General features: G+C 70.0%; 49 protein-coding genes, 1 pseudogene and 1 riboswitch (1 of these 51 cut by a window edge). Of the genes and pseudogenes, 9 read left to right on the top strand and 41 right to left on the bottom strand.

Annotated features, from left to right (window positions below):
• The 8 genes from ACFYMP_RS25750 to rpsB form a co-directional block, all read right to left on the bottom strand.
• Positions 1-624 carry the 5' end (the start) of an ABC transporter permease gene (locus ACFYMP_RS25750; protein ID WP_388861899.1) on the bottom strand. It extends 1,206 nt beyond the left edge of the window, so only the first 624 of its 1,830 coding nucleotides appear in the window; the start codon lies at positions 622-624; its stop codon lies off the left edge, out of view.
• A 233-nt stretch (positions 625-857) separates the two neighbouring features.
• Positions 858-1,946 (bottom strand): thiamine ABC transporter substrate binding subunit, encoded by a 1,089-nt coding sequence (locus ACFYMP_RS25745; protein WP_388862024.1) that lies wholly within the window; start codon positions 1,944-1,946, stop codon positions 858-860.
• 82 nt (positions 1,947-2,028) lie between these two features.
• Positions 2,029-2,156: riboswitch (TPP riboswitch) on the bottom strand.
• A 102-nt stretch (positions 2,157-2,258) separates the two neighbouring features.
• Complete coding sequence (gene rlmN / locus ACFYMP_RS25740; RefSeq protein ID WP_363149593.1) at positions 2,259-3,371, bottom strand: 23S rRNA (adenine(2503)-C(2))-methyltransferase RlmN; 1,113 nt, start codon at positions 3,369-3,371, stop codon at positions 2,259-2,261.
• A gap of 175 nt (positions 3,372-3,546) precedes the next feature.
• On the bottom strand, positions 3,547-4,689 hold the full coding sequence (locus tag ACFYMP_RS25735) for a phosphatidate cytidylyltransferase (RefSeq protein ID WP_388861897.1): 1,143 nt from the start codon (positions 4,687-4,689) through the stop codon (positions 3,547-3,549).
• On the bottom strand, positions 4,689-5,246 hold the full coding sequence (gene frr / locus ACFYMP_RS25730; RefSeq protein ID WP_363149591.1) for a ribosome recycling factor: 558 nt from the start codon (positions 5,244-5,246) through the stop codon (positions 4,689-4,691). Before frr ends, ACFYMP_RS25735 begins: the two co-directional genes overlap by 1 nt.
• 192 nt (positions 5,247-5,438) lie before the next feature.
• Positions 5,439-6,212 (bottom strand): UMP kinase, encoded by a 774-nt coding sequence (gene pyrH / locus ACFYMP_RS25725; RefSeq protein ID WP_388861895.1) that lies wholly within the window; start codon positions 6,210-6,212, stop codon positions 5,439-5,441.
• Positions 6,213-6,400: 188 nt separating this feature from the next.
• Positions 6,401-7,237, bottom strand: a complete 837-nt coding sequence (tsf, locus tag ACFYMP_RS25720) for a translation elongation factor Ts (protein ID WP_388861893.1) — start codon at positions 7,235-7,237, stop codon at positions 6,401-6,403.
• 161 nt (positions 7,238-7,398) lie between these two features.
• A complete protein-coding gene (gene rpsB / locus ACFYMP_RS25715) occupies positions 7,399-8,328 on the bottom strand; it encodes a 30S ribosomal protein S2 (RefSeq protein WP_388861891.1) in 930 nt (309 codons plus the stop codon).
• A gap of 264 nt (positions 8,329-8,592) precedes the next feature.
• On the opposite strand from rpsB, the pseudogene ACFYMP_RS25710 reads away from it, so the two are divergent.
• Positions 8,593-9,978: pseudogene (locus ACFYMP_RS25710) on the top strand (peptidoglycan DD-metalloendopeptidase family protein); the annotation flags it as partial.
• Positions 9,979-10,534: 556 nt separating this feature from the next.
• Here ACFYMP_RS25710 and ACFYMP_RS25705 read toward each other — a convergent pair.
• From ACFYMP_RS25705 to ACFYMP_RS25625, 17 genes are all read right to left on the bottom strand, one after another.
• Positions 10,535-11,092, bottom strand: a complete 558-nt coding sequence (locus ACFYMP_RS25705; RefSeq protein ID WP_388862022.1) for a TetR/AcrR family transcriptional regulator — start codon at positions 11,090-11,092, stop codon at positions 10,535-10,537.
• A gap of 199 nt (positions 11,093-11,291) precedes the next feature.
• Positions 11,292-12,131 (bottom strand): RNA polymerase sigma factor WhiG, encoded by an 840-nt coding sequence (whiG, locus tag ACFYMP_RS25700; protein ID WP_388861889.1) that lies wholly within the window; start codon positions 12,129-12,131, stop codon positions 11,292-11,294.
• Between the two features lie 255 nt (positions 12,132-12,386).
• Complete coding sequence (dprA, locus tag ACFYMP_RS25695) at positions 12,387-13,562, bottom strand: DNA-processing protein DprA (protein ID WP_388861887.1); 1,176 nt, start codon at positions 13,560-13,562, stop codon at positions 12,387-12,389.
• Positions 13,559-15,178, bottom strand: coding sequence for a YifB family Mg chelatase-like AAA ATPase (locus tag ACFYMP_RS25690; protein WP_388861885.1), 1,620 nt, complete (start codon positions 15,176-15,178; stop codon positions 13,559-13,561). Before ACFYMP_RS25690 ends, dprA begins: the two co-directional genes overlap by 4 nt.
• The gene (locus tag ACFYMP_RS25685) at positions 15,179-15,541 is read right to left on the bottom strand and encodes a YraN family protein (protein ID WP_388861883.1); all 363 of its coding nucleotides are present in this window, start codon (positions 15,539-15,541) and stop codon (positions 15,179-15,181) included.
• A 266-nt stretch (positions 15,542-15,807) separates the two neighbouring features.
• Positions 15,808-16,116, bottom strand: coding sequence for a DUF2469 domain-containing protein (locus ACFYMP_RS25680; RefSeq protein ID WP_004924843.1), 309 nt, complete (start codon positions 16,114-16,116; stop codon positions 15,808-15,810).
• A gap of 54 nt (positions 16,117-16,170) precedes the next feature.
• Entirely contained in the window at positions 16,171-16,671 is a 501-nt protein-coding gene (locus tag ACFYMP_RS25675) for an NUDIX hydrolase (protein WP_388862020.1), read from the bottom strand.
• A 112-nt stretch (positions 16,672-16,783) separates the two neighbouring features.
• Positions 16,784-17,530 (bottom strand): signal peptidase I, encoded by a 747-nt coding sequence (lepB, locus tag ACFYMP_RS25670; RefSeq protein ID WP_388861881.1) that lies wholly within the window; start codon positions 17,528-17,530, stop codon positions 16,784-16,786.
• A 99-nt stretch (positions 17,531-17,629) separates the two neighbouring features.
• Positions 17,630-18,568 (bottom strand): signal peptidase I, encoded by a 939-nt coding sequence (gene lepB / locus ACFYMP_RS25665; RefSeq protein ID WP_388861879.1) that lies wholly within the window; start codon positions 18,566-18,568, stop codon positions 17,630-17,632.
• 1 nt (position 18,569) lies between these two features.
• Entirely contained in the window at positions 18,570-19,457 is an 888-nt protein-coding gene (lepB, locus tag ACFYMP_RS25660) for a signal peptidase I (RefSeq protein WP_388861877.1), read from the bottom strand.
• Positions 19,458-19,521: 64 nt separating this feature from the next.
• A complete protein-coding gene (lepB, locus tag ACFYMP_RS25655; protein ID WP_388861875.1) occupies positions 19,522-20,217 on the bottom strand; it encodes a signal peptidase I in 696 nt (231 codons plus the stop codon).
• Positions 20,218-20,307: 90 nt separating this feature from the next.
• Complete coding sequence (gene rplS, locus ACFYMP_RS25650; protein ID WP_363149580.1) at positions 20,308-20,658, bottom strand: 50S ribosomal protein L19; 351 nt, start codon at positions 20,656-20,658, stop codon at positions 20,308-20,310.
• A gap of 130 nt (positions 20,659-20,788) precedes the next feature.
• Entirely contained in the window at positions 20,789-21,610 is an 822-nt protein-coding gene (gene trmD / locus ACFYMP_RS25645) for a tRNA (guanosine(37)-N1)-methyltransferase TrmD (RefSeq protein ID WP_388862018.1), read from the bottom strand.
• Between the two features lie 11 nt (positions 21,611-21,621).
• Positions 21,622-22,269: a ribosome maturation factor RimM gene (rimM, locus tag ACFYMP_RS25640; protein ID WP_388861873.1), complete on the bottom strand. Its 648-nt coding sequence runs from the start codon at positions 22,267-22,269 to the stop codon at positions 21,622-21,624.
• Positions 22,270-22,465: 196 nt separating this feature from the next.
• Complete coding sequence (locus ACFYMP_RS25635; RefSeq protein ID WP_077969807.1) at positions 22,466-22,705, bottom strand: RNA-binding protein; 240 nt, start codon at positions 22,703-22,705, stop codon at positions 22,466-22,468.
• A gap of 2 nt (positions 22,706-22,707) precedes the next feature.
• Positions 22,708-23,136 (bottom strand): 30S ribosomal protein S16, encoded by a 429-nt coding sequence (gene rpsP / locus ACFYMP_RS25630; protein ID WP_388861871.1) that lies wholly within the window; start codon positions 23,134-23,136, stop codon positions 22,708-22,710.
• Between the two features lie 487 nt (positions 23,137-23,623).
• Positions 23,624-24,220, bottom strand: a complete 597-nt coding sequence (locus ACFYMP_RS25625; protein ID WP_388861869.1) for a hypothetical protein — start codon at positions 24,218-24,220, stop codon at positions 23,624-23,626.
• 661 nt (positions 24,221-24,881) lie between these two features.
• Between ACFYMP_RS25625 and ACFYMP_RS25620 the strand changes: the two genes are divergently transcribed.
• Positions 24,882-25,871 (top strand): SAM-dependent methyltransferase, encoded by a 990-nt coding sequence (locus tag ACFYMP_RS25620; RefSeq protein ID WP_388861867.1) that lies wholly within the window; start codon positions 24,882-24,884, stop codon positions 25,869-25,871.
• Positions 25,872-26,157: 286 nt separating this feature from the next.
• Here ACFYMP_RS25620 and ftsH read toward each other — a convergent pair whose 3' ends face one another.
• The 6 genes from ftsH to ACFYMP_RS25590 form a co-directional block, all read right to left on the bottom strand.
• Positions 26,158-28,080: an ATP-dependent zinc metalloprotease FtsH gene (gene ftsH, locus ACFYMP_RS25615; RefSeq protein ID WP_388861865.1), complete on the bottom strand. Its 1,923-nt coding sequence runs from the start codon at positions 28,078-28,080 to the stop codon at positions 26,158-26,160.
• A gap of 636 nt (positions 28,081-28,716) precedes the next feature.
• A complete protein-coding gene (gene ffh, locus ACFYMP_RS25610; RefSeq protein ID WP_388861863.1) occupies positions 28,717-30,273 on the bottom strand; it encodes a signal recognition particle protein in 1,557 nt (518 codons plus the stop codon).
• 552 nt (positions 30,274-30,825) lie between these two features.
• Positions 30,826-33,501 (bottom strand): [protein-PII] uridylyltransferase, encoded by a 2,676-nt coding sequence (locus ACFYMP_RS25605; protein WP_388861861.1) that lies wholly within the window; start codon positions 33,499-33,501, stop codon positions 30,826-30,828.
• A gap of 331 nt (positions 33,502-33,832) precedes the next feature.
• Positions 33,833-34,171 carry a P-II family nitrogen regulator gene (locus ACFYMP_RS25600; RefSeq protein WP_388861859.1) on the bottom strand — a complete coding sequence of 113 codons (339 nt, stop codon included), beginning with the start codon at positions 34,169-34,171 and terminating at the stop codon, positions 33,833-33,835.
• Positions 34,168-35,523 (bottom strand): ammonium transporter, encoded by a 1,356-nt coding sequence (locus ACFYMP_RS25595; protein WP_388861857.1) that lies wholly within the window; start codon positions 35,521-35,523, stop codon positions 34,168-34,170. The genes ACFYMP_RS25600 and ACFYMP_RS25595 overlap by 4 nt, the downstream gene beginning before the upstream one ends.
• Before the next feature lie 429 nt (positions 35,524-35,952).
• Complete coding sequence (locus ACFYMP_RS25590) at positions 35,953-37,467, bottom strand: hypothetical protein (RefSeq protein WP_388862016.1); 1,515 nt, start codon at positions 37,465-37,467, stop codon at positions 35,953-35,955.
• Between the two features lie 434 nt (positions 37,468-37,901).
• Here ACFYMP_RS25590 and ACFYMP_RS25585 point away from each other — a divergent pair, with 434 nt between their 5' ends.
• Positions 37,902-38,567, top strand: a complete 666-nt coding sequence (locus ACFYMP_RS25585; protein ID WP_388861855.1) for a bifunctional DNA primase/polymerase — start codon at positions 37,902-37,904, stop codon at positions 38,565-38,567.
• 258 nt (positions 38,568-38,825) lie between these two features.
• On the opposite strand, the gene ftsY is transcribed toward ACFYMP_RS25585, so the two are convergent.
• Positions 38,826-40,049: a signal recognition particle-docking protein FtsY gene (gene ftsY, locus ACFYMP_RS25580; protein ID WP_388861853.1), complete on the bottom strand. Its 1,224-nt coding sequence runs from the start codon at positions 40,047-40,049 to the stop codon at positions 38,826-38,828.
• 139 nt (positions 40,050-40,188) lie between these two features.
• Between ftsY and ACFYMP_RS25575 the strand changes: the two genes are divergently transcribed.
• Entirely contained in the window at positions 40,189-41,688 is a 1,500-nt protein-coding gene (locus tag ACFYMP_RS25575; RefSeq protein ID WP_388862014.1) for a purine-cytosine permease family protein, read from the top strand.
• 546 nt (positions 41,689-42,234) lie between these two features.
• On the opposite strand, the gene smc is transcribed toward ACFYMP_RS25575, so the two are convergent.
• The 3 genes from smc to ACFYMP_RS25560 all read right to left on the bottom strand — a co-directional run bounded on the left by smc (position 42,235) and on the right by ACFYMP_RS25560 (position 47,212).
• Positions 42,235-45,888, bottom strand: a complete 3,654-nt coding sequence (gene smc, locus ACFYMP_RS25570) for a chromosome segregation protein SMC (RefSeq protein ID WP_388861851.1) — start codon at positions 45,886-45,888, stop codon at positions 42,235-42,237.
• Between the two features lie 447 nt (positions 45,889-46,335).
• On the bottom strand, positions 46,336-46,545 hold the full coding sequence (locus ACFYMP_RS25565) for a hypothetical protein (RefSeq protein ID WP_388861849.1): 210 nt from the start codon (positions 46,543-46,545) through the stop codon (positions 46,336-46,338).
• A gap of 385 nt (positions 46,546-46,930) precedes the next feature.
• The gene (locus ACFYMP_RS25560; RefSeq protein ID WP_388861847.1) at positions 46,931-47,212 is read right to left on the bottom strand and encodes an acylphosphatase; all 282 of its coding nucleotides are present in this window, start codon (positions 47,210-47,212) and stop codon (positions 46,931-46,933) included.
• A 129-nt stretch (positions 47,213-47,341) separates the two neighbouring features.
• Here ACFYMP_RS25560 and ACFYMP_RS25555 point away from each other — a divergent pair, with 129 nt between their 5' ends.
• The gene (locus ACFYMP_RS25555) at positions 47,342-48,586 is read left to right on the top strand and encodes a CAP domain-containing protein (RefSeq protein ID WP_388861845.1); all 1,245 of its coding nucleotides are present in this window, start codon (positions 47,342-47,344) and stop codon (positions 48,584-48,586) included.
• 42 nt (positions 48,587-48,628) lie between these two features.
• On the opposite strand, the gene ACFYMP_RS25550 is transcribed toward ACFYMP_RS25555, so the two are convergent.
• The 5 genes from ACFYMP_RS25550 to ACFYMP_RS25530 are packed head-to-tail and all read right to left on the bottom strand — an operon-like array spanning position 48,629 to position 52,059.
• A complete protein-coding gene (locus ACFYMP_RS25550) occupies positions 48,629-49,843 on the bottom strand; it encodes a tyrosine-type recombinase/integrase (RefSeq protein WP_388861843.1) in 1,215 nt (404 codons plus the stop codon).
• Entirely contained in the window at positions 49,843-50,040 is a 198-nt protein-coding gene (locus tag ACFYMP_RS25545) for a helix-turn-helix transcriptional regulator (protein WP_388861841.1), read from the bottom strand. Before ACFYMP_RS25545 ends, ACFYMP_RS25550 begins: the two co-directional genes overlap by 1 nt.
• Entirely contained in the window at positions 50,037-51,470 is a 1,434-nt protein-coding gene (gene repSA / locus ACFYMP_RS25540) for a replication initiator protein RepSA (RefSeq protein WP_388861839.1), read from the bottom strand. Before repSA ends, ACFYMP_RS25545 begins: the two co-directional genes overlap by 4 nt.
• Entirely contained in the window at positions 51,467-51,682 is a 216-nt protein-coding gene (locus ACFYMP_RS25535) for a hypothetical protein (RefSeq protein ID WP_388861837.1), read from the bottom strand. The genes repSA and ACFYMP_RS25535 overlap by 4 nt, the downstream gene beginning before the upstream one ends.
• Complete coding sequence (locus ACFYMP_RS25530) at positions 51,679-52,059, bottom strand: hypothetical protein (RefSeq protein WP_388861835.1); 381 nt, start codon at positions 52,057-52,059, stop codon at positions 51,679-51,681. The genes ACFYMP_RS25535 and ACFYMP_RS25530 overlap by 4 nt, the downstream gene beginning before the upstream one ends.
• A gap of 257 nt (positions 52,060-52,316) precedes the next feature.
• On the opposite strand from ACFYMP_RS25530, the gene ACFYMP_RS25525 reads away from it, so the two are divergent.
• The 4 genes from ACFYMP_RS25525 to ACFYMP_RS25510 all read left to right on the top strand — a co-directional run bounded on the left by ACFYMP_RS25525 (position 52,317) and on the right by ACFYMP_RS25510 (position 55,864).
• Entirely contained in the window at positions 52,317-53,183 is an 867-nt protein-coding gene (locus tag ACFYMP_RS25525) for a GntR family transcriptional regulator (protein WP_388861833.1), read from the top strand.
• Positions 53,173-53,871 (top strand): HAD family hydrolase, encoded by a 699-nt coding sequence (locus ACFYMP_RS25520; RefSeq protein WP_388861831.1) that lies wholly within the window; start codon positions 53,173-53,175, stop codon positions 53,869-53,871. Before ACFYMP_RS25525 ends, ACFYMP_RS25520 begins: the two co-directional genes overlap by 11 nt.
• A 528-nt stretch (positions 53,872-54,399) precedes the next feature.
• Complete coding sequence (locus ACFYMP_RS25515; protein ID WP_388861829.1) at positions 54,400-55,059, top strand: hypothetical protein; 660 nt, start codon at positions 54,400-54,402, stop codon at positions 55,057-55,059.
• A gap of 4 nt (positions 55,060-55,063) precedes the next feature.
• Positions 55,064-55,864: a hypothetical protein gene (locus ACFYMP_RS25510; protein ID WP_388861827.1), complete on the top strand. Its 801-nt coding sequence runs from the start codon at positions 55,064-55,066 to the stop codon at positions 55,862-55,864.
• Between the two features lie 519 nt (positions 55,865-56,383).
• On the opposite strand, the gene mutM is transcribed toward ACFYMP_RS25510, so the two are convergent.
• Positions 56,384-57,241, bottom strand: a complete 858-nt coding sequence (gene mutM, locus ACFYMP_RS25505) for a bifunctional DNA-formamidopyrimidine glycosylase/DNA-(apurinic or apyrimidinic site) lyase (protein ID WP_388861825.1) — start codon at positions 57,239-57,241, stop codon at positions 56,384-56,386.
• Positions 57,242-57,421: the final 180 nt, after the last annotated feature.

The following is a 57,421-nucleotide window of genomic DNA, read 5'->3' as shown; positions in this document are numbered from 1 at the left end:
GTACGCCGGCCCGCCCAGGATCTGGACGATTCCGAACGAGGTGAAGGTGAACAGGAAGACCATGAGAGCCGCCGCGGCCACGACCGGAGCGAGAGCCGGCAGGGTCACGGTGCGGAACGCCGCCCAGCGCGAAGCGCCGAGGGTACGTGCCGCCTCCTCCTGCCTCGGATCCAGTTGCGCCCAAAGCCCCCCTACGGTGCGCACGACCACGGCGTAGTTGAAGAAGACGTGCGCCAGGAGGATCGCCCAGACCGTGGTGTCCAGCCTGATCCCCCACAGTTCGTCGGTGAGACCGCCCCGCCCGAGGAGCGCGAGGAAGGCCGTGCCGACGACGACGGTGGGCAGCACGAAGGGGACGGTCACCACCGCTCTCAGCAACTCCTTGCCAGGGAACTCGAAGCGGGCGAAGACGTAGGCACCGGGCAGCGCCACCACCAGGGTCAGCGCCGTCGACGCCAAGGCCTGCCAGGTCGTGAACCACAGGACGTCCTGGACATCGCTCTGCCCCAGCACGCCGAAGATCTTCCCGACCTGCCATCCCGCAGGGGTCTTCAGACCACGGCCGACGATGGCTGCCACCGGATAGGCGAAGAACAGCGCGAAGAACGCGACGGGTACGGCCATCAGCCCGAGCCGCGCCGCGGCGTCGCGAAGACGGGCACGCCGCACCTCGACGCCGCCCGGACGCTGCCGCCGAGACGGGGCCCCCGACGGCGCCCGACCGTACGGCGACGGGGCCCCGGACGAGGCGGGTGACGGCGTGGGCGGAATGGCCTGCTGCCCGGACTCGGAGCCGGGCTCCGCACCGTCTGAGCGCGCCGCGTCCGCCTCCGTACGTCCGGAACCCGCCCAGCCCGTCACTTGACGACGAGTGAGGTCCACGACTTGATCCACGCCTCACGGTGTTCGGCGATCTTCTCGGGCGCGACGGTGTGAGCGTCCTGCGCCGTCCCGTCGTACTTGGAGAACAACTCCGGCAGTTCGGTGCCCGCCACCACGGGGTTCACGAACATCGTGAGCGGCATGTCCGCCTGGAACTTGTCACTGATCAGGAAGTCGATCAGGGCCTTGCCGCCCTTCTCGTTCGCCGCGCCGTCGAGGAGCCCCGCGAACTCGATCTGCCGGAAGCAGGTCCCCGACGCGACGCCGGTGGGGGCGTGCTTCGGCCGGGGGTCTGCGTACAGCACCTCTACGGGCGGGCTGGAGGCGTAGGAGACGACCAGAGGACGATCGCCACCGGCCTTCCTGCCTCCGGCGGAACCGGAGAACTCCTCGTTGTACGCCTGCTCCCAGCTGTCGACGACCTTGACACCGTTCGACTTCAGCTTGCGCCAGTACCCCTGCCATCCGTCGTCGCCGTACTGCGACGCCGTACCGAGCAGGAAACCGAGGCCCGGCGAGGACGTCGCGGCGTTCTCGGTGACCAGGAGGTTCTTGTACTGCGGCTTCGCGAGGTCGGCGAAGCCACGGGGCGGGGCGAGCTTCTTTTGCGCGAAGTACTTCTTGTCGTAGTTCACGCAGATGTCTCCGGTGTCTACCGGCGTCACGCGGTGTTTCGCCCCGTCCAGCTGGACATCGGCCCCCACCCGGGCCAGTCCCTTGGCCTCGTAGGGCTGGAAGAGCCCGTTGTCGAGGGCGCGGGAGAGCAGCGTGTTGTCGACGCCGAAGAAGACGTCGCCCTGCGGGTTGCCCTTGGTGAGCACCGCCTGGTTCACGGCCTGGCCGGCGTCGCCGCTCTTGAGGACCTTCACCTTGTAGCCGGTCTTCTGCTGGAAGGCCTTGAGGACGCTCTTGGACGCGGCGAAGGAGTCGTGCGTGACCAGCGTGACGGTCTTGTCCTTCGCCTTGCCGTCGCCGCTTGACCCGTCCGAGCCGCAGCCGGCGAGGGCAAGGGCGCCGAGCCCCGTGGCCGCGATGCCCGCGGCGATCCTCTTCGTGATCGTGATGCGCACTGGATTCCTCCTGGATGGCCAGGAGAAGACGCGGCCATGCCCGCCTTCCGTCCGGAAGGCGGGCATGGCGCAACAGCATGAGTGATGACCGAACTTCCTACCCGGAATGACCCGGGCGAGGTTCAGAGGGTCTGCGACCTGGACGCCCCGTGACGGGACGTGGTGCCGCACTCTCAGCGCTGTGGCGCTCCCCTGTCGGAATGTGTGAAGTTGTCTCCGTGTCGTACTCACGGTGCCGCTCGGGCGGCCGAGTACGGAACGAATGTACGCGGACACCCTACCTCTGAGGGAGTGCGGAGCCTCAGGTCACCGCTCGGCGGCCGCGAGCTGACCGCACGCCCCGTCGATCTCCTGCCCCCTCGTGTCGCGCACCGTCACGGGCACGCCGTGGGCGGCGATGGCCTCCACGAAGGCTCGCTCGTCCTCGGGGCGCGAGGCCGTCCACTTGGAACCCGGTGTGGGGTTGAGCGGGATCAGGTTGACGTGGACGCGCTTGTTCTTGAGGAGACGGCCCAGGAGGTCCCCGCGCCACGCCTGATCGTTGATGTCGCGGATGAGCGCGTACTCGATGGACACTCGCCGACCGGACTTCTCCGCGTACTCCCACGCGGCGTCCAGCACCTCCCGCACCTTCCAGCGCGTGTTGACGGGGACGAGAGTGTCGCGCAGCTCGTCGTCGGGGGCGTGCAGCGACACGGCGAGCCGGCACTTGAAGCCCTCGTCGGCGAACCGGTGCATGGCCGGGACGAGGCCCACAGTGGACACGGTGATGCCCCGCTGCGACAGCCCGAGGCCGTCGGGCTCCGGGTCGGTGAGACGGCGGATGGCGCCGACCACACGGTTGTAGTTGGCTAGCGGCTCGCCCATCCCCATGAAGACGATGTTCGACAGGCGGGCGACGCCCCCGGGGATCTCTCCGTCACGCAGGGCGCGCATGCCGTCGACGATCTGGTGGACGATCTCGGCGGTCGAGAGGTTGCGGTCGAGACCGGCCTGCCCCGTCGCGCAGAACGGGCAGTTCATGCCGCAGCCGGCCTGCGAGGAGATGCACATGGTGACGCGGTCGGGGTACCGCATCAGCACTGACTCCACCAGAGTCCCGTCGAAGAGCTTCCACAGCGTCTTGCGCGTGGTGTCGTCGTCGCAGGAAATGTGCCGGACGACCGACATCAGTTCCGGCAGCAGCGCTTCCTGGAGCTTTCCCCGCGCGGCGGCCGGGATGTCCGTCCACTGCTGCGGGTCGTGGGCGTAGCGGGCGAAGTAGTGCTGGGAGAGCTGCTTCGCGCGGAACGGCTTCTCGCCGATGTCGGCGACCGCCTCCTTGCGCTGCGCGGGGGTGAGGTCGGCCAGGTGACGGGGCGGCTTCTTGGCTCCGCGCGGCGCGACGAAGGTGAGCTCTCCCGGGACGGGCGGGGCCATGGGCGGAAACTCCTCAGTGCGGCGCACTGCACGCCGTGAAGGGTGCCGGACGCCTCGGGGACGGGGGACGAGGCAGCAGGCCGCCCCCCCGTACGGGGGGGCGGCCCCGGGCCGCGAACACGAAAAAGGGCCCACCACAGGAATGGCGGACCCTTTCAGCGTAACGCGCGCCCCGTCACCCCGAGCCGACGAAGAGGACCAGCAGCAGCCACACCACGGGAGCGGTGGGGAGCAACGAGTCGAGCCGGTCCATGATGCCGCCGTGGCCCGGCAGCAGCGTGCCCATGTCCTTGATCCCGAGATCCCGCTTGATCATGGACTCGCCCAGGTCACCGAGGGTGGCGCTGGCGGCAACGGCGAGACCGAGCAGGAGTCCCTGCCACCACGCCCCGTCGTCGATCATGAACTGCATGCCCAGGGCACCCGCGACCATGGCGAAGGTCACGGCGCCGACCAGCCCCTCCCGCGTCTTGCCGGGGCTGATACGGGGCGCGAGCTTATGGCTGCCGAAGCGCCATCCGACCGCGTAGGCGCCGGTGTCGCTGACCACGGTCAGAATGAGGAACAGCAGCACCCGCCAGGCGCCGTCGTCCGCCCGGAGCATCAAGGCCACGAAGGTCGCCAGGAACGGCACGTAGAACGCGGCGAACACACCGGCCGTGACATCCCTGAGGTAGCCCTCCGGGGGCTGCGTCATACGCCAGACGAGGACGGCGAGCGCCGTCAGCGCCACCGCCACCCACGCGCCCTCGGGGCCCCGTGCGTAGCCGGCGATGACCATGGCCGCCCCGCCCAGAGCCAGCGGGATCAGCGGAGCCTTGATGCCCTTGCGCTCCGACAGCCGCGAGGTGAGCTCCCAGACACCGACCACGACGGCCACCGCTATGACACCGACGAACACGGCCTTGACGATGAACAACGAGGCGACGACAACCACGCCGAGACCGAGACCGACCCCTATGGCCGCGCCCAGGTCACGACCCGCGCTCTTCTTCTGCGGCGTGGGCTGCCCCGCGGGAGCGGACGCCGGGTCCGGTCCACGGTGCGACGGGGGTCCGGGCTCACTCTCCATGGGCTCCTGCGGCAGTTCGTCGCGGAACAGGGGACCCCTCAGCCGAGCGGTCCCCCGGTCGTCATCCTGATCTCCGCCGCTCGCGGGTAGGTCAGGCACGATGGGCATGGGCCGAGTCTCTTGGACGTCCTGCCCTTCGTACACGGGACCCGCCGAGGCGACCCCCTGGACAGGCCCCTGTCCGGGGGTGGGCCACGGCTCGCCGTATCCGGTGCGGGACGGCGCGCCCCAGGAAGAGTCGTTCATCAGACCTCGAGCAGCTCGGATTCCTTGTGCTTGAGCAGCTCGTCCACCTGCGCGACGTACTTCGCGGTGGTGTCGTCGAGCTCCTTCTCCGCGCGACGGACCTCGTCCTCGCCCGTCTCCTTGTCCTTGACCAGCTTGTCGAGCGCGTCCTTCGCCTTGCGGCGTACGGCGCGGATCGAGACCTTCGCGTCCTCGCCCTTGGTGCGGGCGACCTTGATGTACTCCTTGCGGCGTTCCTCGGTGAGCTCCGGGAAGACCACTCGGATGATATTGCCGTCGTTGCTCGGGTTGACGCCGAGGTCGGAGTCCCGGATGGCCTGCTCGACGTTGCGCAGAGCGCTCTTGTCGAACGGGGTCACGATCGCCATGCGCGGCTCCGGTACCGAGAACGACGCGAGCTGATTGATCGGCGTCATGGCCCCGTAGTAGTCGGCCACGATCTTGTTGAACATCGCCGGGTGTGCGCGGCCGGTACGGATGGCGGCCAAGTCTTCCTTGGCGACCACAACGGCCTTCTCCATCTTCTCCTCGGCTTCGAGGAGGGTCTCTTCGATCACCACTTGCTCCTGCGTGTCTTGAGTTGGCCTGACGGGGTCTTCCCGCTCCGTGATGGCGGCGGGAGTGCGCACAGGTCCGGCTGCGTCGCGTCTCTTCTGTACTGAACGGTGTCCGAGCGGCAGGGCTTTGTCCATCCCTGCCGACGACGACGGCGCTCCGTGGTGCCCGTGGGCTCACGGAGCGCTCCGGGCTCAGGCCCGGGTGCCCTGATCGCTTACGAGCGTGCCGATCTTCTCACCCTTGACGGCTCGCGCGATATTGCCCGCGGCGAGCAGTTCGAAGACGAGGATGGGCAGCCGGTTGTCGCGGCACAGGGTGATGGCGGTCATGTCGGCGACCTTGAGGTCCCGGGTGATGACCTCGCCGTAGCCCAGGGCGTCGTACTTCACGGCGTCGGGGTTGGTCTTGGGGTCCGCGTCGTAGACCCCGTCCACACCGTTCTTGCCCATGAGGAGGGCTTCCGCGTGGATCTCCAGAGCACGCTGCGCGGCGGTGGTGTCGGTGGAGAAGTACGGCATTCCCATACCGGCGCCGAAGATGACCACGCGGCCCTTCTCCAAGTGGCGGATGGCGCGCAGCGGAATGTAGGGCTCGGCCACCTGTCCCATGGTGATGGCCGTCTGCACACGGGAGTCGATGCCCTCCTTCTCCAGGAAGTCCTGGAGGGCGAGGCAGTTCATGACGGTGCCGAGCATGCCCATGTAGTCGGACCGGGCCCGGTCCATCCCGCGCTGCTGCAGTTCCGCGCCCCGGAAGAAGTTGCCGCCGCCGATGACAACCGCGATCTGCGCGCCTCCGCGCACCACGGCGGCGATCTCACGCGCGATGGCGTGCACCACGTCGGGGTCGACACCCAGTCCCCCACCACCGGCGAAGGCTTCGCCGGAGAGCTTCAGCAGAAAGCGGCCGGCGCCCTTGCCGTGCTCGCTCAGGTCGGTGGAATTATCGGCCTCGGCCATGGTCATGGGTTTCTCCTCGTGATGCGCATACCAAGAAGGCCACTGCCGCCGGGGATGGTTCGCAACCCGTGCACGGCAATGGCCTCCTCGTCAGATCAGCTGTCGGCGGCGGTACGGGGCACCGTACGTCGCCGACCGCCCACAGCCCTTCCCGGGCACTGCCGGGAAGGGCTTGAGTCGATCGTGGTCCGGACTCAGATGCCGACCTTGATGCGCGCGAAACGCTTCAGGCTGACACCGGCCTCGTCTAGGACCTTCTTGACGGACTTCTTGTTGTCCTTCGCGAACGGCTGGTCGAGGAGGGTGACCTCCTTGAAGAAGCCGTTCACCCGACCCTCGATGATCTTCGGCAGGGCGGCCTCGGGCTTGCCCTCGTTGCGCGAGGTCTCCTCGGCGACGCGACGCTCCGTCTCCACGACCTCGGCCGGAACGTCCTCGCGGGTGAGGTACTTCGGCGCGAACGCGGCGATGTGCTGCGCGACGTCCTTGGCGACCTCGGCGTTCTCCTTGTCCAGCTCGACGAGTACGCCGATCTGGGGCGGGAGGTCGGGCATCGTGCGGTGCATGTACGCCGCGACGTAGCCACCGGAGAACTGGGCGAAGCGGTCCAGGACGATCTTCTCGCCGAGGTTGGCGTTCGCCTCGTCCACGTACGCCTGGACGGTCTTACCGGGCTCGATCTCGGAGGCGAGCAGCGCCTCCAGGTCGGCGGGCGACGTCTTGGCGACGTGCTCGGCGAGCGTGTTGGCGACGGCCTGGAACTTCTCGCCCTTGGCGACGAAGTCGGTCTCGCACTTGAGCTCGACCAGAACGCCGGAGGTGTGGTCGTCGGCGATGAGGGAGACGACGGCGCCGTTCTCGGCGGAGCGGCCCTCGCGCTTGGCGACGCCCTTCTGGCCCTTGACGCGGAGCAGCTCGACGGCCTTGTCCACGCTGCCGTCGGCCTCGTCCAGCGCCTTCTTGCAGTCCATCATGCCGGCGCCGGTGAGCTCACGGAGCTTCTTGACGTCGGCGGCGGTGTAGTTCGCCATGATTCAGTGAATCTTTCTCGAAGTCTGGAAGATCGCGGATCAGCGGTGTTCTCGCCTGCGCCGCAGGTTCTCTGCGGGTGGGCAGCTGCGAAGATCCACGAGAATCTACGGGTGGACGGCGGGGGCCGTGGCCCCCGCCGTCACTACCGAAGCGGTGCGGGTCAGGCCTGCTCGGCTTCCGCGGCAGGAGCCTCGGCAGCGGCAGGAGCCTCAGCCTCAGCGGCGGCCGGAGCCTCGGCGGACTCGGCGTCGGCGACCTTCTCGGTCTCGGCGGAGGTCTGCACCTCGGTCTCGGCGGCGGCCTCGTCCTTCTTGTCGCCTCCGAGCAGGTCACGCTCCCACTCGGCCAGCGGCTCGCCGGCGGCCTTCTCGCCCGGCTTCGAGTCACCGGTCGCGGCGCCGGAACGGGCGATGAGGCCCTCGGCGACACCGTCGGCGATCACGCGGGTGAGCAGGGTGACGGAGCGGATCGCGTCGTCGTTGCCCGGGATCTTGTAGTCGACCTCGTCGGGGTCGCAGTTGGTGTCGAGGATCGCGACGACCGGGATGTTGAGCTTCCGCGCCTCGCCGACGGCGATGTGCTCCTTCTTAGTGTCCACGATCCAGACGGCGCTGGGCACCTTCTGCATCTCGCGGATACCGCCGAGGGTCTTCTCCAGCTTGGCCTTCTCGCGGGAGAGGACCAGGAGCTCCTTCTTGGTGAGGCCGGAGGCGGCCACGTCCTCGAAGTCGATCTGCTCGAGCTCCTTCAGGCGCTGCAGGCGCTTGTAGACGGTCGAGAAGTTGGTGAGCATGCCGCCGAGCCAACGCTGGTTGACGTACGGCATGCCGACGCGGGTGGCCTGCTCCGCGATGGCCTCCTGCGCCTGCTTCTTCGTACCCACGAACATGACCGTGCCGCCGTGGGCGACGGTCTCCTTGACGAACTCGTAGGCGCGGTCGATGTACGACAGCGACTGGAGCAGGTCGATGATGTAGATGCCGTTGCGCTCCGTGAAGATGAAACGCTTCATCTTCGGGTTCCAACGACGGGTCTGGTGACCGAAGTGGACGCCGCTCTCCAGCAGCTCCCGCATCGTGACGACGGCCATGGCCGTATCTCCTTGTTTTCCCGGTTGCGGACGCCGGACGGCGCCCGCTCCTGACGCCCCTGACGCGCCGTTCCACTAAGGACCGAGAAGCGCGGACACCTACGAACGTGCCGGTGTCGGGGCGTGCGAAGTCGATCCGGTGACCCGGATCGCCACCAGAAGTGTACGGGACAGCGAAGCGACCGGGTGACGGTGTTATCCACAACAGGACAGTTATCCACAGATCCGGACCAAGATCCCCGAAGCCCCCTCGACTACGTCACCATGGCGACCGGGAACATCACTCTCCGTGAGGATTCATCCCGAGAACGTGACCGATGTCGACTCTCGCGGTGGAGCACCGCCCGAGAACGGGGGAAGAGAAGTATGTCCGGTACAGACGAACGCGGAAGGCTCAACGGCCGCTGGGGATGGAGCGCACTCGCGGTGACAGCCGCTTCGGCGGTTCTTGTGACGACGCTACTGCCATGGGCTGTGGGCAGGGCCGCGGACTTCCTGGGGCGCACCTCACTCCGTGCCTCCCCTGGATGGGCGGAACCTGTTCCAGAGGCGTCCACAGCAGACCGCGACGTGTCCGGGCCTGACAGGCCGTCCCGGACCTCACGCACTCCTGCGCGCCCCGGTCCCCCCTCGGGAGCCAACCGGCGGGCGACAGCACAGCGCTTCCCTGTCCACGAGCCGTCTCCGGCAGAGCCTGCCGAAGCTCGCCGCGCGGCCTCGGGCCCGCGGGAGGCGCTCGTCCACCACGAGCGAGAAGGCCTGCCTGTCCAGCGCACTCCACTCACTCCGTCGCCCGCGCGGGCGACAGGCCGTGAGGGCGATGCCCCGCTACGCGAGGCGTCGACACGCACGCGACCGATGCCGCACACGTCACGCGACAGGCCGCGTTCCCGCGGGAGCGCAAGGCCGCAGGGAGCGAGGGGAGCCGCGTTCCGCTCCGCGACGCCGACAACACTCCAGGCCCAGGCACGCCGGAGTCACCCTCACCAAACGTCTGGGGGCCGCTGCGGCCAGGACCGTACTTCTCGACCGTCGCCCCAGCCGGGCGACGCCGCACGGCGCGGCGACCCGCGCCACCCTTCCCGCACCACAGGCAAGGGAGAAGGCCGCGGGGCAGGCTGGGCCGCCCGGCCACCGAGCGTCGAGCAGGCCGCCGCCCGCCCGGAGCGCCGGCCCGATGCCGAACGGGGCACCCGGCTGTCAGCACCACCCCGCACGTCCGGATCGGACGAGTCCCCGACTCCCGACGGTGCGTCTCCTGGTACCGCGTCGACACCGGCGCCGACCGGTTCGGCCCCCGGCAGGCCCTCTACGCCTGACGACGCGTCCCTCGACCCGGCAGCCCGGAGCTGGCCTGTGGGCAGCCACCCGCTGGTGCTGCGCGGCTGGGACCCTCCGCGTTCGCCGTACGGCCCCGGCCACCGCGGCGTGGATCTCGGTGCTCCGCCGGGCACACCGGTACGAGCGGCAGCGGCCGGCACGGTGGTCTACGTCGGTCAGGTCGCCGGCCGGGGCGTCGTCACCGTCGAACTGCTGCGATCGGGAACTCCGCCGCTGCGTACGACCTACGAGCCGGTGGCTCCTTCGGTCGCGAAGGGAACGGTGCTGGCGGCCGGGGAGCAAGTGGGCGTGATTGAGACCGGAGGCTTTCACTGCCCGGGTGGGTGTCTGCACTGGGGCCTGCTCAGGGGCGACGTCTACCTGAACCCGCTGTCGCTACTGCCCCCGGACATGTTGTCCGCCGGTCCGTCACGCCTGCTGCCCCTCACCGACGAGGCCGGCACGGCGCACGCCTGGGCGGCGTCCGGCCCCGACCACACGGGCGGGACGCCCGTCAATCCGGTGACGACGACCGGATCCGACTCTGACGGCCGACCGCGACCGCCCGCCGCACCTCAGACGCTGACGGACATGGGGCCGGAGAGCGCGGGGACCGCTCTGGCCGCGAGTGTTTCCTGGACGGCGCGTCTGTGGAACAGAACGAATCGCTGGCTGAGGCGCAGCACCGACGCGGTACCGCGACTGCTCAGGCGACTCGGCCGACCGCACCGCTCACGCCGTACTCGTGTCACCGCATCCGGGAAAGGGGTGTTCCGGCCGTCACGGACGCGGGGCGGCTTCACGATCTGCACACCTCCGCCGGCCGAGCACACGGTCCATGGAAGACGATGTGCGCAGAGCGGGGGCGACGCGGCCGACAAGCGCTTCAGCCGTGCACGCCTCGCAGCGCCATGGCTACCGCGGCGTCAGCGATCTGTGCCGGCTCCTCGGCCACGCCGAGTTCGATACGGCGCACAGCGGCGTCGACGACGCCCTGGAGCAGCATCGCCGCGAGGCGCGGCTGTCCGTGGCCCAGGTCGCTGAGCGCTTCCACCACCATGGCGACGAGCCCGCCGTGGGCGGCCCGGATCTTCTCCCGTGCGCCGGCGTCCAGTTCGCTCGCGGAGATGGCCGCCACGGCGCGGTGCCGCCGATCCCCCACGAGGTCGAGCTGCCTGCGCACGTACGCCTCGACCTTGTCCGTCGGTGTCTCGGCCCTGGCCATGGCGACCTCGACCTCGGCCGCCCAGACCGGGAAGTCGACCGCACAGAGTTCTTCCACGACCGCGGCGCGCGAACGGAAGTACTCGTAGACGGAGGACCTGGCCAGTCCGGTGCGTTCCGCGAGGGCGGGGAAGGTCAGGGCCTCCGTCCCGCCCTCGGACAGCAGGGATCGGGCGGCGTCCAAGAGGGCGCCACGTTGCATCGACCGGTGCTCGGCCACGGAGGCCGCTCGAATCCTGGGCACCCGACCACTTTACGGACGTGATTCCCACCCGCCCACCCGGTCCCGCGACGAAGCACGCGGTGCGGCCAAATCCCGGCAAAGCGCGTCGGCCGCCCCCGCCTGGTCCAGGCCCCGGCATCTGCCGCCACTCCGCGCCCCGATACGCGGCCGAGCAACCGCTCAGGACGACGGCGCGTCACACACCGAAGCCGGAGAGCTTCGCCCGTAACTGCAGAACCGATTTGGTGTGGATCTGGCTGACGCGACTCTCGGTGACACCGAGGACGTGGCCGATCTCCGCGAGGGTGAGCCCCTCGTAGTAGTAGAGCATCACGACGGTCTTCTCACGGTCCGGCAGGGTGTTGATGGCTCCGGCGAGGAGCCGCCGAAGCTCCCGCCCCTCCGCCACCTCGACCGGGTTGTCGGCAGCCGTGTCCTCCAGGGTGTCCATGAGGCTGAGGCGGTCGCCGCCCTCTCCGCCCACGCTCAGCAGTTCCTCCAGCGCCACGACGTTGGCAAGGGACAACTGACTGAAGACCGCGTGCAGTTCCTCGACCGCGATGCCCATCTCGTCCGCCACCTCGATCTCGGTGGGGGTGCGCCGTAGCTGGGCTTCCAACGTGGCGTAGGCGCGCTCGACGTTACGGGCCTTCTGACGCACGGAGCGGGGAATCCAGTCAAGGGCACGCAACTCGTCGATCATCGCGCCGCGGATGCGCGTGATGGCGTACGTCTCGAACTTGATGGAGCGTTCGATGTCGAATTTCTCGATCGCGTCGATCAGTCCGAAGACACCGGAGGAGACGAAGTCGGCCTGCTCCACGTTGGGAGGCAGGCCGACGCTCACTCGTCCCGCGACGTACTTGACCAGGGGCGAGTAGTGCAGGATCAACTGCTCGCGCAGGCGCCCGTCCCCCGTCGTCTTGTACATCCGCCACAGCTCGTCGACCGACTTGGGTGCGTGACGCCGCACGCTGTCGCCGTGAGCGGCGGGGGGAGCCGCCGCCCCGTCGGAGCCGGAGATCTGCTGGGGCATTCGTCGCCTTGTGCCGTTCTGCTGTGAACTGAGCCGGTCGTGCGCGGGCTGACGCCGCGGGCCTGAATTTCGTTGTGAGCGTAGCGTGACTGAACTGTCGCAGTGTGCGAATGCTAGGGGATCACACGTACGCAGATACGTTCCGCTCGCCCACCGGCACGGTGGCGACCAACACGCTGAGCGATGATCCCCGACACGCTTTCGCCGGGACCGGCAAGGCCGTTGATGCCCCACCGGCCCCTCGCATCACTGCCCTCACAAGGCGTCGGACGTCGAAAAACCGGGTTGTACGGCCTGGCGTGTCAACTGCCAGCCGTCGCCATGTCGTTCGACAAATCCGAGGGCCTGCAGTTCGTACAACCGCGCGACCGCGTCATCCGTGACGGTTGCCGCGCCCAGGGCGACGTCGGACGCGGTGACGGTTCCCCGTGCGGGCAGTACCGCGAGCACCCGTGCCGCTTCCGGTGCCAGCAGATCCCTGGGAACGACCGGCCCCCTGCGCTCCTCGCCCAGTTCACCGACCGCGCCCACCAACTCGATCACGTCGGCCGCGTCGGTGACCAGATGTGCCTCGGCGCGCAGCAGTTCGTGCACACCCGCCGACAGTCCGCTGGTGACCGGCCCGGGTACGCCCATCGTGTGCCGCCCCAAGCGCTGGGCGGCACGAGCGGTCACCAGCGAACCGCTGCGGTGCGCCGCCTCGACCACCACGGTTCCCCTCGTGAGGGCGGCGATCACCCGGTTGCGCACCACGAACCGGCTGGGTGTCGGATGCTCCCCGGGAGGCAACTCACTGACGATCAGGCCCTGTTGAACGATGCGTTTCATCAGCTGGGCATGGCCTGCCGGGTAGCAGCGATCGATGCCGCACGCGAGTACCGCGGCCGTGGCTCCACCGGCGCCGAGAGCACCTCGGTGCGCGGCACCGTCCACGCCGTACGCCCCGCCGGACACCACCACCCAGCCGCGTTCGGCCAGATCGGCGGCCAGCGTGCCCGCTACATGGGCCCCGTACTGCGTACAGGCTCTCGCGCCGACCATGGCCACGGATCGCAGTGCCCACATCCTGAGATCGACCGTTCCTCTCACCCACAGACCGAGAGGGCGGGCCGCGCCGAGATCGTCCAGCTGAGCGGGCCACTCGGTGTCGCCGGGGCAGACGAAGCGGGCGCCCACCCGGGCCGCCGCCTCCAGGTCCTGTTCGGGCCGGGCGCGGGCCGCCCGGGCGCGCAGGCCCTGCCACCGGGAGGCGGTGAAGCCCCGGGGCGGGTCCGTCCGGCCGGCCAGTCCTATGACGAGGCCCTTCGCCCCGCCGTCCCGCAGCAGGGCGGTGACCTTGGGGTCTCCCGGTTCGAAGACCCGGGTCAGCGCGGCGCGGGCCAAGCGCTCCTCCGCCACGGGCGAAGAGCCTGGGGCGCGGGCCCCGCTCATCGTCGGCCTCCTTCGGCCAGGGGAACGCCGCGAGACACTCCCGTGCGCAGTTGCAGGGCGGAGGCCATGTCCGTGGTGTCGGGCCGGTCGTGTCCGGCCAGATCCGCGACCGTCCAGGCCACACGGAGTACGCGGTCCAGTCCACGGGCGCTGAGCAGACCGCGCTCGAGATCGCGTTCCACCACGTCGAGCGCCCCGTGAACGGCGGGCCAGCGGGTGCGGAGCTCGTGCCCGGGCACCTCGCCGTTGCTGTGCCAGGGCGTCCCCTCGTAGCGTTTCAGCGCCCTCTCCCGCGCCTCCCGCACCCGGTCGGCGACCACCTTGGTCGATTCGCCGGGTGAGCCGGTTGCCCGCAGTTCGGCACGGCTCACAGGCTCCACCCGGACCTTGAGGTCGACCCTGTCCAGCAAGGGCCCCGACAGACGGGCCTGGTAGCGCCGCACCATCGCGGACGGGCAGTCGCACGCGTCAGCGACGAGACCGTACCGCCCGCAGGGACAGGGGTTGGCGGCGAGGAGCATCAGGAACTTGGCGGGCAGCCGCACCACTCCGGCAGCTCGGGCGATCACGACGTGCCCCGACTCCAGGGGCTGGCGCAGGGCGTCCAGCACCCGGGGGCCGAACTCCGGTGCCTCGTCCATGAACAGCACGCCGCGGTGTGCGAGCGATACCGCGCCGGGTCGCGGCAGCCCGTTCCCCCCGCCCACCAGGGACTGCATGGTCGCCGAGTGGTGCGGGGCGCAGTAGGGCGGGGACTCCAGCAAGGGCCGGCCCGGCGGCAGAATGCCCGCCACCGAGTGGACGGCGGTCACTTCCAGGGCCTGGGCACGGGTCAGCGGCGGCAGGATGCCCGGCAGGCGCTCCGCGAGCATCGTCTTCCCAGCGCCTGGCGGACCGTGCAGGAAGGCGTGGTGGCCGCCGGCCGCCGCCACTTCGAGTGCTGTCCTGGCCGCGTACTGGCCGACGACGTCGCCCAGGTCGGGCCGGTGAACGTCTTCGGCTCCGGGGACGACGCCGGTACCGAACCCGGCCCCGGGCACACACAGCCCGGCGAGCAGCGCATCCGCACGGCCGTCGACCTCGGGCGGCTCGTCCGGGACGGGTTCGCCCGTGAGGACGGCGATGAGCTGGCGCAGACTGCGCACGCCGAGTACCGACATGCCGGGCACCAAGGCGGCTTCGGCCGCCGCGCTCTCGGGTACGACCACGTGGTCGTACCCCGCGTCCGCCGCCGCGAGCACGCCCGGCAGGATGCCTCGTACAGGGCGGGCCCTGCCGTCGAGCCCGAGCTCGCCGATCATGACGAGGTCGGCCAGCACCTTCGGGTCGATCCGCTCGGCCGCGCCGAGGACCGCGCAGGCCACGGCCATGTCGAAGCCGCTGCCGCTCTTGGGCACGGAGGCGGGGCTGAGGCCGACCGTGAGCTTCTTCTGCGGCCATTCGGCGCCGGAGTTCACGACCGCCGCGCGGACCCGGTCGCGGCTTTCGATCAGGCTCTTGTCGGGCAGGCCCACCAAGGTGAACGCGGCTACCCCGGGTTCGAGATCCGCCTGGACCTCGACCACGACTCCGTCGACCCCCAGCAGGGTGACCGAGCAGGTGCGGGCGAAGCCCATTCAGATCACCCCCCGGGCGTGCGCGACGAGCGCCGGGCCGCCGCGCGGCACCGTCACACCGATCAGGTCGATGCGGACGCCGCCTGGAGGCGGTCCGCCGTTGCGGCTGAGCCACAGCTCGGCCAGCGCGCGCAACCGCTCGGCCTTGCGGGGCCGGACTGCGGCCATGGGGTGCTCGTAGCTGTCGTCCCTGCGCGTCTTGACCTCGCAGATGACCAGGGTGTCGCCGTCGAGGGCGACGATGTCGATCTCGCCGGCCCTTCCGCATCGCCAGTTACGGGCGACGACACGCAGCCCGGCCTTGATCAGCGTGCGTGTGGCGAGTTCCTCGCCGTACTTTCCGAGAGCTCCTCGGGTGTTCATGGACACCACCTCCGTCACCGAATGTGACGGAAGCACCCCGAAGAAGTGGATCATGGAGTGGAACTGTGGATTACTCGCCAGTAGGCAGGACGCGCCTCACTCGTCCGGGTGAGTTCTCGGCCTCCTCACCGACGGGGCGCGTGTGAACTCTGCGGGTGAGCCGCCGGGCGCGACCCCGGCACAGCCCCGGCGCCCCCTGCGGCTCGGCCCGGCATCCGTGAGGGCGGTCAGCGGCCCGCTCGCGCCGTGCGCCCTTCTCAGGTCCTTCAGCCGCCGGGCAGTTCGAGGTCGCTCTTGTTGAGCTCCTCGATGTTCACGTCCTTGAACGTGAGTACTCTGACCTGCTTGACGAACCTGGCCGGGCGGTACATGTCCCAGACCCACGCATCTGCCATCGTGACCTCGAAGAAGACCTCGCCCTGCACCGAGTGGACCTGCATCTCGTAGTCGTTCGTCAGGTAGAAACGCCGCTCGGTCTCGATCACGAATTTGAACAGGCCGACGACGTCGCGGTACTCCCGGTAGAGCTTCAGCTCCATCTCGGTCTCGTACTTCTCGAGGTCCTCGGCGCTCATGGCGGTTCCCCTTCAGCCGTGCGTCCCCCCATTGTGCGCCTGCCCGGGGAACCTCTAGACGATTTCCGTGTCGAGGATCTCCGGCTGCCCGGGAGGCCCCTCGTCGAGCAGCCTGCGCAGCAGCCCGGCGAGCCTGGTCGGATACACCGTCTCATGGGCCCTGCCGAGTTCTTCGCAGGTCCACCACCGCGCTCCCGCCACACTGCGCCGTTCCAGTTCCGTCAGCGCCGTGGCGGCGGTCCCGGTCTGCGCGGTACGGGCCAGGAAGTACCACTCGTCCTGCACCCAGCGGCGGCCGGCGAACGGGAACGAGCAGGTACGCCGCCACAGGAGAGGCCCCAGAACCACCTGTGTGATTCCCGTCTCCTCGGCCAGCTCCCGCAGTGCGGCCTCCCGCCGGGTCTCCCGGCCCTCCAGACCTCCTCCGGGCGTGAACCACCAGTCGTCCTCGCGATCGTCCGGTTCGTGCCCGTGCAGCAACAGAATCCGGTCCTCCGGGTCGAGGAGCACCACCCGGGCGACCCTGCGGGGAGGGGAGAGGCCCTCGTCGGTGATGACGGCCGGGGCGTGTACGTCCGGTGCCGAGTCCGTCGCCGCGCGCGACGTCGGACAGTCTGCGCCGCCCGCCGGTGCGCCGTCCTGCGCGGTGTACGGATCGCGGTCATCGTCAGGCACGGGCGGTGGCCCCCTCCGGTCGCCCGGCACGACGCACTGCGCGCCGCCGTGCGAGAGGTCCGTACGCCGCGCCGCCGAAGATCAGCACGACGCCGGCCACGATGGAGGCCACGATGGGCCGCAGCGGCCCGGGAGAGGAGATTCCGCCGGGCAGGGAAGCGAATCCGGACGCCTTCCGCAGCATGCCCTCCATAGGCCAGGCCACGGCGTCGACCCGCGCCTGCACCGCCGAACGGGGCACAGAACCGCGTGCGACGTCCTGGAGGTGCGCGGTGGAGTCCAGGGAACCGGCGCGTTCGTCGCCCAGCAGGAAAAGGCGTCCGGCGGGCACTGTCGTCCTGGGTACGGCGGTGCCCTGCCCCGCGGCATCGGTCGGGAGGTAGGGCTCGTCGATCTGCTTGCCGTTCACGGTCAGGTGCCTGTCCGTGCAGCAGGCCACGGTGTCGCCGCCGACGGCCACGACGCGCTTCACCAGGGGGTCGCTCCCCCATGCCTTGTCCGTGAACACCACGACGTCGCCCCGTCGCACCTCGTCCCCCGATATGCGCTGGCCCAGGACTCGGTCCCCGGGGTCGATGGTGGGCGTCATGGAGGGCGTCGGCACCGTGTACGGGCGGTACTCCCACGCGCCCCAGGCGAAGCCTCCGAGGAAGAGGACGCAGCCGAGGGCCACGGCCGCACCGGACAGGAGGTGTCCGATGCGGCCGCGGCCCTCGGCCGTACGGTGTGGTGCGCTCATGTCAGTGGTCCCCAGGTCGGACGGAGCGACCACGTGGCCCGGGACGTCGCGGGTACGAGGCGAGGTCACGGCCGGGGATCGCCGATCTGGGAGCGCACCCTACCCGTCGGTACGCGCGGCAGTAACCCTTCGCCTGCGCCACAGTACGAGCGGTACGGCGCCGGCCAGGCCGAGCGCGGCAGGCCCCGACATGCTCGCGGCGGCGTCGACGCCGGACTGGTGGAAGGTGTCGGGCACCGGCAGCGTGGACCAGCGCTGCGGCGGCCAGGCCACGACGAAGGCACGGCCGATGACGTTGTCCACGGGGACGAAGCCGCCGTTGCGGTCGTTCGGGTGGTAGCGGGAGTCGGCGGACGCCTGCCGGTGGTCACCCATGACCCAAAGTTTGCCTTCCGGCACCTTCACCTTGAACTGGCCGCCCGTCTCGTCGACGGAGCAGGGGGTGTTCCCGGGGAAGACGTACGGCTCGTCGAGCGGCTTGCCGTTGACACGGAGAGGCCCGTCACCCTTGCACTCGACCGTGTCCCCCCCGACGCCGATGACCCTCTTGATGAGGTCCTTCTCGTCCGCGGAGGGCATGAGGCCGATGAAGCTCAGCCCCTTCTGCACCACGTTGGCCTTGGGTGTCGGCTCGGCGGCCAGCCACCCGCTCGGGTCCTTGAAGACGACGACCTCGCCACGATCGGGCTCCGAGCCGAACCACGGGGTGAGCTTGTCCACCAGGACCCGGTCGCTCACCTTGAGGGTGTTCTCCATCGAACCCGAGGGGATCGAGAACGCCTGGACCAGGAAGGTCTTGATGACCAGCGCGAGAGCCAGAGCGATGACGACCAGCAGCGGGAGTTCCTTCCAGAACGGCCGCGGTTTCCTGGGCTTGGTGCTTCGTCCGTGCCCCGTGGGGGCCGAGGTGTCGCTGTCGGGATCCGCAGCGTCGAGCCCCGTCTCCGCGCCGCTGCGATCGCCTCCGCGCCTCACGCCGTCCTCCGGCTCCTCAGGTCCCTCGTGTCCGGACCGAGCGCCCACCGCCACGTCCCCCACATCAACTCCTCACTTCGTGTCGCCGCCTGCATCGTGCGTGGTGCAGGCCCACCACTCCCATAACGAGCGGGAGTTCCGCAGGGATCGGGAGTACAGCTGTCGCCTTCGGCTTCTGAGGAGCCACCTTATGCGAGCCGTCGGGCGCCGACGCCGCCCCGACGGGCGCGTCGGCGACGTGCGCGTACGCCGCGCGCTGCCCCAGCGTCGCCCAGTGCCCGAGCGGCCAGGCGATGACGACGGCCCGTCCCACCACGGAGTCCTCGGACACGGTGCCACGGAATCGCGGGTCCTGGTGAAAGCGGGAGTCGCCGGAATCGGCGCGGTGGTCCCCCATGACGAACAGCCGCCCCGCGGGCACCCGTACCTCGAAGGGGACGGCCGAGGGCTTGTTCCCGGGGTGAACGTAGGGCTCGTCCACCGGGGTGCCGTTGACGGCGACGCGGCCCCGGGAGTCGCAGCACGCGACGTGGTCGCCGCCGACGGCGACGACCCGTTTGATCAGATCGTGCTCGTTGTCGGACGGGAGCAGCCCGATGGCCGTCAACCCCTTCTTGACGGCGTGCAGGGCCGCCGCGTCGGGCTTGTGGGGCGGCCCGTCCGCGCCGAGCCAGCCCCCGGGGTCCTTGAAGACGACGACGTCGCCACGGTGCGGCCGGGACCCGAACCAGGGAGTGAGTTTGTCCACCACCACCCTGTCCCCGACCCGGATCGTCTGCTCCATCGAGCCTGACGGGATGACGAACGCCTGCACCAGGAAGGTCTTCACCACGAGGGCGATGAGCACCGCCACGCCCAGGAGCAGGGGTATCTCCCGCAGCGCGGTACGTCGTCTGCGGCGCCGGACCCGCTGCGCCAGCCGACGCAGTTCCGCCCTGCCGGGCCGCGGCACGGGGGACGAGGGCTCGGGCCCCGGCGGGGACTCCCGCGGGACGCTGGTTCCGTGCTTGCCCCGCCTACCCATGCCCGTGGCCGGGGGCCGGGACGTCTTCGTACGTACGGTCGCGCCCGAGCCCTCCCCACCGGCTCAGTGGCCAGACGACGGTCTCCGCGCGGCCGATCACCGAGGAGAGGGGCACCATCCCGCCTCCCGGCGAACCCAGGTGGTCGCGGGAGTCGCGGGAGTCGCTGCGGTGATCGCCCAGCAGGAAGAGACGGCCGCTCGGGACCACGAGGTCGAACGGAACCTCGGAGGCCACGTCCCCCGGGTGAAGAAACGGTTCACTGACGGGACGCCCGTTGATCCTGAGCCTGCCGTCCTTGCCGCAGCACACCACCCGATCGCCCCCGATCCCCACGACGCGCTTGATGTAGTCGCCGTCGCCGAAGTAGCCGGCACCGTCGAACACCACGACGTCGCCACGGCGCGGCGTGCCACCGAAACGGTACGCCACCTTGTTGACGACTACACGGTCTCCGACATGAAGAGCCGGCTCCATCGACGTACTGGGGATCTCGAAGGGCTGGGCGACGGAACGGTTGACCGCCAGCAGAGCGAGGACGACGAGAAGCACTGTCAGCGTGTAGCCGCCACCGGGCAGCCAGGACAGACGAGAGCGCGGCCGTTCCTCCGCCTCCCCGGCCCCGGGATCAGTACCCGGGCCGGGTGCGGAGGAGCGGTCGCGCTCCGTGTGTTGTGCTTCGGTGTCCATCGAGGCCAGATGGTATCCGCCCCGTCTGTGGACCCCTCCGGACGATGGCCCGGAAGTGGCCCCGTGGCATATGCCACGGGGCCGACGCGATCACCTGTCGCGCTTCTCCTTGATCTTCGCGGCCTTGCCGCGCAGGTCGCGCAGGTAGTAGAGCTTGGCGCGACGCACGTCACCGCGGGTCACCAGCTCGATCTTCTCGACGATCGGGGTGTGCACGGGGAAGGTGCGCTCCACGCCGACGGAGAAGGAGACCTTGCGGACCGTGAAGGTCTCACGGACGCCGGAGCCCTGCCGGCGGATGACAACGCCCTTGAACTGCTGCACACGGGAGCGGTTGCCCTCGATCACGCGCACGTGGACGTTGACGGTGTCGCCCGGGCGGAACGCCGGGAGGTCGCTGCGCAGCGACGCGGCGTCGACGGAGTCGAGCAGGTTGGACATGTGTGTCTGCTTCCTCGCTGATGCCACAGGTCATCAGCGGAACATGGTGATGAGTGAAGGGGTGCTGTTCTCGTCGGGCGGACGTCGTTCCCCCTGTGGCAGGGGCGCACGCCGGACGGACGGCAGCGGCCTATTCTTCCACGTCGGAGGCGCTGGGCCCAAATCGCCCGTCGGGGCCGGGCTGCCAGCCGAGGATGGAGAGCATCTCCCGGTCCTTCTTGTCGAACGCCGCGGGATCACAGCGCGCGATGAGGTCCGGACGGTGCGCGACGGTGCGGCGCAGCGCCTCGTCACGCCGCCACCGGGCGATCTTGACGTGATGGCCGCTGAGCAGGACGTCGGGGATCTCCCGCCCGCGCCAGGCGGGCGGTTTGGTGTAGACGGGGCCCTCCAGCAGGTCGGCCATGGCTCCCGGTGCGAAGGAGTCGTCGCGGTGCGACTCGGCGTTGCCGAGCACGCCGGGGAGCAGCCGGGCGACCGCCTCGGTGATGACGAGTACGGCGGCCTCACCGCCGGCGAGGACGTAGTCGCCGATGGAGACCTCGTGGACCGGGAGGCGCGTCGCGTACTCCTCGGTGACCCGGCGATCGATGCCTTCGTAGCGTGCGGGTGTGAAGATCAGCCAGGGGCGCTCGCTGAGCTCCACGGCGAGCTGCTGGGTGAAGGGCCGCCCGCTCGGCGTCGGGACCACCAGGACGGGCTCGCGGGCCCCGGCCTCGTAACCGTCGGCGAGCACGGTGTCGAGGGCCTCGCCCCAGGGCTCGGTCTTCATGACCATGCCGGGCCCACCGCCGTAGGGGGTGTCGTCGACGGTGTTGTGGCGGTCGTACGTCCAGGCACGCAGGTCGTGGACGTGTACGTCGAGTTGTCCCCGGGCCCTGGCTTTGCCGACAAGGGAGACGTTCAGCGGTTCGAGGTATTCGGGGAAGATCGTGACCGCGTCGACCCGCAGGCCGCGCCCCGTCATCGCCCGTCCTCCGGTGCTCCGTGCGGGTCCCGCGCGGCGGCACCGTCCGCCCCGGGGGACGTCGCGGCGTCCTCGCCCGACGGGGCGGCCGAAGTGGCCGGAGCGGCGTCACGGGCGGAGGCGATCTCCGCCTCGTCGGGGTCGATCAGGCCGGGCGGCGGGGTGATGACGGCCCGCTGCTCCTCCAGGTCGATCTCGCTCACGATCTCCTCCACGAACGGAATCATGATCTCCGTGCCGTCGGGGCGTTCGACGATGAACAGGTCCTGGGAGGGCAGGTGCGAGATCTCGGTGATCCGGCCGATCTCCGTACCGTCCTCGGTGACCACATCCAGGTCCATGAGCTGATGGTCGTAGTACTCGTCGGGGTCCTCGGGAAGTTCCTCCGGATCGACCTCGGCGATGAGGAGGGTGTTGCGCAACGCCTCGGCTCCGGTCCGGTCCTTGACACCCTCGAAGCGCAGCAGGAGCCGGCCACTGTGCACCCGGCCCGTCGCGATGGTCAGGGGACCGGCTGAGGCCGGATCGGTGGCCAGGACGGCGCCGGGGCCGAGCCTCAGCTCCGGCTCGTCGGTCCGCACCTCGACGGTGACCTCGCCCTTGATGCCGTGGGCGCGGCCGATCCGCGCGACTACCAGCTGCACTGTGCCTGTTCTCCAGTCCTGCGTCTCGTACGTTCCGGGGACCCGGGTCACGCCGTGTCGGGCGTCGGCCCGGTGACGGGGCCCGGCCCGGGGCCCCGTGGCTCGTGGGACCCGGGCCGGGCACGGCCGCGGGGACGACTGCGGGCCGGGGCGGGCCCGAGAGCCCGCCCCGGCCCGAGCCGGTGCTGTGATTCGTTCAGCGAACCTGATCCACGTCGACGAGGTCGACGCGGATACCGCGGCCACCGATGGCGCCCACGACGGTACGCAGAGCGCGCGCGGTGCGGCCGTTACGACCGATCACCTTGCCGAGGTCGTCGGGGTGGACCCGGACCTCCAGCACACGCCCGCGGCGCAGGGTGCGCTCGGCAACCTGCACATCGTCGGGGTTGTCGACGATGCCCTTCACGAGGTGTTCGAGAGCCTCGTCGAGCATGCTCAGGCCTCGGTCGACTCGGACGAGTCGGCCTCGTCCTTCTTGTCGGCCTTCTTCGCCTTCGGGGTGATGGCCTCACCCTGCGACTCGTCGCCGGCCTTCTTGGAGGCGGCCTCGAAGAGACCACTGTGGTCGGCCTTCGGCTCCGGCTGGAGCAGCGGCGCCGGAGCGGGCTCGCCCTTGTACTTCTGCCAGTCGCCGGTCTTCTTCAGGATCGCGAGCACGGGCTCGGTCGGCTGCGCGCCGACACCCAGCCAGTAGGCGACGCGGTCGGCGTCGACCTCGATGCGCGACGGGTTCTGCACCGGGTGGTACAGGCCGATCTCCTCGATGGCCCGGCCGTCACGGCGGGTACGGGAGTCGGCGACGACGATGCGGTAGTGAGGCGCGCGGATCTTGCCCAGACGCTTCAGCTTGATCTTGACTGCCACGGAAGTGGTGTCTCCTGGTCTTGACGTGGTGGGGCACCAAGTGATGCCGCGTGGGGTTGCGGAATCCAAGGGGCCCGCGGGACGCGTCAGCCGGAGGAGAGAGGGGTCCTGTGCGGCTGTCGAGTACAGCTGTCCATTCTGCCACAGGTGGCGACGCTCCCGAACCCGTGGGTCGACGTCCGTTTGCGCGCACGGGCGCGCCCCGTCGGCTCGGGCACGCGACGCTACGTCGCGGGCGAAGGATCGCGCTCGCCCCTCGCTCCCCTGCCTGGCTCCCCCAGGGGCCGACGCAGGTGGGGGCGGGCCGGGAGACGGGGCGTGCCACACCCCCGACGGCGTGGGACGCCCGGGGAAGGAGCACCGGGCGCCCCACGCCGTCGGGGGGGGGGCGCGCACCGTCAAGGATCTCTGTGGCCTCGCCCCTGCCGGACCACGCCGCGCACGAGCAGACGGACGGAGGGCGAACGGACGGGTGGTCGCGAGATGTTCAGGTCATCGCCGGCACCGCTGCCTCCGGAATCCGGAACGGCTTGCCGCAGCCGCCGCACATGATCGGCGCCTGTGCGAGGACGGACGGGACGACCCGGACGTTGCGACCGCAGTCGCACACCGCCTTGACCCGGACTCCTCCGCCGGAGGAGCCGTGCCGGGCGGCGGGCCCGCGGAAGCTGCGTACCGAATCGGTGGACGTCGCCGCGGAGTGCGCTTTGAGGGCGCGCTGCAGGCGCTCGGTCGTGGACCGATAGCGTCTCTTCGCCTCCGGGTTGAGCGTGACCAGTGAGAAGCCACTGCTCGGGTGTGGCTCCTCGGGATGGTCCAGACCCAGTTCCTCGGCGATCGTCAGGAATCTGCGGTTGTGGTAGCGGCCGGCTCGCGAGGTGTCGCGGACACCTCGGGCGGCGGCAATGCCGTGGACTGCCTCATGGAGCAGTCGTTCGAAGGAGAGCGCGTGTCCGCAGGCGGACGACGACTCCCCGATCAGGGACTCGGGCGCGGCAAGATCGGGCAGCTCGGGGTGGTACCGCTGAATATCGGCCCACGCCTGCGCCAGCTCTGCGGCGAGAACAGGTGGTGTCGTGCTCACGTCGTGACAACGAGCCGGGATGTCGCCGTGTTCCTATTCCGGGGCATCCCAAATATTTTGCTCGTACCCGTCAGTTGCCCTTGATGCGTCCGGACGAGGGCGGGTGCGTCGATCTGCGGAGAAGGCTCACAGCTCCCACCAAGCCGGTACGTAGCGTCGCTACGTACCGCGCTGGTCACCGCCCCGTCCGCTGCCCCGTCCATGGCGCGGTACCCCGCGTCGCGGAGCCTGGGGCGCAGGGCGTGCAGGGCAGACCCCGCTGAAGGGGTGTGGGACGTCGCGCTGATTGTTGGGACGTTACTCCCGCCTGTGGCGGTTCCCGACATCACCCCCGTCGTTACTTCCGGATGTCGCGTGCGAGGCCCCGCCCCGTCCGGGTGCCCCGCTGGAGCACCTCAGCCGCAAGGCGCGATACGGACGTCCACACGTGGCTCGAATCGAACGGCTCCGCCCGAGCGCGCGGTACGGCCGCGGAAGCACGGGGGCGCACAGAGGTGGCACACCGGCACCGGACGACAAGCTCCCTGCCGCCCCTGGACGGCGCGGCGCGGGCGGAGTTATCTGGCATCCGGGGGAGAACGAGCACCAGCGCACGGGGCGGACATCCACGGGGGCGGACACCAGGGCACCATCCATCTCTCGGCCGATTGGGGCGTCGTCAATGACATCTACGCTCGTGCGGAAACACCGCCCTCGACGGGGCGACGTGCCTCCCCCGGAGGCACGGATGCGCGCGGCACGTGACTGGGCGGAGATCCAGGAACGGATGCTGGTACCGCTTTACGAGGCGGTGTACGACCGTGTGGAGGTGGGCCCTGGGGCCCGGCTTCTCGGGCTCGGCTGCGGATCGGGGCTGGCCCTCCTGCTGGCGGCGCGGCGCGGAGCCGAGGTCACCGGAGTGGACGGGGGCCCGCCGGAACACCTCACGCTGGCCCGGGAACGCCTTCTCGGTGAGCGAGCCCCCCGGGCGGTAGCGCCCGGCACCGTCGGCGCCGCGTCCTCCGGTCATCGGGCCTCTCCCCCGGTGGCGCGTTCGACGCCGGGGGTGCCGGAATGCGCCCCGTTCCTCGCCGGGGAGTCTCCGCGTCTGTTCGAAGGGGGCCTGGAGGACGTCGTGGAGGCCTCCACGCCCCCGTACACCGTGGTGACCGCGTTTCAGCCCGCAGGCGCCACCGCGGGTGACTACGAGGAGCTGACCGGCCTGCTGGACTCCGCCGTGCCGCTGACAGCGCGCGACGGCAGCGTCGTACTGGCCGGCTGGGGGCCACCGGAGCGCTGCGCCGCCTCAGCCGTGTTGCGCGTCGCCACCCGTCTGACGGAGGCCGACGCCTCGCTGTCCTTCGGGCCGGGGGAACTGGGCGCGGGCCACGGGTGGCGCCCGGAACGCCGCGACGACCTGGAGGCCGTGGCGGTTCGCGTCGGTCTGCGGCTCGAGGGATCGGGGCGGGTGGCCTGCCCGTTCGGCTACGCGGACGGCGACAGCGCCGTGCGCGGACTGCTCTCCACGGGGCTTTTCGACGCCGCCGTCGAGGCGACGGACCCCGGACAGGTCCGCAAGGAACTCAGGGAGGCGCTGCACCCGTACACGCGCCCCGACGGAACCGTGTGGATGCCCAACGTGTTCCGCTATGTGATCGCCACGAGGCCCTGAGCCGGGCGCCGGTGCGCGGACACTCTGCCTCGCGCACTCCGTTTCCCCTGCGCCGTCTGCCGTCGGGACGCGGCGGACGGAGGGGGTGTCACTACGACGTATCACCTTGCCGGCTCACCTGATCGGCGTAGTGAATTCTCCGCCGGGTGACGCTCGGGCGTACTCACCCTTCGTGCTCACCGGCAGTGATTCCCGTCGCGGCATGACCTCGTGACGACTCGCGGCAGCGGCCACGTCCGAGGAACGGTGCCGTTCGTCGCCGTCGTGCTGTTCGATCCGCCCCGTCTCAGTCCGTCTTCGCCAGCCTGGGGATGCCGGCCGCCCGGTAGGCGTCCGCCTCGTCCAGCGTCTCGTTCTCCAGCAAGGCGTCCGCCAGGGCGTCCAGCTGAGGGCGGTGCTCCCGCAATTGCCGTACCGCGCTCTCGTAGCACTCGTCGACGATGCGGCGCATCTCCTCGTCGATCGCGTCGAGAGTCGTCGGAGCGGCGGAGAGGCCGTAGGGCTGCTGGGCATCGCCCGGAAGGGCCGACAGGCGGCCGACCCGTTCGCTCATGCCCCAGCGGCCGACCATGCCACGGGCGAGGTTGGTGACCTGCTCCAGGTCGTTCTCCGCCCCCGTGGTGATCACCCCGAACACCACGTGCTCGGCGGCCATGCCGCCCAGCGCTCCGATGATGCGGCCCCGGAGGTAGTCCTCCGTGTAGGCGTACTTGTCGGCGTCCGGCGTGGAGAGGGTGACTCCGAGAGCGCGGCCGCGCGGCACGATGGTGATCTTCCGGACCGGGTCCGCGCCCGGCTGGAGCATACCGAGCAGGGCGTGACCGCTCTCGTGGTAAGCGGTTCTTCTGCGCTCCTCGCCGGGCATCACCAGGGCACGCTCGGCACCCAGCTGGACCTTTTCGAGCGCTCCCGACAGGTCGGAGGCCGTCACCTGCTTCTGCCGGCGCTTGACGGCCAGCAGAGCCGCCTCGTTGGCGAGGTTGGCGAGGTCGGCGCCCGTCATGCCGGGCGTCGTTCTCGCGACCTGGGCCAGGTCGACGTCGGACGCCAGCGGAATACCACGGGTGTGAATCCGCAGGATGGCCTCGCGCCCGTCCCGGTCCGGAGGACTGACGGTGACCGTCCGGTCGAACCGTCCTGGCCGGGTCAGGGCCGGGTCGAGGACATCGGCCCGGTTGGTCGCGGCGATGACCACCACGCCCTCGGCGCCGGAGAAGCCGTCCATCTCCGTGAGGATCTGGTTGAGCGTCTGCTCACGCTCGTCGTGGCCGCCCATACCCGAGCCGCCGCCCCGTGCGCGCCCGATGGTGTCGATCTCGTCGATGAAGATGATGGACGGGGCGACCTTCCTCGCCTCGGCGAACAGTTCGCGCACCCGGCTCGCGCCCACGCCCACGATCATCTCGATGAACTCGGACGCCGAAGCGGAGAAGAAGGGCACATCAGCCTCACCGGCGACGGCCCGAGCCAGGAGCGTCTTGCCTGTGCCGGGCGGCCCCGTCAGCAGGACACCCCGCGGCATCTTGGCGCCCATCTCGCGGTAGGAGTCCGGGTGCTTCAAGAAGTCGACGACGTCGTTGAGCTCCCCTTCCACCTCGTCGATCCCCGCGACGTCCGCGAAGGTGGTGCGCTTGCGCCCCTCCATCTCGATGGGTTTGGGCGGTGTCTTCCGGCCGAGCATCCCGCCCGCTCCGCCGAGACCGGAACTCACACGGCGTGCGATGAACAACCACAGGACGATGATCAGGATCATCGGCGCGAGTGAGATCAGCAGGTTGGTGAGCAGGCTGCGTTCCTGGACGACCGGCTGAGCGGTGACCGTGACCTTGTGCTTCTCCAGGTCAGCCCACAGCTTGTCGTCGGCGAAGGCCGGGCGCTGGGTGGTGAACTTCTTGTAGTCGCCGTCCCCGTCGCTGTCCTTCGGACGTGGCCGCCCCTTCTTCAGCTCTCCCTGGATCGCGTCGCCCTTGGAGTAGATCTTCGAGACGTTGTCGTCCGCGACCTGCTTGCTGAACTCCGTGTACGAGACGGTCGTGTCGTCGTCCCGGTTGACCAGGGAGAGCACGAGGTTCGTCAGGAGGTACACGATCAGTGCCGCGATGATGATGCGTAGCCAGGGCGGCTTTCTCTTGGGAGGCGGGGGCGGCGGCGCCCCTTCCGAACGCCACGGCTGGTCCGTCCGGTCGCGCGGGGGGACGGGATTACTCACGCGTGCTCCTTCGCCACCGGCACGAACCTTCCATCACTGTCCTGAATCGGACATTAATGGAGGTAACGCCGAGCAGCTTCCTGGCCGCCGCCGGACAGGGGGCGGGCACCACGCTTGGCGCCCCGTGGCATATGCGACGGGGCGTGGCCTGCTTGGGAGGCTGATGCGAGAGCTGTGGCGCCGAACCGTAGACGCCGCGGACGCGGTTCAGACGCCCTTCATGTCTTCCATCCAGCGCATCGCTGCCCCATGGCATATGCGACGGGGCGTACACCTCCTGCACAGGGGCCATTGCGCGGAGAACGGAGCGCGCCTAGCACCCCTCAGACCCTCACGGACAGCGGCCGGCGTCACGCCGGCCGCGCCCCGTGGCATATGCGACGACAACAACAGACCCTCAGCCAATGGCCGACAGCCGACTGCCCCAGTCCACCACTGTCGTATACAGCGCAGGGAGGGCATTGGTAAGGGGCACTCTCGATGGGGAGAGCGCCCCTTACAACAGAGGTGCGACGGCCGATTGGCGGTTGTTCGCGGAGGAGAGAGAACACACACCGTGGCCAGCCCCTAGCCACGGTGGCCCCTGATCTCCCCGGCTCAGGACCGGGCCGCCCCGGCCAACCGGGAACCGGGCGGTCAGCCCATGAACTTCTTGAACTCCTCGGGAAGCTCGAAGTCCTTCCCCGGCTGTCCACCGGGAAGTCCGAAGGCGTCGTCCTGACCGCCCGCTCCGCCCTGGGCGCGGCGGGCGGCGGCAGCCTGCTCCTCGGCCTTGCGCTTCATGGGGTTCCCGCTCTTGCGCTTGCCCTTGGCCTGCTTCTGCTGCTTCTTCTGCCGACCCGGGCCCCCACCCATGCCCGGCATGCCCGGCATCCCGGGCATACCGCCGCCCTGGGCCATGCGGGACATCATCTTGCGGGCGTCGAAGAAGCGCTCCACCAGATTCTTCACGGCGCTGACCTCGACGCCGGACCCCTTGGCGATGCGGGCGCGGCGTGAGCCGTTGATGATCGTGGGGTCCTGGCGCTCCGCCGGAGTCATCGACTTGATGATCGCGGCAGTGCGGTCGACATCGCGTTCGTCGAGGTTGTTGATCTGGTCCTTGATCTGCCCCATGCCCGGCAGCATGCCGAGCAGCTTGGAGATCGAGCCCATCTTCCTGACCTGCTCCATCTGAGCCAGGAAGTCGTCCAGCGTGAACTCCTTCGGCCCCTTCTGGAGCTTGCGGGCCATCTCTTCGGCCTCTTGCTGGCTGAAGGTCCGCTCGGCCTGCTCGATCAGCGTGAGCATGTCGCCCATGTCGAGAATGCGGGACGCCATACGGTCCGGGTGGAACGCGTCGAAGTCGTCCAGCTTCTCGCCGTTGGAGGCGAACATGATCTGCTTGCCGGTCACGTGCGCGATCGACAGGGCCGCACCGCCACGCGCGTCGCCGTCGAGCTTCGAGAGGACGACGCCGTCGAAGCCGACACCGTCGCGGAACGCCTCGGCCGTGTTGACCGCGTCCTGACCGATCATGGCGTCGACGACGAAGAGGATCTCGTCGGGGTGCACGGCGTCGCGGATGTCCGCGGCCTGCTGCATGAGCTCCTGGTCGATACCGAGCCGCCCGGCGGTGTCGACGATCACGACGTCGTACTGCTTGGTCCGCGCGTGGTCGATGGAGTCCTTCGCCACCTGGACGGGGTTGCCCACACCGTTGCCCGGCTGCGGGGCGTAGATGCCCACCCCGGCACGCTCGGCTACGACCGAGAGCTGGTTGACGGCGTTCGGGCGCTGGAGGTCGCACGCGACCAGGAGGGGAGAGTGGCCCTGCCCCTGGAGCCACCGGCCCAGCTTGCCCGCGAGTGTCGTCTTACCGGCGCCCTGGAGACCCGCCAGCATGATGACGGTGGGCGGCTGCTTGGCGAACCGCAGTCGCCGCGTCTCGCCACCGAGGATGCCTACCAGTTCCTCGTTGACGATCTTGACGACCTGTTGCGCGGGGTTGAGGGCCTTGGAGACCTCTTCTCCGAGGGCGCGCTCCTTCACCTTCTTGATGAAGGCCCGCACGACCGGAAGCGCGACATCCGCCTCAAGGAGCGCGATGCGGATTTCTCGCGCGGTGGCGTCGATGTCCGCCTCGGACAGACGCCCCTTGCCGCGGAGGCTCTTGAAGGTCGCTGAGAGGCGATCGGAGAGGGTATCGAACACGGCGCTCGTCGGTCCTCGGGGTCGGGGGCAGAGTGGATCGTTGTCTAGGGTATCCGCCTCCGCCGGAACAAAGCCCTTGGCCGTCCGAACAAGGCGGTTGCAGGTGACGTGCGGGGCGTACGTGACGCACAGGTCGTGCGGGACGGCGTGCGGGACGTGGCTTAGGAGGCGTGGCGCGAGGGACGTACGGAGCCTACGCGCCCGCGGTAGTGCGAGACCCACGGCGGGTGTCTCCTGGCCAGAAGTGGCGGGCGGCTCCCGACCAGGATTGGGGAGCCGTAGGGCCAGGACACGGGGCTTGCCCCGCGGCATATTCAACGGAGCAGGCTCCACAACCCGGGAGACTCCTTCAACCCCGCCCCGTGGCATATGCCACGGGGCGGGGGCGGCGCAGAGCGCCCCAGAGCGAGGCACACCGAAGAGCGACCGGCCCCCGCGCCTCGGCCCGGCACCTCTTCCGAGTCCCGGGCAGCCGCTCAACTTGCCTCCCTCCACCCGCCCCCTCTGGCTGTTGCTTCTCCATCCGAACTGTCTATTGCCTCCCCATCCGGATCACCGGAGCGACTTCTCCAGTTCTTCGGCCAGAGACGCGGCCCCGGCCGGAGCCAGAGGGCCCCCATCGGAACCAGTCACGTAGAACGCGTCGACGACGTTGGCACCGAGAGTGCTGACGTGGGCGCTGCGCACCAGCGCCCCGGCAGTCTCCAGACCGCGTGCCAGACGGTGCAGCAGCCCGGGTGCGTCCTGGGCCCGTACCTCGATGACCGTGGCGTGCCGGGACGCGGCCGGGGCGACGCGTACACGGGGCGGGGGCGCCGCCAGCCCACGCCGCCGGGGGTACGCCGCGTCGCGTTCCGCCAGCCGGGCGCGGATGTCCAGGTTCCCGTCGAGGGCACGGACGAGGTCGGCACGGAGCCGGGTTGCCTGGGGCAGCGAGCCGTACTCCGCGGCCACGCGCCAGTTGAGTACCAGGATGTTTCCAGAACCCTCGTCCTGGCCTACGGCAGACGGACCGGTCGGGCCCGTTGCCTCCTGCTTGTCCCCGAGGCGGCCGCCCGGCTGACCGGCGCCGACCCGGGTCTCGCCGGTTTCCTCCCCGCCGTTGTCCGCCCCGTCGTCGTTCGCCGCCCCGCCCGTCTGAGCACCGTCGGAGCTGACACCGTCGGGAAGCACGGTGCTGCGGAACTCGGCGGTGCGCACGGTGAGACGGTGCAGGGCGAGCACGCCGGCGACGGCGGCGAGGACGCCGCGCTGGTACGGGACGGCGACGAGCAGTTCGACACCCAGCGGTTCCCCGGCCCCGTCCTCGGCCACGTCCGCGTCGGTCTCCGCAGGCTCCGCTTGCGCCCCTCCCCTCGTGGCGTCCGGTACCGTCCTGCTCTCCGGGCGGGCGTGGAGGGTGAGAACCGGGCCGGCGGTGCGGAAGGCCTCGACCGCGAGGCGTTCCTGTTCTGCGGTGAGGGCTGCGGCCGGTTCGGAATCCGCGGGAGCCTCGCCGGAGAGCAGTGACGCCACACGCCCGGCCAGGTCGTCGACGAGCGAGGCGCGCCAGGCGGACCACGCGGCCGGCCCCGTGGCGAGGGCGTCGGCCTCGGTGAGTGCGTGCAGGAGTTCCAGTGTCGGCAGGTCGCGCACGGCGTCGGCCACGGCGCGCACCGTCGCCGGGTCGTCCAGGTCACGCCGGGTGGCCGTCTCCACGAGGAGCAGGTGGTGGCGTACGACGGAGGCGAGGGTGGCGACGTCGGCGCGGTCGAAGCCGATCCGGGCGGCGACATCGCGCACGATGATCTCGCCGGCCACCGAATGGTCCCCCGGCCATCCCTTGCCGAGGTCGTGCAGCAGCGCGGCGACCAGCAGGAGGTCGGGGCGCGACACCCGGCGGGTCAGTGCCGCGGCGCGCACCGCGGTCTCGACAAGGTGACGATCGACGGTCCAGGTGTGCACCGCGTTGCGCTGCGGGCGGCAGCGGACGCGTTCCCAGTCGGGAAGGAGCCGGGTGACGAGACCTTCGGCTTCCAGCGCCTCCCAGACGTCGACGGTGGGACGGCCGGCGCCGAGAAGTGTCACGAGCTGGTCCCGGGCCTCGGCCGGCCAGGGAGTGGGCAGCGGGGCCGTGGCGGCCGCGAGACGGCGCACGGCGTGCAGCGAGAGGGGCAGTCCGGCTTGGGCGGCGGCCGCGGCGGCGCGCAGTGGCAGGACCGGGTCGCGATCGGGGCGGGCGGCGCGGGCGAGGACGGCCTCACCGTCCTGTTCGACGACTCCCTCGGCGAGCGGGTTGCGCTCCGGCGCGGGCTTGCCGCCGCTGAGCATGGCCCGGAGCCGGGGCCGCACGGAGCGCGCTTTCAGGACGCGGCTCACCTCGCGCCACGTGACGTCGCCGGCGTAGGCGACGGTGCGCGCCGACTCGTAGACCTGTCGCAGCAGGGTGTCGGCGTCGAGGAGGCCGAGGGCGGCGGCGACCTGATCCTGTTCCTGGAGGGCGAGGCGGTCGGTGGCCCGTCCCGTCGCGAGGTGCAGGGCGTCGCGGACGTCGAGGAGCCGGCGCCGGGCTTCGGTGAGTCCGGCACGCGGCGCGTCGGCGAGCCAGGACGCGGCGACGGCGCGCAGCGCGGTGACGTCGCGCAGGCCGCCACGCGCCTCCTTGAGGTCGGGTTCGAGCAGGAACTGCAGTTCGCCCTGGCGTTCGGCGCGTGCGGCGCACAGGTCGCGGAGTTCGGGCAGGCGTTTGGGCGCCTGGTTGCGCCAGTCGGCGAGGACGGTGGAGCGCAGGCCGGTGGTGAGCCCGAGGTCACCGGCGACGTGTCGGGCGTCGAGAAGCCCGAGGTGGACCTTGAGGTCGTCCCCGGCTGTCTTGCGCGCCTCGTCGAGGGTGCGCACGGAGTGGTCGAGGTCGAGTCCGAGGTCCCACACGGGGTACCAGATGCGGTCGGCCAGGGCCGCGACGGCTCCCGGGTCGGCGCGGCCGTCGTGGAGCAGGAGCAGGTCGAGATCGCTGCGCGGGGAGAGTTCACCGCGCCCGTAGCCGCCGACCGCGACGAGGGCGGCGCCCGGTACGTCGCGGGAGGCGGCGTCGAAGAGCCCGGTCAGCCAGTTGTCAGTGAGTTCGGACAGGGCGCGACGCCGTGCGGCGCCGGTGGTCGCCTCCTGTTGAAGGAGGCTCAGGCGTGCCGCGGCGTAGCCGCTGGGTCCCGGGTCGTCGGTGTCGGGGCGTGGGTCGAGGCTCGTCACCGGGCAGCTCCTGGGGCTGTCCCCTCGCACCGGGCGAGGAGTGTCGTCGTCCGCCACGGAGTTCTCGCGTCCGTGGGCGCCCCGCTCGTGCGGGGGTCTCTTCTAGGTGGTGTGGCGTCGTCCGTCGTGGCGATGGGGAGGGGGATGGCGGGGCGGGGCGTGCTCCGTCCGGGGCGCGCCCCGCCCGGCGGCCCCGTGTGCGCCGGCCGTCGGGTGGGCGCGGGCTCCGCGGCGGTCGCCGGACCCGTGGAGCGCCGTATGCGCCCCGTCCCCCGTCCCGGTGCGCCTGTGCGGCGTACGGGGCGGGGGACGGGGCGGCGCGAGCACGGGGTCAGAGGGCGTCCGGGCCGCGTTCCCCGGTCCTGACCCGCACCGCGGTGTCGACCGGCAGGCTCCAGACCTTGCCGTCACCGATCTTGCCGGTGCGGGCGGCCTTGATCACGACGTCGATCAGCTGTTCCGCGTCGTCGTCCTCGACCAGGACCTCGATCCGGATCTTCGGGACGAGGTCCACGGTGTACTCGGCGCCCCGGTAGACCTCCGTGTGGCCACGCTGGCGGCCGTAGCCGCTGGCCTCGGTGACGGTCAGCCCGTGGACGCCGAAGGCCTGAAGCGCCTCCTTGATCTCGTCGAGCCGGTGCGGCTTGACGACCGCGGTGATGAGCTTCATGCGTCCACCTTCTTGTTCGTCGCCGGACCCACCGCGGCGTCAGAGGTGGGAAGAGTGCTGCTACGGGGCAGGGAGCCGCCGCCGGCGCCGCTGTAGTCGTACGCGGTCTCGGCGTGCTCGACCTGATCGATGCCGGAGACCTCGATGTCCTCGCTGACCCGCATCCCCATCGTCTTGTCGATGACGAGGGCGAGGATCGCGGAGACGACCAGAGAGTACGCGAGGACCCCGAAGACGCCCGCGGCCTGCTTGCCGAGCTGGTCGAGCCCACCACCGTAGAACAGGCCCTTGGCGTCGGACTGGACGCCTCCGGTGGCGAAGAGGCCGACGAGCAGCGAGCCGACGACGCCGCCGACGAGGTGGACTCCGACGACGTCGAGTGAGTCGTCGTAGCCGAACTTGAACTTGAGGCCGACGGCCATGGCGCACAGGACACCGGCGATGGCGCCGACGGCGATGGCGCCGAGGGGGCTGACCGCGCCGCCCGAGGGAGTGATCGCGACGAGGCCCGCGACAGCGCCGGACGCCGCGCCCAGGGTGGTGAAGGCGCCGTGGCGGATCTTCTCGTAGATGAGCCAGGCGAGCATCGCGGCACCGGTGGCGACCTGCGTGTTGAGGAACATCACGGCGCCCACGCCGTCGTCGTTGCCGAGCCAGGAGCCGGCGTTGAAGCCGAACCAGCCGAACCACAGGAGGGCGGCGCCGAGCATGACGAGCGGCAGGTTGTGCGGCCGCATCGGGTCCTTCTTGAAGCCGACCCGCTTGCCGATGACCAGGATGACGCCGAGCGCCGCGGCGCCCGCGTTGATGTGGACCGCCGTACCACCCGCGAAGTCGATCACCCCGAGGTCGAAGGCCCAGCCACCGGAGCCCCAGACCCAGTGAGCCACGGGGAAGTACACGATCGTCACCCACAGGGCGATGAACAGCGCCCAGGCGGTGAACTTGACGCGGTCGGCGAGGGCGCCGCTGATCAGCGCGGGCGTCAGGATCGCGAACATCAGCTGGAAGACGGCGAAGACGTAGACCGGGATCGTGTAACCGTCCCAGAGCTGCACGACGCCGATTCCGCTGAGCCCGACGAAGTCGCCGTTCCAGCCGACGAGGCTTCCCTTGTCCGTGCCGAAGGCGAGGCTGAAGCCGTAGAGCACCCACAGGATCGTGACGATCCCGAGGCTGATGAAGCTCATCATCAGCATGTTGAGCGTGCTCTTGACGCGGACCATGCCTCCGTAGAAGAAGGCCAGCGCCGGGGTCATCAGCATGACCAGGGCGGAACAGATGAGCATGAATCCCGTGTTCGCGGCAGACAGCTGGGGAGCGTCTGCGGCGAGCGTGATGCCTGGGGGCATCTGCGTCTCCTCGTCGTCGGTGCGGCCCGTGCGGGCGAAACCAGTGCGGTCGTGAGGGGTGGGCCGGTTATGCGCCATGAGGTTGTCGCAGCGCGGTTTCGGTCGATGCCCCTCGGTGTTTCACCGCCGTGACGAAGGCATGGCGCGTGTTACGCGTCTATGAACTGCCGGATGTCGGCCGGTGTCGTCGTTATCGTTGCGCAACCTACGGCAGCAGCGATGCGGCCGCCGAGGGCGTTCAGAGGGACGGCCGCGCGGTATACCTGCCGCGCGTGACGCAGACGCGTGACGGGGAACGCCCCGGAACGCGGTCTGCGTTCCGGGGCGTTCCCCGGTGTACGACGGGGGTGCGGCGCGGAGGCCTCGATCTCTCCTCGCGAGGAGCACACGGCGCCCACGGTGCCCACGGACGGTGCGGGGCGGGGGCGCTCAGGCGGGTGTCTGTGCGGCCTCCGGCAGCCGGGTCGCCAGCTCGTTGCCCAGCTCGATCACCTCGGTGACGTCGCCGTACTCGCGTACGGCGCTGTCCACGGTCTTGCGGAGTCTGGTGTTGAGCCGCTCCGAGCGGACCTTCTTCGCGATACCGATGGCCTCGCTCGCCGCCGCCGCACCCCGTTCGGGTTCCCGCTTGAGAAGGTGCACCGTCGCGAGGCCGATGAGGTTGAGCGCGTACGAGCGGTGGTGTTCGAGGTCCCGGCCGAACAGCTCCACGGCGCGGCCGATCGCGGGCTCCGCGAGGCCGGCGTAGGTGACGTTCCGCCCCGCGGCATATGCCAGGTCGCGGAAGGAGTGCCCGTTCTCGGCGTACAGCTCGGCCTCCGAGAAGAAGGTGATCCAGTCGGGGTCGGGCGCATCGCTGTCCGTCGACTCGTTGGCCTCGGCGAAGGTGTCCTCCGCCATGCGGACCGCCCGTTTGCACTTGCCCGCCTGGCCCAGGTTGGCGTAAGAACGGGCCTCCATCGCATACAGCATGGCCTGAGTACGCGGGGTCGAGGCGTGGCGGCTTCCGTACTGGGCGAGGTGGATCAGCTCCAGCGCGTCGTCCGGGCGGCCCAGGTGAATCATCTGACGAGCCATGTTGGACAGGACGTAGGAGCCCAGCGGCTTGTCGTCGGCCTCCTTGGCGGCGTGCAGGGCCAGGACGAAGTACTTCTGCGCCGTCGGCTGGAGCCCGACGTCGTAGCTCATCCAGCCGGCCAGCTCGGCCAGTTCGGCGGCGACCCGGAAGAGGCGTCGGCCGGTGTCCTCGGTCTGCGGTTCCTGGAGAAGATCGGTGACCTCGTGCAACTGGCCGACGACGGCTTTGCGGCGCAGCCCTCCTCCGCACTGGGCATCCCACTTGCGGAACATGACGGTGGTGGATTCCAGCAGTTCCAGCTCGGGACGCGACAGACGATGCCCCGTACGGCGCGAGGAGGTGGACTGCTCCACCGTGGTCAGCGGTTCACCGTGCATGGGCTGAAGCCAGCGCTGCATGGGCTCCACGAGGCCGGGGCCGGCCGTGAGGGCGAGCGAACCGCCGAGGAATCCCCGCCGGGCGAGCATGAGGTCACTGCGCGAGAACTCGCTCATGAGCGCCACGGTCTGCGGCGCCGTCCAGGGCAGGTCCACTCCCGCCGTGGAGGGTGACTGGTGCAGGGAGCGAAGACCCAGGTCCTCGACGCTGACGGCGCAGCCGAAGCGTTCGGAGAACAGCTCGGACAGCAGCCGCGGAATGGGCTCGCGCGGCTGTTCGCCGTCGAGCCAGCGCCGCACTCTCGACGTGTCCGTGGAGATGTGGACGGCGCCCAGTTGCCGCGCCCTGCGGTTCACCTGGCGGGCCAGCTCGCCCTTGGACCATCCGCTGCGCAGGAACCACGACTCCAGCAGGGCGTTGGGCCGCTTGTCGCCCGCTCCGGTACCCGTACCGCTGTCGGGTTCGCCGAACTCGCCGTTCCCGGCCATGAGCACGCCCCCATCCCTGATGCTCTCCGTCGTCGCCGTACGCCGACCCGCCTCGGGGCGCGCGTCCGCGCGGCGCCGAGACACTGACACGGCCCCCTCCACAGGTCCGACACAGCCTGAGGATCCGGTGGACGAGGGCGCGTCAACGAGAGTCCGCCCAGTGAAGGTAGGACGCCGCACACCTTCACGGCGAGCCGCACCGCCCAATCGCCACCATTCGCCACCCCCACGCTCGAACTCACCCTGCACTTCACGCGATTGACTGATCCAAGCGAGCGAGGGACCGGCGCGCGGAAGCGCGTTGGGGCGCACGAGGGACCGTACGCAACCCCTTCGTACCGAGACAAGAGCGAGCACAGCGTCATGACGCCGATCCGGTTCGTAACCCCCGGTGCACCGTGAGCGTTGGACGCTCCGGACACGTTGGAGGAGGCATGGGCTTCACGATCGGCGGCATCCGGGAGAAGCGGACCGGGATACGACGGCGCGGGCGCTCCTCGGAGTGCACGACGGTGGCCGAGTTCACCGGCCTCTGGGGGTGGGAGGTCGCGCCGGGAGCGCGCACGGCGGCAGGAGTCTGCTCCTGCGGCCTGGCGTCCTGCCCCGCCCCGGGGGCTCATCCTCTCGACTGCGCGGACACGGTTCCGGCGGGCGCCACGCTGGACGAGGCGGCGGCCGCCTGGTCCCAGTGGCCCGGTGCGGCGCTCATGCTGCCCGTCGGCCTGGCCTTCGACGTCCTCGACGTTTCCGAGTCCGCCGGTCGGCACGCCCTCGCGCGCATGGAACGCGTGGGCCTGCCTCTGGGCCCCGTTGCGGTCACACCGCAGGGGCGCGCGCAGTTCTTCGTCGCGCCCGGGGCGGCGGCAGCCCTGCCACGGCTGCTCTACCGCATGGGCTGGGACGACACCGGTCTCGATCTGCGCGGACTGGGCGCGGGCAGCTTCATCACCGCCCCGCCGTCGGACCGGGGCGGCCTCGGCCCGGTCCGCTGGCTGCGCGCGCCCGCCCCGGACACGGCGTTCCGCCCGCCCGAGGCACGGCTGCTGCTCGGCACGCTCGCTTATGTGGCGCACCGCTCGGCACGCCGTTCCGGGGCGTGAGAAGCGGGGAGCCGCGCGCGCTGGGACGCGGGGCGGCGGCGGCCTCTCGGAGCGCGGCCACGAGCTGGTTCCGGAGTACGTGGCAGGGCCCCGCGAACGAGTGTCGCGGGGCCCTGTCATTGACGCTCGCCAGCCCGTCGGCGTGCCCCGTGGCATATTCCACGGGGCGCGCCGGCCAGGAGCGTGTTCACTTCGGCCGCCCCCTCGTAGCCGACTCGTTCGCTCGTCTGCCGTCTGCCAGAGGTCGGCCCGGCCGGTTCAGTCGCCGATGAGGGCGTCCACGAATGCCTGCGGCTCGAACGGCGCGAGGTCGTCCGCTCCTTCCCCGAGGCCGACGAGCTTCACGGGGACCCCCAGCTCACGCTGTACGGCCACGACGATGCCGCCCTTGGCCGTGCCGTCGAGCTTGGTCAGCACGATGCCGGTGATGGAGACGACCTCGGCGAACACGCGCGCCTGGACGAGGCCGTTCTGGCCGGTGGTGGCGTCGAGGACAAGCAGCACCTCGTCCAGCGGCGCCTGCTTCTCGACGACGCGCTTGACCTTGCCGAGCTCGTCCATGAGGCCGGTCTTGGTGTGCAGTCGGCCCGCCGTGTCGATCAGCACGGCGTCGGCCTGTTCGAGGATGCCCTCCTTCACCGCGTCGAAGGCGATGGAGGCGGGGTCACCGCCCTCGGGGCCACGTACGGTGCGGGCGCCGACGCGCTCGCCCCACGTCTGGAGCTGATCCGCGGCGGCGGCGCGGAAGGTGTCCGCGGCCCCCAGCACGACCGTCTTGCCGTCGGCGACGAGAACCCGGGCGAGCTTGCCCGTGGTCGTCGTCTTGCCGGTGCCGTTGACGCCGACGACCATGACGATGCCGGGCTTGCCGGGCGCCGATTCGGTGTGCACGGTGCGGTCCGTGTCCGGGCCGACGAGCGTGAGCAGCTCCTCACGCAGGAGGGTGCGCAGTTCGTCGGTGGTACGCGTCCCCAGGACGCGGACCCGTTCACGCAGGCGTTCGACCAGCTCCTGCGTCGGGGCGACGCCGATGTCGGCGGTCAGCAGGGTGTCCTCGATCTCCTCCCACGTGTCCTCGTCGAGGTGTTCACGGGAGAGGAGGGTGAGCAGGCCCTTGCCCAAGGCGTTCTGCGAACGGGAGAGCCGGGCCCGCAGCCGGACCAGTCGCCCCGCCGTGGGCTCGGGCACCTCGATCTCTGGAACGGGCGGGGCGGCGACAACCGGGTCCTCGACTGCCTCGGGCGTCTGTGTCGCCTCTGCGGCGTCGGGGAGGTCTACCTCCTCGATCGTTCTGCGGGTTTCTGCGCTCGGCTTCCCGGCCTCGTCGCCGACATGCGGCTCGGCCGGTGGAGCGGTGACGGTCGGCGTGCCGGAGGGCGGCGGGGGCGGCAGTCGCTTCTTCCTGCGACCGCTCACCACCAGCCCGCTGATCGCGCCGACCACGACCAGGGCGATGACTACAGCAAGGATGACGATGTCCATAACGCCCCCCAGTATCAGCCATGGACACCCCGCGCTCCCGGATTGTGCTTTCCTCCACGGGACAGAAGCTTTCATTTCAGACGAACCGGACCCAAACATGAGCGAGGCATCCCGGTATCCCGACCCACCCCTCGACGCCATGTCCGGCACAGGGCCCGAAACGGGCGAGGGCACCGTGGAGACGAGAGGCATCGAGCCCGTCCCCGACCGTCTGCGGGGCGGGCGACCGCGCCAGGTCTTCCCGCTGTGGGTGTCCGCCAACATCAGCGTGCTGCTCGTCACGATCGGGGCGGGCCTGATCGTGGCCTACGGTCTGAGCTTCTGGCAGGTGCTGGGGGTCGCGCTCGTCTCCCCCGTGGTCGCGTACGGGCTGGTGGGTCTGGTGTCGATCGCGGGCAAGCGAGGCGGGGCTCCCGGGATGACGCTTTCGCGCGCCGTCTTCGGCCAACGGGGCAACCTGCTGCCCGGCACGCTGATCTGGGTGACCCGCTGGGGGTGGGAAACCGTCAACGCCGTCACCGGTGCCTACGCCTGCCTGACCGTGCTGGACATCGTCTGGGGCCTGCGCCGCACCGACCTGCTGACCGGCGCCACCCTGCTGGGCTTCGTCGCCTGCACCTTCCTCATCAGCGGCCTCGGCCGGCGAGTGCTCCAGGTCTGCACGACCTGTTCCATGGCCCTGTTCGGGCTCTTCAGCGTGTTGATCCTGGCGCACTTGGTGCGGGTCACGGACTGGACGGCGCTGCTCGCCCGTCCCGCCGGCCCGTCCTCGTTGATGGTCGCGGGATTCGGGGCCATCACCGCCGGAGGGATCAGCTGGGTGCCCACGGCACCCGACTTCACCCGGTATCTGCCGCGCGCCGTGTCCGCGCGGTCCCTGGTGGGGTACACCGTCGCCGGGGCACTGGTGGTCGTGACGCCTCTGGTGCTGATGGGGGCCGTGATCGCCGTCGGGCTGCCTCACCTGTCCAGCGCGACGGATCCGGTGTCCTTCCTCGGCGAGGCACTGCCGACCTGGATCGCGGTCCCGTATCTGGTGGTCGCCCTGGTCGGCATGGTCCTCATCAACGCCATGTCGATGTACTCGGCCGGTTTCACCGCGCTGACTCTGGGCCTCCGGGTTCCGCGTACGGTCGCGGTCAGCGTGAACGCGGTGATCAGCCTGGTCCTCGGCTGGCTGCTCATGAACGTCGCGACCGGCTTCCTCGACTCGTTCCTGTCCTTCCTGAGCCTGCTCGCCGTCGCGTTCTCGGCCTGGATCGGGGTGTTCGGCGCCGATCTGCTGCGCGGCCGCGCCTATGACGGCGCGGGGCTCATGGACACGGGACGGGGCAGCCTCTACTGGTACCGGGGCGGCTTCTCACTGCCGGCGACGACCGCGTGGTCCTGCTCCCTGGTGGTGGGACTTCTGTTCACTCGGGTGGAGTGGTTCAGCGGCCCGTTCGCCTCGTCGTGGGTGGGGCGCAATGGACTGGGCTGGCTCGCGACCGTGCTGGTGGCGGGCGGACTGTACGCCGTGATGGCTCGCCCCGTGGCATATGCGACGAGGCGCCGAGAAGACGTGGAGCAAAGAGGCTCGAAGCCAGACAGCGCGCCGGAAAGCGCGAAGCCAGGAGGCGCGAAGGAAGAGTCTCCGTAACCCTTCGCTCGTTGGCACCTCGTGGCCTCGCGGTCTCGTGGCCTGGCCTCGTGGCATATGCGACGGGGCTGGCGCCACGCCACGCCGCCCCTTGGACCGAAGCCCCGCCGCCCCGTGGACCACACATCCAACGACGTGCAGCGCGGCGGCGGGGGGGCACCTTGCGCAGTCCGAGGGACCCCCTTCGCGGACGCGAGAGGCGTGCAGCGGGCGGGACGGCGCTTAGGACGGTGCGCGCCTGTTGAACGGCGCGCGCCAGTGACGTCGGCGCGCACCGTGGCATATGCCACGGTGCGCCCGTCAGCGCTCAGATCTAGCCCCTCGCAGCCCACCCCTCAGCCTCAGCACCCCTCTCACAGCCCCGTCAGCCTCAGCTCCCCCTCACAGCTCCGTCGCATATGCCACGACGCGACCATCCCCACACGCTCAACGCCCCCACCCGCGCCCCGAGCACCGACCCGACCCGACGCGCGCCGTCCACCACCCGGCAGCGTCCCGCCCTCACCCGCCAAGCCCGCGCCCCCGCCCCGTCCCGCCCGCCCCGCCTCAGTGCAGCCGTTGGCTAATGACCTTGGAGACGCCGTCACCCTGCATCGACACCCCGTAGAGGGCGTCGGCAACTTCCATCGTGCGCTTCTGGTGGGTGATGACGATCAGCTGTGAGGACTCCTGAAGCTCCTGCATGATGCGGATGAGGCGCTGCAGGTTGGTGTCGTCGAGGGCGGCCTCGACCTCGTCCATGACGTAGAAGGGGCTCGGCCGGGCCTTGAAGATGGCTACCAGGAGCGCCACGGCAGTCAGTGAACGTTCGCCGCCGGACAGCAGGGAGAGCCGCTTGACCTTCTTGCCGGGCGGGCGGGCCTCGACGTCCACCCCGCTCGTGAGCATGTTGTCGGGGTCGGTGAGCAGGAGCCGGCCCTCGCCGCCGGGAAACAGCCGCGAGAAGACGCCCTCGAACTCGCGCGCCGTGTCGCGGTACGCCTCGGTGAAGACCTGCTCGACCCGCTCGTCGACCTCCTTGACGACCATCAGCAGGTCGGCGCGGGTCTTCTTGAGGTCCTCCAGTTGCTCCGACAGGAACTGGTGCCTCTCCTCCAGCGCCGCGAACTCCTCCAGGGCCAGCGGGTTGACCTTCCCGAGTTGCTGGTAGGCGCGTTCCGCGGCCTTGAGCCTCTTCTCCTGCTCGGCCCGTACGAAGGGCCTGGGGCGGTTGCGAGGGTGCTCGGGGTCCTCGGGGAGCTCCTCGCCGTCGGTGGGAAGGGACGGCGGCACGAGGGTCCGGGGACCGTACTCGCTCACGAGGGCGGCAGGTTCGACTCCCAGTTCTTCGAGGGCCTTGGCCTCCAGTTGCTCGATGCGCAGGCGCTTCTCGGCGCCGAGGACCTCGCCGCGGTGCACCGAGTCGGTGAGTTTGTCGAGTTCCGACTTGAGATCCCGGCCCCGTTCACGTTCGGTGGCCAGTTCCTTCTCGCGCTCCGTCTTCTCCGCGTCGGCCGCGGTGCGCTCCTCGTCCGCACGGGCCACCGAGACCTCCACGTGGGCCAGCAGCAGGCGCGCGCCCGACGCCACGGCGCGGGCGACGGCCGCCTCGTGGCGCAGGCGTGCGCGGCGGTGTTCGGCGCGGGTGCGCGCCTCCCGCTCGGCGCGGGCGGCGCGGTCGAGCCCGTCGGCACGCCCGGCCAGGGCCTTGACGCGCTCCTCGTGCGTACGGAGCTGGAGGCGGGCCTCCATCTCCGTCTGCCGGGCATTGGCGCCGTCCGCGGCCAGCCGGTCCCGTACCGCGGTGTCCGGCTCGGACTCGGCGGCGTCGTCGGCGCCGAAGGGGGAGGACTCCTCGGCCACGGCCAGGCGCTCGGCTAGCTCCGCGGCCTCCGCGTCCGCCCGGTCCGCCGCCTCCCGCGCCTTCGTGGCGGCGGCGGTCATCCGCGCGGCCTCCCCCGCGGCGCCTCGGGCCGCTCCGGCCAGAGCGCCCAGTCGTTGCGAGACGGCGGACTTCTCCCGGTCCGCCGTCCGGCGTCGCCGGGCCAGCTCCTCCATGAGCGCCGCCGCCTCGGCGCGGCGTGCCGTGGCGGCTTCCTGGGCCGCCAGGAGATCGGCGCACCGTACGTCCAGTTCCTGAAGTTCCGCGGTGGCCTGGTCGACCGAGGCCTGTACTTCGAGCAGGCTCGGGGCGCCGGCCGCGCCCCCTTGGGCGAAGTGGGCACCCAGGACGTCGCCTTCGGCGGTCACGGCGGTGACGGCGGGGTGCTCGCGGAGCAGTTCCCGCGCGTCGTCGAGCGTCTCGACGACGACCATGTCGCGCAACAGGTCGTGGAGGGCTCCGCTCAGTTCCTCGGGACCACTGACGAGATCGCGCAGACGCCGCCCCCCGCTGCTCGCCGCGACATCGGTGGGGGGCGCGACATCGACGGGCGTCGCGACACCGGCGGGCGTCGCGGCTCCAGGAGACGTCGCGGCGTCCGGGCGACGTGCCCGCTCCGCGGGGCCGCCGATGAGCAGTGCGGCACGTCCCGCGTCGGTCTTGCGCAGCAGGCGCAGCGCGTCCACCGCCGCACCCGGCCCGCGCACCGCGACGGCGTCCGCCGCGGCACCGAGTGCGGCGGCGACCGGCGTCTCGTACCCCGGAGCGACCGTGATCAGTTCGGCGGCCGGCCCCAGGAGCCCCGTGAGGTGCTCCCCGGCGCTCAGGAGCGCCCCCGTACCGTCCTTGCGGCGCAGTCCGAGGGCGAGGGCGTCGCGACGTGCCTCGGTGGCGGCACGGGCCCGCTCGGCCGCCGTGACCGCTTCGCGCGCCTCGGTCCACGCGGCGTCGGCCTCCGTGTGAGCGGTTCTCGCCTCCTCGTACCGCTCTTCCAGCGCGGCGTCCCCCGCGTCGAGCCCCTCGACCTCGCTCCTCAGCTGTTCGTACTCCTCCTGGGCGGCGACGGCGCGTTCCTGCGCCTCGTCGCCGGCGACGGCGAGCCGTTCGACTTCGGCGCGCGCGGAGGCGGCCCGGTCGCGCGCGGCGTTGACCTGTGCGGTCAGGCGCGCGAGGCCTTCACGACGGTCGGCGATGGCACGGGCGAGGTCGCGCAGCCGACGCTCCTCGGCGGCGAGCTGCCGCTCCAGTTCACCCCGGTGGGCGACCGTGTCCTCCAGGGCGCGCTCGGCGGCCTCCAGGGCGGCGGTCAGTTCCGCCTCCTGCTCCCGGATGCGGGCGGCCTCTCTTTCGAGGTCCTCCGGATCGCGCCCACGCCGTTCCTCGGGCGGGACGCTCGTGGCGCTGGCGACGCGGGCGTCGGCGAGGCTCACGGTGCCGCGCACCCGCTCGGCGAGGCGCGAGAGGTCGTACCAGCTCTGCTGAGCGGCGCGCAGACGGGGGGTGAGCTCCCGTACGGTCTCCTCAAGCTGCTTCTCGCGCCGGAGTGCGGCGCTCAGCGCGTTCTCCGCCTGCTCCTTGCGCTGCTTCAGCGCGGCCTCGTCGGCGATCTCCGCCCCGAGCGCCTCGCGCAGCCGTACGAGGTCGTCGGCGAGCAGGCGCAACCGGGCGTCGCGGAGGTCCGCCTGGATCACCGCGGCGCGGCGGGCCACCGCCGCCTGCCGCCCCAGCGGTTTGAGCTGGCGGCGCAGTTCGTCGGTGAGGTCCTGGACCCGGGCGAGGTTCGCGCGCATCGCGTCGAGCTTGCGGAGCGCCTTCTCCTTGCGCTTGCGGTGCTTGAGGACGCCGGCGGCCTCCTCGATGAACGCGCGGCGTCCCATGGGGTCGGCGTGCAGGACGGAGTCGAGCTGCCCCTGGCCGACGATGACGTGCATCTCACGGCCGATACCCGAGTCGGAGAGGAGTTCCTGGATGTCCAGGAGACGGCAGGTGTCCCCGTTGATCTGGTACTCACTGCCTCCGTTGCGGAACATGGTCCGCGCGATGGTGACCTCGGCGTACTCGATGGGCAGGGCGCCGTCGCTGTTGTCGATGGTGAGGGAGACCTCGGCGCGGCCCAGCGGTGGCCGCCCCGTGGTGCCGGCGAAGATGACGTCCTCCATCTTGCCGCCGCGCAGGGACTTGGCGCCCTGCTCCCCCATGACCCAGGACAGGGCGTCGACGACGTTGGACTTGCCGGAACCGTTGGGACCGACGACGCAGGTGATCCCCGGCTCGAACCGCAGTGTGGTGGCCGAGGCGAAGGACTTGAAGCCGCGCAGGGTCATGGCCTTGAGGTGCACGCAGCCGGACTTTACCGCCCAGGGGGTCACGTACGGGGCGCCTGGGCCACGTGGCCCGTCAGCAGAGGAGGTGACGGACGGACCGCGGTCGCGGTTTCGCCGCTCGGCGGGCAGGGCAGATCAGTCGTTAGGACGACCGGGAGGGCCGGACGCCGGGGGAGGCGGTCGCGTTCCGGAAGCCCGTGAGAGCCGCGGCACGAGAGCAGGAGAGGACACCGGGCCGGAAGGGGGCCGACACGGCACGGACCCGCGGTGAGCCGGGGTCCACGGCCGACAGGACCGGTGGGGGACCGGATTCCCGAGCACGGCTCCCCCTGGAGCCGTCAGTGCTGCGGATGCCACCCGCGAAGGAGTGTGAAAGAAAGAAAAAGGGACGCCGAAGCGTCCCTGGAATGACCGGCGTGGCCCAGGGCTCGACCGGCCGCTTCCGCCCGGAGGGCAGAGCGGTCAGCTGAACGCGGGCTCCGGCTGGTGTACGTCGATGCTCTCGAGGAGCGCGTCGCTGTGGTGAGAAGCGGCAGCCGCGAGCGCGTCGTTCTCAGTCTGAATCCGTACGAGTTCGGATTCGAGGTCCTGGACGCGCTGCTGGAGCCGTCGCATCTCGGCGAGGAGTCGCGGGTCGGAGCCGCCGACGTAACCGAGAAGCGCCTTTGCCATGATGAGTGGTCCTCCACATTGAGTGACCGACCGATGTGGTGGTGGGTCGTGGTCGTGAGGGAAATTCGCACCCGCGATGCCTGGCGATGCTCAGTTCGGGCAGTCCTGCGTGTGCCAAACAGCTGAGGTGCGCGGGGATTCCAGAGTCTCACCAAAAAGTTTGACGGTCAACACGATCAAGGCCCGGCGGGGCGCCGCTCCGGGGGCGGGCGGCGGAGTGGTCCGCGGCGGCGCTCTCCTTCGGAGGCGTGTTGCGTGACGATCATCTTTCACACCGCCGGGGGCTGTCGCAAGGGGTTTGCCGCAATCACCAGCGGATTTCTCCCCGCTCTCCGGTCCGGGCGCCCTCGGTACGCCCAGTGCGGGCAGGGGCGCGCCCGTGCACTCAGCGGATGGCGAAGCTCTCGTAACCGCCCCTGGGCGTGGTCCAGATCTCAGTGACTCCGTCGACCTTGCCGGGTGTGTCGCCCTTCACGAGCCACTCGAGCAACTCCTGGCACGCGTCACGGGGCCCTTCGGCGACCACTTGGACACGGCCGTCCTCAAGATTGAGGGCAAAGCCGCGCAGCCCGCCGATCTCCAGCGCCCTGGCGCGGGTGAACCAGCGGAAACCCACCCCCTGGACCTTGCCTCTGACCCACGCGGTGAGCCGTACGTCCGTGTTCATAAGGGGCACGCTAACCGGCCAATTGCTCAGGGGGCACTTCCTCCCCCGCTGTCATGGCGTAGGGTCCCGTCGGCAAAGGCCTCACTCGTTCGGGTGAGTCTGAACGCAGCGACGAGGAAGACCAGGGACATGGGACGCCACCGACGCTCCGCCGCCGACGCCGACGCCGAACCGGACGGCCGCGCCGCAGAGACCACCGAGGCGTACGTGCCGTATGCCGGACCGGACCAGGAGCCGTATCCCGGCGTGTTCGCGCGGGAGCCGTACCCGGGCGCTTTCGCTCAGGAGTCCGCTTCTCCCGCCGCGGCCCCGTGGGCGGCGCCCCGTGACCCCTCGTGGGAGCAGGACGCGACTCTGGTCGACGGCCCTCGGGCCGCCACCCGCCGGGCGCCGTCCGGTGCGCGTGCCGGCACACGGGACGGGGCAGACCACGGCTTCCCGGGCTCCCCAGCGGGTGGCGGCGCGGCCGGACGCGCCGGGCATCGTCGCAAGAAGCGCGGGGGCGTGCCGGTGCGCACCGGTCTGCTCGGTGTGTCGGCCGCTGTCGCGCTGGGCGCCGTGGCGGTGGGTACGGGGCTCCTGCCGGGGGGCGGCTACTCCTTCGGTGACGGCCACGACACGAAGGTGCGCGCGGCGGACTCCCCCGAGGATCTGAACGAGCGGTCGGCCGCGGACGGTGCCGCCGTCGAACGCGGCGCCCCCTCGGCGAGCCGGGGCACGGAGCGCTCGAAGGCTCCGTCGGCCGCCCCCTCCAAGGAGAGCGCCAAGGCCGCCAAGGACGCCCCGTCGGCCAAGAAGGCTCCGAAGCCGTCCACCGCCGCCCCGTCGGCGCGCACGGAGGCCGGGAGCGGGGCGGGAGGGAGCGGCGGCGGCGCGGCCGCGCCGTCGACCCGGACGACCCCGCCCCGTACGCCCAGCGGCACGCCCTCACGGGACACGCCGACCCATGCGGCGCCGCGGCAGTCGGCCGGCGCTCCGGCGCCGCTCGGCGGCGACGAGGCCGCGGCAGCGGCGGCGGTCCTGTCACTGGTGAACCAGGAGCGGGCCTCGGCCGGGTGCAGCCCCGTGCGGGCGGACGCGGGGCTGGCCTCGCTCGCGAGCGACTTCAGCCGCGACATGGCGGCTCGTGACTTCTTCGACCACACCGACCCGGACGGCGACTCCCCCTGGGACCGGGCCGACCAGGCGGGCGTGAGCAATCTGGGCGGCGAGAACATCGCGCGGGGGCAGGCCGACGCGGCCGCCGTCATGAAGTCGTGGATGAACAGCCCAGGTCACCGGGCGAACATCCTGAACTGCGACTACAAGACGCTCGGGGTGGGTGTGCACTTCGGTTCCGGCGGCCCCTGGTGGACGCAGGACTTCGGCTTCTGAGAAGCCCGCAGGTCAGCGACTCCTCCTTTCCTCTGGGCCGTATCAGGGCCGTGACGCCTCCCCGCGCCCTCTGAAAACACCGTCCACCGCCGCCCGGGTGCGAGTCTCACTCGCAGGCATTAGGTGGGTGTACGTACGCAGCGTGAAGCCGGGGTCATGGTGCCCCAGGTACTCGCTGAGCGCCTTGATGCTCTCCCCCGCGTCCAGCAGCACGGACGCATAGAAGTGCCTCAACGCGTGCGTGCCGTTGTCACGGATCATCGGCACGCCGGCGGCTTCAAGAGCGGGCTTCCACACCCTGTGATTGAAGCGGTTGCGGTTCAGCGCCAGGCCCTCGGGCCCGTAGAGAATGAGCGTCGCGGTCACGAGCGGCCCGTTCAGGTCCTTCCACGGCAGGGTGACCTCCCGCGCCGGGTATTGCGCGATGTGCGCCGCCAGCGCTTCCGCAACCGACTCCGGCAGGGGAACGTCCCGCTCCTTGCCCCCCTTGGGCGGAGCGAACACAGGACGGTTCCGCAGGAGCTTCACCTGCCGTGCCACGTGCACGACGCCGCCGAGGAAGTCCACGTCCTCGATCGCCAGCCCGAAGACCTCCCCTTGCCGCATACCACAACCGGCGGCAGGCTCGACCAGCACGCGGTAGCGGTCGGGAAGCGCCGCGCGCACGGCCATCACCCGATCGACCGACCAGGGCTTCACCTTGCGGGGGTCAAGGCGAGGGGCCTTGACCGATCGGGCGCTGCACGGATTCGCGCGGATCAGGCGATCTTCGGCGGCGGCGGTGAACACGGTCGAGACGTGCGCGAAGATGCCTCGTCGATACGCCGGGGAGAGCCCCGCGTCCTCCAGGGTCCGCATCCAGAGTCGGAGGTGCGTCGGGGTGAACGAGCCGATGGGCCGCTTCCCGATATGCGGGAGGACGTGTACACGGAGACGCATCTCAACCGACTCACGGGTTGCAGGGTCCGTCATCTGCGTCGCCATCCACTTCGTGGCGTACTGCCCGAAAGTGACCTTGCCTGCCTCAGGGGCGATGTAGTCGCCACGGGACATGTCCGCCTCAATGTTGGCCAGCCAGGTCTCTGCTATGCGCTTCTGCTTGTCCGGGAAGCTCTTGGACTTCTCGGTGCCGTCCGGCCCGACGTAGCGAGCGCGGTAGCGGAGGCCGACGCCGTAACGCTCCGTCTTGACTCGTACGAGCTTTCCGCCGGGCACGGGTTCGGTCTTGTACCAGCGGTCTTGGATGTGTCCGGCCATCAGGCGGCTTCCTTTTCCATGAGGGAGGCGACCCAGGCGCGTACGTCTTCGGGGTCGTAGCGGAGATGCCGGCCGACGCGGAAGCCCCGGGGGCCGGTGTTCTTGCGGCGCCACTGGTAGACCGTTTCGAGCGGGACGCCGAGGAGGTCGGCCAGATCGACCGGGGTCAGGTAGCGGTCAGGGAGGGGACGCCTCATGCCCACTCCTCCGGTCCCTCGAAGGCTTCGAGTTCGGCTCGTGCTTCGCGGGCGGTGGTGCGGTGGGTGTGGATGTCGCGGTGGATGGTGGCGGCAAGCCAGGATTCGCCGGGGGTGTGGCCGTGCCCGGCGTACGTCCAGTGAGCGAGGGTGAGTGTGGAGCCCTCCGGGGCATCGTCCGGGTCGGGCAGGCCCCGTTGGTGGCGTTCCTGGCGTGCGCGGTAGTCGGCGCGGATCTGGCGCAGGGCGCCGAGGGTGGTGGAGTAGGCGCGGGACTTGGTGGAGAAGTGGCCCCGGAAGCCGAGCATGTGGGCCCACTGCCAGAGCTTGCGATCCGGGTACGAGCTGTCGAGGTCGAAGCACGCTTCGATCAGGCGCCGGGCGTGGTCGGGAAGGTCGGGAAGCTTGTCCAGTTCGGCGAGTTCGCCGATGCGCCGGTCCACGGTGCCGGTCGTCTCGGCCGCCTTGGTGGCGTACTTCGCGACGTACGCGGCGACCGCCTGTTCGGTCAGGTCGTCGTTCGCGTTGTCCGCGCCGATCGGCCGCACGTCCACCTGAGCCCCCCACCGCAGGGTCCGGGCCGGTTGGTCGCCCAAGGGCGGGACGGGGACGCTCACGCGGGCCGCAGCCGCCTGGATCGCGTCCGCCAGGAGCACCGTGCTGGCCCACGGGGGCGGGGTGGTGTCGGCTCCGTCGGGGCCGTCGAGGCGGACGATCGCGTGGAAGTGGACCGCGCCGCGCTTCTGGAACTCGGCGACCTTCCCGAACGAGACCCGGCACACCTCCGCCGCAGCCTTCTGGGAGAGCCCGGCGCGGGCGGCGACCTCACGGCGCAGGTAGATCGTGAACCGCCGCCACAGGTCCCCGGCATGGTTGTTCCACAGCACCGCACCCGCGTAGTCGTACGAGGCGGCGTTGAGGGCCGTGCCCAGGAGCGGGGATGTGTCGGGGTGGTCGGTGCCGCACCGGCAGACGCCCCGGGTGGGCCGGTTGTGGACCGGGCCGAACGACGGGGCCGTCAGCGTCGCGAACACCTTCGGGTGCGTCCGCACCGTGAGCGGGGTGCCCTTGGCGACATCGCCGGAGAGCCCCGCGCGGATCAGGTGGAAGGTGTCCCCCGCGTACGTCCAGGCGCACGAGGGACACCGGGAGGCCCGCCGGTTCCCGCAGGCGACACGGAGGCGTCCGCCGGGTTCGCCCTGCGTGCTGTAGGAGTAGAGAACCTGGCCCGTCTTCACGTCGCGGGTGGTCGTCATGCCTTCCAGGTGGATCGGGTCCGAGCACCCACCCGTCCGCCGCACCTGCTCCTGCCACCGCTCGAAGCCGGGGGCGTTGGCGACCCGTAAGAGGTCCGCGAGGGTCAGGGGGTCGGTGCCCAGGGAGGCCGCAGAACCGGCCACAGCCTCCGGGGCGACGGGGAAGGAGGTCACTGGGTGCCCTCCGCCGGGTAGCCGTGCCCGATCGGCGGGTAGAGGCCGCGCACCTTCGCGTCTTCCTCGGCGTAGTGCGCGTCATCGACCACCGTGAAGAACTCGGTGTAGGGGCGGACGTCGTGAGCGTCGAGGTACATGCCGATCTGCTCGGTACGCCTCTCGTCCGCCCACTCAGCCGCGTGCAGGGCGTCATCGGGGAAGGCGGTCACACGCCCACCTCGTCCACGTCATCGCCGTACGCGCGGTAGACCCGGAAGGTGTCGTCCCCGACGTACCCGGAGACCGGTTCGTGCTGACCCAGGCGGAAGGTCAGCATGGCGTTCGTCTGCTCGACACAGTCCAGCCGCGCACGGTCGGGGAAACGACCACGGAACCAGCGCCGGGTCTCTGCCGGGACCGGAACGTGCAACCGCAGAACCCGGTAGTACTGCGACTCCATGCCGGAGCGGTACACGTCATCGAAGCCGAGCCGGTCAACACCCTGCGCCACCCAGGCAATCACCTGCGGCGTGACGCCCCTCGACCAGGAGAAGTTCGTGGGCATATCGGAGGCGTACAGCGCGACCGTCCGTTCCGCACCCGTCATCCGCAAGACCATCAACAAGAGATGCTCAGCGGAGGTATCCGGACTGGGACGCGTAGCTAAGAGCGTTACAGGCATGATGAGAACTCCCTCAGGGGACGAGGGGCGGCGCGCTTGCTTGGCGGTAGGGGCGCCGCCCCGAGAACACCAACCTGGCTAGCCTGGTTGGTCATCTCCCAGTTAGAGAACCTGGCTAGCCATGTCAATAACCTGGCTGACATGACTGTCCTGGTGCACCTGCGGTCCCCTACTATCAACAAATGACCTTCGTGCCAGAACCCCTGGACCCTGATGACGGCAGGCCGCCCTACGAGCAGGTGGCCAGCAGCCTGGGTGCCGCCATTCGCACTCGCAGAATCGCTCCGGGCGAGAAGATTCCGTCCCACAAGGAACTGACCGAGCTGTACGGCTTCGCGCGAGCGACTATCCAGCGGGCGCTACGGGATCTGGAGGAAGAAGGACTGGTGGTGTCCCGCAAGGGCAGTGGCGTCTACGTGCGCAACCGCACCGAGCGCCCGGCCGGCCTTCGCCCTTACGTCGAGCAGGCATTCAGCCGCGATCACGTCACCATCGACTTCGCCGGATTCTCCAGCGAGACCCTGCACGGCGCTCTCCAAGAGCCACTGGACAAGATCCGAGTAGGCAGGCTCACCCCGCAGAGCATCACCATGCGGATACTCGTCCCGGACATGTCGGTACCCCAGGCCGCGCCAGTTCGAATGAAGGACGGAGGCGACGACCAGCGCCTCCGCGACCGCATGCGGGACATCATGATCAGCTACACCCGCAGCATCCGTGACGCGTTCTCCGAGCTAGGACACCTCGGCTTGGTACCGGAAACTCGCATTCAGGTTCGCGTCCACAACGGAACACAGTTTTTCAAGCTGTACGTCATCAACAGCGAGGACGCGTTCTTCGGGTACTACCCCATCCGCCCGAACAAGGTCGTTGCCCAGGGTGAAGCAATCGAGATCTACGACTTGGTAGGCAGAGACACCGTGCTGTTCCACCACTCCATCAACGATGGCGAATCCTCCAGCGGTGCACAGCAAGTACAGCAAGCCAGCATGTGGTTCGACAGCGTTTGGGAGACCATCGCAAAGGACTTCGATCTCGATGCCCACTGACCCGCTCAAGGAGGCGGTCGCCCGCACCCGCCTCCTGCTGTTCGACTTCGATGGACCAGTCTGTGACGTGTTCGCCGGGCTGCCAGCGACTCAAGTCGCCCGCGAGCTGACACAGCTACTCACGTCTGAGGACAAAGCCGTGGGCGCACTGGCAGCGGGAGTAACTGATCCGATGCAGGTGCTCGACATTGCCCACAGGGCGGACGCAATCCTTGGGCAGAAGGTTGAGCAAGCTCTCACGGCAGCAGAGATCCGTGCAATCGAAGTGGCGGGAAATCCGACGCCGGGTTCCGTTGCCGCACTGCTGGCCGCCAAGGAGCGCAGCCGAGGCGTGGCGGTGGTGAGTAACAACTCCGCCCAGTGCGTGAGAGCGTTCTTGGACCGTCACAAGTTGGGGGGATACGTCGCCGAGATCGTGGGCCGACCCTCCGAGCAGCTGCACTTGATGAAGCCGAACCCGTATCCGCTAATCCACGCTGCCGAACTGATGCATGTAGACGTTTCCGCGTGCGCACTCATTGGTGACTCGACGACTGACATACAGGCCGCGCATGCTGCCGGGGCCATCGCCATCGGCTACGCCAACAAGCCGAACAAGGCCGAGGCGTTCGCCTCCCTGGGCGCCAATGCCATCACCAATGACATGCAGGCCATTGCGGACGCCCTCTCTACCGAGCAGATTCCCTAGTCAGCTCGCAGGCTGGGTTACAGGTTTCTCTACCTCATCAAGGCACCCGGCTGCGCTCCGCTCCGCCGGGCGCGCTTCCCGGCTCTGGCTGCGCCCGCGCTCCTGCCTTCGGCCCGCTCGGCGCTGCCGCCGCCGACGCGCGCCCACAACTGGATAGGACCGGGGACATGAGACGAGAACCAAGCCCGCGGCTTCAAGACGATGCCTCCGGCGGGGGCGCTCAGACTCCGGGATGGGACGGGGCGCCGTTCGCGAGTGCCGGCCGGAGCGGGGCGAGCGTCGTGGGGCTCCCATCCCGACCACCTTCGACCCAGGCAGAGCCGAGCAGTCGCGGCCCAGGGCGTCAAGGTCGTTCGTACAGTGGCGCGCTCCACCTTGACGCCCTGAACCACGACCGCTCCACGGTGTGTGGGTCGAAGGCGGACGGGATGGGAGCTGGGTAAGTGGTGGGTTGAGGCACGGGGCTCAACCCGTACCGTTCACGCGATAGCTGCGACAGCGTGTCGGCGCAGGTGCGATACTCCCCGCATGACGGTCATGACTGCCGCAAACCAGTCGAGTTCTCTGCCGGCAGCTGCCGTTGTTGCTGCATGCGCACTTGCCTTTACAGTCGCTTCTTTCTGGTGGCTAAACGCTCGCCAAGGAAAACTTCGGTCGTACGCTCCTCACACCTTCGCCGCCGCCGCGAACCGGCAGAAAACTGTAATTCGAATTCCGCTCGTTTTCTTCAATACTGGACCTAAGCCAATCGTCGTCCAAGGCATTCGTCTCGACCTGGCGTATGACACCTCGAAAACGACTACGCTCGCTTGGGGTAACACCCGCGATCGAATCAGACCGGAAATCGACGACGGCGTTCGCCTGCCAGCGGTCTTCGCGATCAACGGCCGGACAGCCGAGCAGATATTTATTGAATTTACAGCAATATTCCCGGAGTTCATCCCCCAGCTTCGCGAGTACCGGGCATCCGTGAGATGCAAGGTCGGGCACCGTGAAAAATTGATTACCGTGGTGGAGTTTCCACTACATCTTGAAAACATCTCCAGCCCGACCAATTACATTGCGTACAGCAACTCTCTTGGTGTCATCAAGCCAGACAAGGCGGACGAGGCGCGTGCGGAATTGGAGCGCCTGAGAACCGAGGCACAGAAGATGGTTGAGCAAGCGCAGCAAAACCTCCCTCAATGATTGGATGACGCTCATGCCCATCCCGGCTCTGCCCCGCTTTCTATACCTGGACGAAAAGGCCCTCAGTGAGTACCTCTCCGTAGTAGAGAAGGGAATCTCCGATGAGTCCAGGCGTCGCCAGACACAGAGCGCCCCCGGTAGCCCCCCAGAGGGCGTGGGGGAACTACCTGCCGACGCCAGCTCACACGAGGAGGAGCGAGTAGTCAGAGAGACGGCAAGTCAGCGCTTTATCCGACTAGTATCCGCACTCGACAAGGACGCTAACAAGTGGCGCTATCGCGATATCGATAATCTGAGCGACGTCTTCGACGAGCTTAAGATCATGGATTTTCTGCATGGCCACTTTGAGGTAGAAATCCCCCCTGTGATCCAGCTCATGAGTCAACCTAATCAGCTTGGTGACATGCTGGACATGCTGGAAGCCCTCGCCCCCATGGCATCGCTTATGGGGCAAGAAGTGGACGGCCTCCCAGGGAAGGCAGAAACCACAGCGATGCGGGGGTTCGCAAAGACGATGAAGTCGGATGTCGTTGTTGTTGGATACCAGGGAGATACGGACCCTCAGGTATCAGGAAAGCTGAATAGCGAGTACCTACGAGATGCCATCGAGGGAGAGGTTTTCATTCTGGGCAAGATTTCCAGAAAGTGGAAGGAGGGCGAGAGTCACTCCCTTCTAGCACTCCCAGGAGCATCATTGATGAGCCGAGAACAGCGTCGCAAGGCAGCGCGGCAACCCAAGGAAGACGACGAGACAATGCTGACGGGCCCCGCTCTGACCCTGGACATTCTCGCCATCTATCGATAAGGACCTGAGACTCGGCGCTTCAGGTATTCTCTGGCCCTGCGTCGCCCTTGGTGGTACCCATTGCTGGATTGCAGCGGATGGGTACCACCATGGCCACCTGCACTCCGTCAACGGAGGCTTGCTAAGACGTCCTCAGCGGGGATGAAGTAGCCCTCCCGGGGCCGTCTCGGGGCCGTGGAAGGGCGCTCAAGGATGACCAATGCTGACAACTGCTAACCGCTCAGCAGCAGGTCACAGCGTTGATCAATTGCGTGACCGCAGGTCAGGAACCCGCTGGGTCACTTCTTCGGCTTCTGAGTGCTCCGCCGGGGCGGGTGCCGGGTGTTTAGCCGGGGCGGGCCGGGCCCTCGTCCGCGCGGGTCCGGTCCGGCGTACCGCACGTCCTGGCACGATGTCCCGGCCGGGCGGTCACGCGCGCCCGCTCCCGGCCGCTCGCGCCGTGTCCTGCCCGCCCCGTCCCACCCCGTGTCGCGCCTCGTCCCGGCGCCCCGTCGCCCCGGCGCCCCGTCGCCCGCCCCGTCACGCCGCGCGCGGCGGCCGCTGGCACTGAGGGCAGAAGTAGCTGGAGCGGTTCATCCAGGGGCGCCGGCGCATCGGCGTACCGCAGCGGCGGCAGGGTTCGCCCTCCCTGCCGTACGCGTCCAGGGAACGGTCGAAGTAGCCGGACTCCCCGTTCACGTTGACGTAGAGGCTGTCGAAGCTGGTCCCCCCGACCTGGAGCGCGGCGTTCATGACGTCGCGGACGTGGCCCAGCAGTTCGGTGGTGCGGGGCCGGGTGAAGGTCGCGGTGGGACGTTCGTAGTGCAGCCGGCTGCGCCACAGGGCCTCGTCGGCGTAGATGTTGCCCACGCCGCTGATGAGCGACTGGTCGAGCAGGGCCCGCTTGACCGTGGTGCGCTTGCGGCGCAGCGCCTCGTGGAAGGCGGCGTCGTCGAAGAGCGGGTCGAGCGGGTCCCTGGCGATGTGCGCGATGACGTCGGGCAGTCCGTCGGGCGTCGTCCCGTGCAGGGAGAGGCCGCCGAAGGTGCGCTGGTCGACGAAGCGCAGTTCGGTGCCGAGGGCGTCGGTGAAGCGCACCCGTACGCGCAGGTGCTTCTCGTCGGGCGCGGTGCGCGGCTGGACGAGGAGCTGACCACTCATGCCCAGGTGGGCGAGAACCGCCTCGTCCGTGCCGGCGAGCGGCAGCCACAGGTATTTGCCGCGCCGCCGGGGCGTGTCCAGCCGCCTGCCCCGCAGACGGTGCGCGAAGTCGGTGCCTCCCGCGAGATGGCGGCGTACGGCGCGCGGGTGCAGCACTTCGGTCTCGGCGACGGTCCTGCCGTCGACCCAGCGAGCGAGCCCGCGTCGTACGACCTCGACCTCGGGAAGTTCGGGCACGGTGCCTCCTCGGGCATCGAACGGTGCGGGGACGGCGCGACGTCTGCGTCCACGGTGCGTAGGGGCCGCGTCGGCGAAGCACGGCGCGGGGGGGGGGGGGGGGGGGCGCGCCCCCCCCCCCCCCCCCCCCCCCCCCCCCCCCCGCCCCCCCGCGCCGCCCCCGCCCGCGCCCCGGGGGGC

The organism is Streptomyces sp. NPDC007088, assembly GCF_042869355.1.
Lineage (GTDB): Bacteria > Actinomycetota > Actinomycetes > Streptomycetales > Streptomycetaceae > Streptomyces.
The sequence above is the reverse complement of the archived record's forward strand: the minus strand, read 5'-3'. Positions and strand labels throughout refer to the sequence as shown.

Excerpts from the sequence above, each read along its gene's own strand:
- ACFYMP_RS25550 (WP_388861843.1), bottom strand. The coding sequence starts at position 49,843 with ATGGCCGGACACATCCAAGACCGCTGGTACAAGACCGAACCCGTGCCC.
- dprA (WP_388861887.1), bottom strand. The coding sequence starts at position 13,562 with ATGAGCGGGGCCCGCGCCCCAGGCTCTTCGCCCGTGGCGGAGGAGCGC.
- ACFYMP_RS25690 (WP_388861885.1), bottom strand. The coding sequence starts at position 15,178 with ATGGGCTTCGCCCGCACCTGCTCGGTCACCCTGCTGGGGGTCGACGGA.
- ACFYMP_RS25560 (WP_388861847.1), bottom strand. The coding sequence starts at position 47,212 with ATGAACACGGACGTACGGCTCACCGCGTGGGTCAGAGGCAAGGTCCAG.
- tsf (WP_388861893.1), bottom strand. The coding sequence starts at position 7,237 with ATGGCGAACTACACCGCCGCCGACGTCAAGAAGCTCCGTGAGCTCACC.
- ACFYMP_RS25530 (WP_388861835.1), bottom strand. The coding sequence starts at position 52,059 with ATGACGGGTGCGGAACGGACGGTCGCGCTGTACGCCTCCGATATGCCC.
- ACFYMP_RS25520 (WP_388861831.1), top strand. The coding sequence starts at position 53,173 with ATGCCCACTGACCCGCTCAAGGAGGCGGTCGCCCGCACCCGCCTCCTG.
- ACFYMP_RS25555 (WP_388861845.1), top strand. The coding sequence starts at position 47,342 with ATGGGACGCCACCGACGCTCCGCCGCCGACGCCGACGCCGAACCGGAC.
- ACFYMP_RS25600 (WP_388861859.1), bottom strand. The coding sequence starts at position 34,171 with ATGAAGCTCATCACCGCGGTCGTCAAGCCGCACCGGCTCGACGAGATC.
- ACFYMP_RS25620 (WP_388861867.1), top strand. The coding sequence starts at position 24,882 with ATGACATCTACGCTCGTGCGGAAACACCGCCCTCGACGGGGCGACGTG.
- rplS (WP_363149580.1), bottom strand. The coding sequence starts at position 20,658 with ATGTCCAACCTGCTCGACTCCGTCGACGCCGCGTCGCTGCGCAGCGAC.
- ACFYMP_RS25525 (WP_388861833.1), top strand. The coding sequence starts at position 52,317 with ATGACCTTCGTGCCAGAACCCCTGGACCCTGATGACGGCAGGCCGCCC.
- ACFYMP_RS25565 (WP_388861849.1), bottom strand. The coding sequence starts at position 46,545 with ATGGCAAAGGCGCTTCTCGGTTACGTCGGCGGCTCCGACCCGCGACTC.
- lepB (WP_388861881.1), bottom strand. The coding sequence starts at position 17,530 with ATGAGCGCACCACACCGTACGGCCGAGGGCCGCGGCCGCATCGGACAC.
- ACFYMP_RS25595 (WP_388861857.1), bottom strand. The coding sequence starts at position 35,523 with ATGCCCCCAGGCATCACGCTCGCCGCAGACGCTCCCCAGCTGTCTGCC.
- ACFYMP_RS25515 (WP_388861829.1), top strand. The coding sequence starts at position 54,400 with ATGACGGTCATGACTGCCGCAAACCAGTCGAGTTCTCTGCCGGCAGCT.
- ACFYMP_RS25510 (WP_388861827.1), top strand. The coding sequence starts at position 55,064 with ATGACGCTCATGCCCATCCCGGCTCTGCCCCGCTTTCTATACCTGGAC.
- lepB (WP_388861875.1), bottom strand. The coding sequence starts at position 20,217 with ATGGACACCGAAGCACAACACACGGAGCGCGACCGCTCCTCCGCACCC.
- ACFYMP_RS25545 (WP_388861841.1), bottom strand. The coding sequence starts at position 50,040 with ATGAGGCGTCCCCTCCCTGACCGCTACCTGACCCCGGTCGATCTGGCC.
- ACFYMP_RS25575 (WP_388862014.1), top strand. The coding sequence starts at position 40,189 with ATGTCCGGCACAGGGCCCGAAACGGGCGAGGGCACCGTGGAGACGAGA.
- ftsY (WP_388861853.1), bottom strand. The coding sequence starts at position 40,049 with ATGGACATCGTCATCCTTGCTGTAGTCATCGCCCTGGTCGTGGTCGGC.
- pyrH (WP_388861895.1), bottom strand. The coding sequence starts at position 6,212 with ATGACCATGGCCGAGGCCGATAATTCCACCGACCTGAGCGAGCACGGC.
- ACFYMP_RS25590 (WP_388862016.1), bottom strand. The coding sequence starts at position 37,467 with ATGGCCGGGAACGGCGAGTTCGGCGAACCCGACAGCGGTACGGGTACC.
- whiG (WP_388861889.1), bottom strand. The coding sequence starts at position 12,131 with ATGCCCCAGCAGATCTCCGGCTCCGACGGGGCGGCGGCTCCCCCCGCC.
- ACFYMP_RS25585 (WP_388861855.1), top strand. The coding sequence starts at position 37,902 with ATGGGCTTCACGATCGGCGGCATCCGGGAGAAGCGGACCGGGATACGA.
- ACFYMP_RS25635 (WP_077969807.1), bottom strand. The coding sequence starts at position 22,705 with ATGCTCGACGAGGCTCTCGAACACCTCGTGAAGGGCATCGTCGACAAC.
- rpsB (WP_388861891.1), bottom strand. The coding sequence starts at position 8,328 with ATGGCCGTCGTCACGATGCGGGAGCTGCTGGAGAGCGGCGTCCACTTC.
- ACFYMP_RS25735 (WP_388861897.1), bottom strand. The coding sequence starts at position 4,689 with ATGAACGACTCTTCCTGGGGCGCGCCGTCCCGCACCGGATACGGCGAG.
- ACFYMP_RS25680 (WP_004924843.1), bottom strand. The coding sequence starts at position 16,116 with ATGAGCGCCGAGGACCTCGAGAAGTACGAGACCGAGATGGAGCTGAAG.
- rlmN (WP_363149593.1), bottom strand. The coding sequence starts at position 3,371 with ATGGCCCCGCCCGTCCCGGGAGAGCTCACCTTCGTCGCGCCGCGCGGA.
- ACFYMP_RS25685 (WP_388861883.1), bottom strand. The coding sequence starts at position 15,541 with ATGAACACCCGAGGAGCTCTCGGAAAGTACGGCGAGGAACTCGCCACA.